This window comes from Vibrio sp. J383, assembly GCF_023503985.1.
In the GTDB taxonomy this organism is placed as follows: Bacteria; Pseudomonadota; Gammaproteobacteria; order Enterobacterales; family Vibrionaceae; genus Vibrio; species Vibrio splendidus.
In genome coordinates this window covers 1,380,712-1,438,382 of sequence record NZ_CP097294.1, presented here as the reverse complement: position 1 = coordinate 1,438,382, position 57,671 = coordinate 1,380,712, and the positions used below count along the sequence as shown (strand labels likewise).

Sequence of the window (57,671 nt, the reverse complement as noted above, 5' to 3'; positions counted from 1 at the left end):
TATTCGCTGATTACTTGGACCAAAAATACCCGGGTTGTATTAAACGAATCGTCACGTTTGGGCAGCCCGCGGTCGGTGATTGGAGTTTCAAAAAACACTACCGTTTGAGCAAGAAAACCTACCGTATCTGTTGCGACATCGATATTGTTACCTTCATGCCGCCCGTGCCGCTGTTGTATTGGCATGTAGGGAAAGTACTTTGGCTCTATAACGGCAGGATTTACGAAAACACACCGACGTTAATACGCCTCGGGCGATCAATATTCAGTTGGTTAATCCGGCCTTTCTCTTATCACCTAATGAGTAAGTATATTCGTAACAAAGACTTCTTTGACAAACATTGAGCATGCTCTATAAATAAAAAAGAGCACACGCTTTAACAGCCAATGCTCTTTCTTGTTTCTAATTGATCTTTGTGCTTAAGCTAATATTAGCCTGAACTTAAAGCTTGAATCGTGACAGCTCTTGTTTCAAGTCACTCGCTAAATGACTTAGCTGATCGGCTTGTGAAACCGCATCGGTCGCATCAACTGCCATCACATCACTCACTTCACGAACAGATTCGGTATTCGCATTGATTTCAGCGGTAACCAGTGACTGCTCTTCAGCAGCAGAAGCTATCTGAGTTGCCATATCGCTGATCATCTGAATTGCCTCACGTATTTGAGCCAAGCTCTCTCCCGCCATATCCACGTCATGTACGCTTGTTTTCGCCATATCGTGGCTTTGTGTCATCACTTTAACGGCACCACTAGTCGCTTGTTGTAAGCGCTTGATCTTGTCTTCGATCTCTTCTGTAGAAGCATGAGTTCGTTGTGAAAGTACTCGAACCTCATCGGCAACCACTGCAAAGCCTCGACCTTGTTCGCCTGCCCTTGCTGCTTCAATTGCCGCATTAAGCGCGAGTAAGTTAGTTTGCTCCGCTATTTCACGAATCGTCGCTAAGATAGACGCGATTTGTTGACCATGCTCTTCAAGCTCGCTGATGATAGACACAGCGCTTGTTAGTTCTGTTGCAAGCTCATTGATCGATGATTGGCTTTTAGCCATCTGTTGGAAGCCTTGTTCGCTCAACTCAACAGAGTGAGTCGCACTTTTGGCCGTACTATCAGCATTCGTGGCGATTTCGGCTGTTGCTGTCGCCATTTCTGTCACAGCTGTTGCAACCATCGTGATCTCATCTTGCTGTCTGCTGACGCTATCGCTGCGTTTTAATGCGCTGCTGTTGGCGTGTTCAGCTCCGTTATTCATTGCCGTCGAAACATCAGTCACGTTTTTCATCATTGCATGAAGTCTGTCTACGAACACATTAAACTTGTCGGCAAGTTGCCCTACTTCATCTTTACTCGACACTTGAAGGCGCTGTGTTAAATCACCTTCCCCTTCCGCAATATCAGCTAATGCCTCACTCACTCGACCCAGTTCAACTAATTGACGAGCCACAAACCATGAGGTTGCTGCAGCCATAACGATCAATACAATCAAACCTGTGGTGATTTGGCTAATCAACATATCAAACAGGGGCTGCTCTAGTACGTCTTTATCCATTTCAATCACAAGCAGCCAGTCAGTGCCTTTAATAGGCTCAGCCATGATGACGCGCTCATCACCATCAACTTGTGTAAAAATTGTCGTTAAGTTTTGTGCAGCACTGTTTAATCCAGAAACACTTAATTCAGGTGCTATCTCTTTGACTTGCTTAAGGATGAAATCTTTATTCTTATGAGCAACGACCGTGCCTTGCTTATCAATTAGGATCGCTCGTCCATTACCTGGAACCTGAATAGCCAACACATCTTCAATTAGCTTGTCTAAGGCAAGGTTAGATGCGACAACACCGATGATCGAGCCATTCTCGGTCACAGGATCGGTCAATGTAACCACTAAGGTTTGCATGGTTACACTCACATACGGCTTGGTTGTTACTGCACGGTTCTCAGCTAAGGTTTGTTTATACCAACCTCGAACTCTTGGGTCATACCCCGCTTTATTCAATGAAGGATCATGACGGAACATCTCACCTTCTTTGTTACCGTAATAACTCAATCCAAACCCACCAGATACCAAGGTTTGACGTAAATGAGGAACGATATCTATTGAAGGGTTAAGCTGTACTTGTTGTTTAAGCCCATGTACTGCTTGTTTCTTATCGTAAAACCAGTCACTGATGCCCTTTGCATGGGCTTGAAGTGTATTACGACTTTCACTTTCTATAGCTAGCCAGCTGTTTGTTTGAAACGTCTTATAACCCATGAAAAGAAGAATGGCAGATGTAACAGCAATCGCCAAAACTACAGAGAAAACCATTTTTCTCTTTAGACTAAATTGCATATTTAAGAACCTCTTATAGAATAATTAAAGAAATATAAAGAGGGACACTATCACTCATACACATGTTTTAATTAGGGTTATCCCATAAAACAATGAAACAAATTGAGCATTGTGGTTAATTGTGACTTTGATTTATTTAGCGGTCTATCAACAAAGGTTCAACTTAGGATTCCACCAAAGCGGCGTTGGGCTTAGCAAGTATCAAAGGGGAAAATGAAGAGGTAAGGATGAAGAAACAAGAAGCAAAGTGCCAGAAACGAAAAAACCAGCCACTAGGGCTGGTTTTTTATGAATAGTGGAGGCGCCTCCCGGAGTCGAACCGAGGTCCACGGATTTGCAATCCGCTGCATAGCCACTCTGCCAAGGCGCCTTCGATAGTGTTTTAAGAGAACAACTCTTTTGAGCATTACCAAACAAGATAACAATCAAATAGATGGTGCCCCGGGCCGGACTTGAACCGGCACAGCGCGAACGCCGAGGGATTTTAAATCCCTTGTGTCTACCAATTCCACCACCAGGGCACGCAATTCTTTATTGCGATGCCGATTACTGAAAAGTAAAACACCATCTTAATGTCGAAATGAATCAACACTACAAAATTTGGAGCGATACATCGGGTTCGAACCGATGACCTCAACCTTGGCAAGGTTGCGCTCTACCAACTGAGCTAGTATCGCATTTTCATTCTTCTAATTTCTTACCTTATCAAAACGTAAGAGAAAGAGAATGGAGGCGCCTCCCGGAGTCGAACCGAGGTCCACGGATTTGCAATCCGCTGCATAGCCACTCTGCCAAGGCGCCATTTTTCAACACGTTAGAACCGACTAAACGTTAGCCCCGCTGTGTTCGGGTGCCTACTTTACGGATTGAGTGAAGATAGTCAAACAAAAATGTGAATTTAAATTCTGTTTGCTGACATTTAAATCAAATTGCTGCATGTTCGATCTCTTCAATCAAAAAACACACAGCAAAAACGATTTAAATAAGATGTTCTAGCGCTACCACTTCTTCATGAAGCGGCCAACGAGACTCGGATGATACGACCAACAGTGATCAAACATGGTCATAAGTTGAGGGTTACCATACTTAGAAAGACTAACCGCATGGAAACGGTTTTTGTGCTCTTTCAATTTTTCAACCTGTGCAATCATTTCATCAGATTGCTTAGGGGCAATAAAGTCAGAAAGTACGATCAAATCTGCATTCTTGTATTTATCACCCGTCATTAGGTCAATCGACTTCATGAGTACAGGTTCTAGATCCGTACCGCCGTGGAATGAATAGCTTAAGAAGTCACTCGCTTCACGCAGGCCATCTTGTCTGGTTAATTCATAGGTAATCTGCTCAGAAGAGAACAGAATCACGTAACAGTCTCTCTCTTCCGCAAGCGCGATTTGCATCAAAGCGTAAGCCATTGCTTTGGCTGATTGCTCTGGGAACCCACTCATAGAACCAGATGCGTCCACACAGACGATGAACGGACCTTTTTCAATATCGACGTTTTTGCTATCGGGCTTTTGCGCTTTTACTTTACGTAACGTGCGTGACTTACCTTGCGAGCGATAGCTAAGTAAACGTTTGTCAGCCAAATGTTTATAAAAGATAACCTCAAGCTCAGGATAAGCTAGGAACATGGTCTCGTTCGGCAGCATTTTGTTGAGGTCATCACTTTCATGAATCCCAACAATATCATCGACCGCTTCATCACTTTTCTCTTCAACCATCTGCAGTTCTTCTACAGGGGCTTTGTGTAAAGAAGGATCATCTTCCTCGCTAGCCATACGACCTAGCTTTTCAGCGATCTCTTGTAGGCCTTTGTGCTTATTCAGGAACTCAGCATGACGCTTCATGATGGTGAGATCAGTTTTACTTAATTTGGCAGACGCCATGTCCCACAAACGCCCTACACTGCCTTCATCACCAGACTCTGTCACTTTATCCATGTTTTTCATGGTTTCCATGCGTTGATAAAGATCAGCTAAGACTTTTTCTTTGCTTGTTTCGAGTTCGGTTACTTGAGCTTGTTTAATGGCGTCTGACAGTGATTGGTACCATTGGTCGCAAAAATAGTGTGGAAACATCGCGTTATAAACGCCTTTGTTGTTTTCCATCAAGCGTCTTGCTTGTAGGTAGAACGCCGAGTGCCACTCCAACTTTTTGATAACACTATCGATCTCGTCAAAGAACTGCGGTTCATCCCAGTAGATCACTTCTTGGTAAAGCGCGATTTCCTCTTGGAAGCGATCAGTTTCACACACCTTAGTGACGCGTTTTTTTACTTTACCGCGCCATTTAACTAAGTGGTTTTTCACTGATGTTTTAACGCCTTTGTTCTCAGCAGCCATCATGACTTGAGAACGAGCGATGAGATCATTCATCGCGGTATCAATGATACCTGAATCAGCTACCATCAAAGCGAGGTTTAAGCCGTCTGCTCCTAACATATGCTCTCCCCTTACTCGAAGTACTGACTCATGAACTTAATACGTTGTGCGATCTTGCTGCTCTTCACTTTTGTCGTTTCGAGATCTTGCGTTACTGCTTGCAAGCTTGATTCCATCGCTTTCGGTAAATCAGGGTCAATATAGTTATGAGGTAGCGCATCATGGAATTCAGTGCGAACTCGTTTTAACTTGAATTCAGCTTCAGTTAACTGCTCTAGGGCTTTCTCAGCACCACTCAACCACTTGTTGTACAATTCTTGGTCTAAACCGTCAGTTGTAACCACACTCACCAGTACAGAACGATTAGCAATATCTTTAATGACTAACTGGTTCGATGCATCCAAGTCGAGTTTTAAACGGCATAGGTTTTTATTTTCGTTTACGTAACCGTAAATATCGCCATGGCCTTCTTTAAGAACTCGATCAAAATCGTCTTTGGCTACGTATACCCAACGGCTATCGCCTTTCTCAGATTCAGACACCGACATGTTGCTTTGCAGCATAACCAGTTTAACTAGGTTGTATGCACTGCCAACGCTGTACATTTTCGCGTTCTTGATATCATTCTGATAAACGTCTTTACGCAACAAGCCGCTTGTTGACTCCATAGAGAGCGACACAGACAGCGTTGATTCAACATCGTCTTGAATCTCTTCAAGTTCTTCACGGGACATTTCAATTTGAGCTTTCGACTCTTGTTGGTCAAACGCTCGGTTCAATGCAAAGTCTTTTACCACACTACGAACCACATCACGCGATTCTGGGCTATGCCATAAACAATCTTGAAGTAGCATAATATCCAGCGGATTTACGCTATCACGACCACTGAAGAATGCGCTTGCCTTCAACAGCTTGACCGCTTTCTTCCAGCGTCTGTCCGATACGTATAGATCCGTTTCAGTAGCCGAACTTTGCTTTTTGACAGTCTCTTCAAGCATGGTTTTCAGTTCAAATAGCTTGTTGAACGAGTTATCTGTCAATTCCAGGTTATCGAGCTCTTTCTGCCATTGATGGTATTCAATATCAGTAATCGCCAAACCTTTTGGAATCACAGCTTCCTGAGAAGTACCCGTCGTCAGCATCGATTTGAAGTTTTGCTTGTTTTGAATACGGTTTACGAACACACGAACGAGCATCCGGTCGTAAAGAGCTTCTAAGCCACTGTCTTCATCTGGAAGTTCGTTAGATGCAGACACTAATAAACGCATCGGAACGCGTTCGATATCTGCGCCATTTTTGAATGTCTTTTCGTTAACGACCGTAAGCAACGTATTTAGGATTGCAGGACCAGCTTTCCAGATCTCATCAAGAAATACAACTTGTGCTGTTGGTAGGTAGCCTTCGGTCAGTCTGACATAGCGCCCGTTATCTTTTAATTCTTGAATACTTAGTGGGCCAAACACTTCTTCTGGAGTAGAGAAACGGGTCATCAAATATTCGAAATAGCTACTGTTGTCAAAAGCCTGGATGAGGCGTTTAGCGATAAGGCTTTTTGCGATGCCCGGAGGACCTAATAGAAACACACTTTCGCCAGCCAGGGCCGCCAGTAAACAAAGCTTAATCGTGTCTTCTCTTTCATAAACGCCATCAGAGAGAGCATGTGCCAATTTGTTAATTCTTTCAGAGAGTAGCGCCTTGTCAGCATGTGAGGAAATAGAAGGGTTCATGCGTTACTCCGAAAATCTTTGAACAGTTGAGAGTGTAGATACGTTTTTATACATTTGTTAGCACTTTGTTACAAGTATCTTTTATTATTGAGTTGCCTTTATATCAGATGGTTACGCTGCAATTTTCGCGTAATCATAGATTCCAATTATGAGAGTAACATCACGAACGGCGTGAAATTAAATCTATTACTAAGCCTAATTTTTCTTTTATTTTCGACACCATAGACGTTATGGTGGTACACGTCTTCAGTTATACGAAAAATTGGCAAGGAATGTGGCCAAATTGCATGAGTAAAGTTATCCATCAATGGAAAAGTATTTCTCTCATCGAAGAGAACGTGACGCTCCCTACGAACGTCGTGGTAAAACATACAACAATACACCACCCTGGCGCGGCCGTTATTCTTCCTATCACTTCGTCAGGAAAAATCATCCTCATTAATCAGTTTCGTCCTTCTCTTAAGAAATGGCTTTTGGAGCTACCTGCAGGCACGATGGAAATTGATGAGACACCTCTTCAATGTGCCCAGCGCGAATTGGAAGAAGAAACCGGTTACAGTGCGACTTCTTTTCAGAGCTTAGGACAAGTCACACCTTTGGCTGGATTCTGTGATGAGATTCAGCATTTATTTGTCGCAAAACATCTTAGCCTCACTACCCGATTTGAATGCGACGAAGATGAAGTTATAGAAGTGATAGAGCTGAGCTTAGAAGAGCTGCACAACAAAATACGACACGATCAAATCACCGATACAAAAACTATCGCTTGTTTAAGCAAAGCCCAACTATGTGGCTATCTATAGCCAACTATATGACTACCTAAAGTACTCTAGGAGAGAAGCATGGACTTTCGTTCTGATACCGTAACTAAACCTTCGCAAGCTATGCGTGACGTAATGGCAAATGCAGAAGTGGGCGATGATGTTTATGGCGATGACCCAACCGTAAACGAATTGGAACAGTGGGCTGCCAATGAAACCGGCTTTGAAGCAGCGATGTTCACTTCTTCAGGGACACAAGCCAACCTACTTGGTTTAATGGCACACTGTGAGCGTGGTGATGAATACCTTTGTGGCCAACAAGCGCATAACTATAAGTATGAAGCCGGCGGTGCTGCAGTGCTCGGCTCGATTCAACCTCAACCCATTGAGAACAACCCAGACGGCACACTAGACTTTAAAAAGCTTGCCGCAGCGATTAAGCCAGACGACAGCCACTTTGCTCGTACTAAGCTTCTTAGTTTAGAAAACACGATCAATGGTAAAGTGCTGCCAATGTCTTACCTAGCGGAAGCTCGTGAATTCGTAAACCAACACGGCTTACAAATGCACCTAGATGGCGCGCGCGTTTATAATGCAGCAGCGGCGCTGGATATACACATCAAAGAGATCGCACAACACTTCGACTCTATGACAATTTGCTTATCAAAAGGTTTAGGCGCTCCAATCGGTTCACTACTCCTTGGCAACAAAGCGTACATCGCTAAAGCTCGTCGACTGCGTAAAATGGTCGGTGGCGGTATGCGCCAAGCGGGTATTCTTGCCGCCGCAGGTAAAATGGCGCTGACTGAGAACGTAGCTCAACTTAAAAATGATCACCAGAACGCAAAAAACCTAGCGATTGGTTTAAGCAAGCTAGAAGGCTTCTCTGTTAACCCTGATTTCATTCAAACGAACATCGTGTTCGCGAAGTTAGATGAGTCTGTTGATATAAACCGCATTGCAAGCGAGTTAAGTGAGCAAGACATTACTATGTCGCCTGGTAATCCAGTACGTTTTGTTACCCATAGAGACATCAGTTCAGAAGACATCGTTACTTTCCTAACAAAGCTAGAGAATGCGCTTTAACTCTTGACGAGATTAGCCTCTATAGCAATTGAGATTTGAGCTTCCCCTATGGGAAGCTTTATTTTTGAGCAAAATCATTAACCAACTCCACAGCCCAAATAGCCTTTGACACCTGCTAGTTTTCTCATAAACACACTTGATTGACTGGAACAGAACGAAATCTCGTTTTGGCCTATGAGAATACCTTCTGAGAATTATTCTAACATTTAAACATTAAATTATTGTTTAAGTTGGATTTACATTAATGGCTTATCAGCACTGTATTGTCACTAAAGGTAAATGACTTAGTCATAATAGCTTAAAGTTTTTAATCACCACGCACACGGTAATTAAAAATAGAACACATCAATCCTAATAGATTCTTGTAAAGAACTAATTCCAATAAAGAAATAGTAGATAGTCGCTGTCCATTATTACAATTTAGAATCGCTACAATCAACTTATAAATTAAATGATCAAATTAGTGTTTTCGTTAATAATGCTGTCACATTCATGATGACAGTAACCCATCAAAAAACCCAAAACGTCCGTGTAGACCATAGTCCTATTTTAATCAATTAAATAAAAAACCTCCGTTAATACTAGCATTGAGTAAAACCAACCTATCTAATTGAATATTAAATTATTCTCTAATAATTTCGCTTCTACCTCTCTGCTTAAAATCATACTAAAACTCATACTTCTCCTAAATAATAAACTTTTTTTACTACTTCACCATTTTTTAAAGCACTTATAGTTTTGAAAGTTAAGCAACAAGTTACATTCAATCAGTGAGAGGTGAAATTATGGTTAGAGTATTTCGGATTCTTCATAATTTCATCGTCTCCGTGTTAATTTTTAGTCTGTCACTTTCATTTTATGCTAGAGCTAACAACTTAACGTTAGGAATTAGTGGTCAGATCAAAGATCGATGCGAAATAAACTTTTTCTCTGGCAACATTATGAATTTCACGGAACACCGTGATGTGCAATCGCTGCCTTTTAATATGTATTGTAACCGTCCGTTGGGTATAACGATCAACTCAAAATATGGAGGATTAAAATATCAACACCAAGGGGTTGATATTATTGAGAGTTACAATTTGTCATTACAAATAGACGAAATTCGTCTTTACGAAAGTAGGCACAGCAGCCAACTTACTTCACCGGTAATGATAAACAGTTCTGGTGTTATTCCTTTCGCTCAACATGGGAGCCTTAGGGTAGCACTCGAAAATAGCTTGCGTTTCGCAGGTTATTATCAAGACGTTATTGAGATCGAAGTTTACCCTTCGATTCATAGCGTGACAAAGTGAAAACTCTGCAATGTATCTGCAGAACAACAAACGCTCAGCAGTATTCGAGCCAATCATTTAAGATAAAGGAATTTCTAATGAAAAAGCTAACACTCTACGCAGCAACAGTCACTGCTCTTTTTGGTGCTCAAGTCCAAGCCGCTCCTGGTGATGTCCAGTTAGTTGGTTTTGTTTCACCTGTATGTGAAGTTACTGGTCTTTCAACGCAACTGATGGACTTTGGTAACGTATCTCAAATTCAAAACCTTTCTGTTAGTGGTCTTAACATGAAGTGTAATGACGTCGATGGTGCAACTGTGACACTGACAAGTGCTGAAGGTGGTCTAGAGTCAGATGATAGCGAAGACTACGCTCTTACATACGATGCAACATTTAATCCTTCAGGCTTAGCTCCTTTCACGCTTAATGCACCAGGGGGCCCAGGTCTAAATGACGTTTCAGTCAGTAATTCTTATGGCGGTTCTGGAGCATTAGCGACAGGTGTTGCCGCATCTATTGATATTGTGACGACAGAAACCTCCCCATGGGCAGGTGGCTACTCAGATACATTAACCGTAAATATCACCTCAAATTAGAGGTTAATAAGTCGGGGGCTATTATTTGGCCTCCGACTTAATCTCAATCTCAATCTCAATCTCAATCTCAATCTCAACGACATAAGTTTAATTTGGAGCTCTTCGCTATGTATAAATGGATCATGCATAAATGGATCGTTCTTTTCCTATTGTCATTCACTTGTCTGTCCGCTCATGCGTTCAAAGTCGAACCGATGTCTATGGAAATGACACCGCTTGGCAAAAGAGCTCAAATGACCATGAGGGTTGAAAACTCTTCAACCGAACCACTCACGGTTGAATTGTCTCCAGTATTTATGACCATGAACGAATATGGGAAAGAGACCACGACGCCTGCAGATGACGAGCTATTAGTGATACCGGTGACCGCAATAATAGAACCTGGACGATCGCAATCCATTATGGTGCGCTATTTGGGCGATCCTTCCATCAGAGAATCTAAAGCGTATCGCATTGCTGTTAAACAAGTAAAAGTTCAAAGAGCGAGCAGCAACCAAGGGCAAGTAAGTCTTTTGCTTCAATTTAATACCCTTATCAACGTGCGACCTCAGAACACGGCTTCTCAGCTAGAAATTAAAAGCATCGAACAAAATGACAAAAAGAACAAATGGGTTCTTGAAGTACTTAACAGTGGTAATAGTTATGGTCGATTAACCAATACAACATGGAAGATATCTGATGGTAAAAATTCAACCTATTTAAAAGGCGTAGAAATCGCTAAACGTATTCCGGGGACTTTAGTGCTTCCCTACTCCACTCGTTTTTTCGAAATGCAGCCTCTTAAAAATTATGACGTAAACACCCTATCGATTGAAATAGAGCAGGATCAATAGCGATGAGACGTTATATTTGTGGAGCGCTCATTTATTGCTTTCTGTGTGCACAAGCGTTTGGCATAACACTGTTTCCAACCGTCATCGAGCTCAACACCGATCACAGGGCAACGTCGCAACTAGTTGTAACTAACAACTCTACACACGCTCTCCCACTTGAAGCTAACGTTCGTCGTTTGAACTTCTCATCTGATGGCACGTTCCAAACATCAGATCTATCAAGTGAAGAGATGTTTGTGTTTCCACCAGCCGCAATGTTGGCACCCGGTGCACGCCAAGTATTCCGTATACAGTGGTTGGGAAACCGATCACTCGAAACCTCCCAGAGTTACTTCGTTCGCTTCAGTACCGTGAATATTGGTCAGAACAACGCGAGAATAGACAAACCCATCGGTTTAACAACCGGTATCAATTTACAAGTTCACTACAATGCGTTGCTGCACATTCACTCATCCTCTTTAGAGCCTGACGTGAAATTACACATAGATGAACAAGGCAAACTAACACTCACTAATTCTGGGTCACGATTTACCTATACATCGTTACTTCATTTTTCGGGGCTCGAATCTGAGAGCCAAAAAGTACATGAGGCTTTAGGTGAGCAGTTTATTCCACCACGCTCCATTATTACTTTGCCTTCTTCTTTAAATTATTTACCAGTGGGCACTTACCATGGGCATGAAGACTGAAACCTATCACAACATATGGCAAGTTTTGTATGTCTTGGTATTGGTACTTTTATATTGTGCTGCCTTAAGCCCTGCTGCTTGGGGTCAAGAAATGATCTTGAACCCGACAGGACGAGATATTCAACTTACCTCTTTGTTAAGGATAAGTGACACCATACTTGGCGAAGCGGACATTATCATTACCGCAAACAATGAAATCTTGTTACCGAAGGAAAGTACGCTTTCTCTCCTTTCGTCCGTCGTAACTCAAGAAGGTATTGAGAAACTCAATGACACGACAGACGATGAGGTGCTGTCTCAGCACCATTTTGAGAGCGTAGGATTAGGTCTGAGTTTCGATTTCTCTTCATTAGAATGCATCGTGACGGTACCGACTGAATTTAGCTTAACCCAGCAACTGTCTATGAACGGCGGAGATGATTTTTATAACTATGCTGAGCCAAGTTTGTTTAGCGGATACGTTAACTTTGCCCTTTCGGCCAATGAGAGCCAATATGTCGATCAGAATTCGTCAAGGCAGGACCTCTACCGCGGTCAATTCGATTCCGCACTTAACATTGGTTTTCTAAACTTTGAGTACGAATCCTATTTAGAGAACAGCTCATCACAAGATTCGCGATACGTAAGAGAAGGATCTCGTCTTAATATTGACTTTGCAGAACAAGGCACACGACTTGTGCTCGGCGATATGTACAACAGTGGTCAATCTTTTCAGGACAGCACCGACATACTTGGTATTGGCTTAACTCGAGATTTCACGCTAATTCCAACCAGAAATGCGCGACCACGAGCCAATCAATCATTCACACTTCAAAGGGCCTCAAATGTCGATGTCTATATAGATGGGATTGCCGTCCAAAGATTAACCCTAGGCGCTGGTAGCTATAACCTTAGTGATATACCCCTGGCGCAAGGTAGCAATGATATTGTACTCGTCATCACCGATCGCTCAGGTAATGAAGAACGCATCGAGTTTTCTATTGCAACCGGTAACGATTTGCTCAATAGCGGTGAGTTTGAATATAGCATCATGTATGGAGCGCCTTCTGAATTACAAAATGGACAACTAGAGTACCTAACCGACGAGCGTATTCTCCATGGTTATATCGATGTGGGTATTAGCCCTTGGTTAACGTTGGGCACGAACCTTCAAACCCGTGAAGATCTTTATCAATATGGTGCCACCGCGTTACTCGCCTCTACATGGGGCGTCACTGAACTCACTGCCTCTCGTAGCGAACACCCTACATTTGGAACTGGCGACGCTTACCGATTGGCATTCGATGCGGAGTTTTCCAATACGAACACGCTGTCCCCACAACTGAGTGTGAGTTATGAATATCTGGCCAACAATTTTACTGGGGTCTCAGGGTTTGATGCTTCCGATATCGATATCAACTTAACCACCCATTATGTATCTGCATTTAGCTCCATTTACCTTGGTCAGTCGTTACGTGCCGCCATGACCCTCAATTATCGCTCAGGAGTAGACAAAGAGAACGATTATTGGTTGATTAGCCCGAGTTTATCGGATGGACTGTTTGATACTCCCGCAACTTGGAGTGCACGCGTTAACTATCGGCATAACGCAACCGAAGACGATGATATCAGCACTACTGTCACCATAAGCTGGCCTCTTAGTCGACAAACTCGTGTTGTCGGTCGTTACACCACAGAGCTTAATGAAGCCGCCTTGGATTACAGCTATCAGAATAATATTGGTAACACAGGGGGGATGTCGGCGTTTGCGAGTGTCATTACTAACGAAGAAACGGATGCCGATATGGATGCTGGGATTAACTACACGGCTAACCGTTATGAATTAAACGCGACCCACGCTTCGCGGCTTGAAGACATTAGTGGTGAAACACGAAATCACAGTACTGACGTGACTATAAGTAGTGCCCTTGCTTTTGCAGGTTCATCTGTGACGATCGGCAGACCGGTGCGCGAAGCATTTGCTATTGTTAGCAAGCACGAAAGCCTCGCAAAAAATGATGTGGCTGTCGACCCAACAAAAGATGGTGAGTACGCACGCGTTTACCTTAAAGGAGATGCAAGTGCCATGGTTCCTGACCTTGTTGCTTATAATGGCCAAGTAGTCGGTTACGAGGTCGATAACTTGCCACCAGGGTATGACTTAGGCGATGGCGCTTTTTGGATTAAGCCTGGTTATAAACGGGGATTCCAGCTACAGATCGGATCGGATGCTGTATTAACTGTTATTGGCAAGCTATTCGATCGTCAAAGTAACAACCCTATTTCACTTGTCGCTGGTGTAGCACATTACCTTGGTGATGCAAAACAGTTGCCGATTGACTTCTTTACCAATCGTAACGGCATATTCGCAATCTCTGGATTAAAGCCGGGGAAATATCAATTGGTACTCGACACCAAAGAACAAGAATCAGTCATCATTACCCTCAGTGAACGCAGTGACAACTTGATAAGACTAGGAGATGTTTATGTGGAATAAACAAGTTCTTTGGGGATCCTTGTTCCTCATCGCCATAAACCATGTACCTTCGGCATTGGCGTGTGAAGCCAGTGCCTTGGCTATTCAACCCGTCTCGTCGAAATCACAATATGATGTTTTCAGCGCAGGGACGTTCGCAACAATAAACACTTACCGTATAGATGCGATCATAATTGGCGAACCCTGCAAATTAGACTTAATTTTACAACTTAACGATACCAGTCGATCGTTAAAAGGGGTAAACCAAGCAAAACTCGGCTTTGAATGGAGTGGGCAGATTGGTATGTCAGTGGCTAATCAATGGCACTTATCATTAACCGAAAACCAACCTTCGGCAACGATACAAATGCGTTTCCCAAGTAAACAATGGTTAGCGTCAGGAACCTATCGAGGGTTATTGGAAGTCTCGCCTTCTTATACCTCAGATAGTAAACAAATAGAAATTAGCCCTAGTTCACTCCCGGTATCTGTTAACGTTCCGCCTGCTGCAAAAATTCATTTTTATGGTTTGACCCAACAACATTATGACCTTGATCTAGGGACTTTATATTCCAACAAGGTTATTCGTTCCGCACCTAACCTATGGGTTCAAAGCAACACAGCTTATACCATCGTATTGGAATCATCCCATCAAGGAATGCTACGTCATGAATCTAATGAGGCAAAATGGGACATTCCATACCAACTTTCCCTAGAAAACGACAGAGTAAACCTTGAACAACTGGACGCTAGAATTCAACGTCTTTCCGCTACGATTGGCCAACCTATTCCTTTGAGTTTTGTCATCGGTGAAACAGAGAACAAACCAGGAGGACAATATGACGATACATTACAAATTTCTATCGAACCCCAACTTTCACAACAACCATAATTATGTAATTATATAAAAAGTGAGATATGCAACTCAATTATATAAAATCTATCATCATACAATCAAACGTGATTTTTCAGTTTCGGAGTAAATTATGTATGAAAATAAAAATAATTTAAAGCACATACTCCTGGTAGGTGACAACGGTATTAACAACCAGTTTATTCAACGAGAAATAGGGAAATACAGTGATTTTTCTTTTAGCAGAGAATGTATTTTAAGCATTGAGCGCTCTCGTAATCATAAAACGTTCGATGTCGTTCTCATTAGCTACTTACTCTTGGAAAATATCGAAGATATCAACATCATCTTATCAAAAATAGAGTCCAGTAAATGGGTAGTTTATGACGTTCCCTCAGATATTACCGGACAGAGTATTACCGTAATGCAGCTATTCAACCTGTTTAATATAAAGGGGATGATTTATCAAGATGCTCCTATTGAACACCTTACACGTTGTTTAAAAACAGTATGTGATGACGATCTATGGCTACCTAGGAAGTTAATGTCACATATTTTATCCAATGCGTGCTCTTATACTTTCAAGTCTCAGGTAATACTGTCTAACCTGACGAAAAGAGAGGCTCAGATATTTAAACGAGTTGTCAGAGGAGATTCAAATCTAGAGATATCAAGCGAACTATTTATTTCAGAAAGTACGGTAAAAACGCACGTATACAACATATACAAAAAAATAAATGTCACTAATAGAAAAGAAGCGATAAGAAAAGCACATTTTATCAATAGTTTAGAGACTATTATACAACCAGACATATAGTTGAAATTATGAACATAAATACAAAAATGCAGATTGCAATTCTTTTTCAAACAGACATATTGGAATTTAAGCCCTTGAAAGATGACCTGATATTATTCAGTTCCTCATAGAATCACTGTCAGGGCAATAAACGAAGTTTAAATCGAATCGTCTGTGGTTTAATCACACTTTAAAAAGTAGAAAAACATCCCGCCCTCTAAAATACCAGTCGAACTTGTTAACTCACGGAAACACCACTTCTGCAGCCCCTCTACTTACCTAACAGAGCAAAAAGTACGCTTTAACTGTTAACACCATTAGCATCTATAGAAATTCAGACTTGAGCTTCCCCTTAGGGTAAGCCTTATTGTTATGTTTTTAACTGGAGTAAAAACATGACTTATCAATCCTTCGCTTTACTATTACTCACTCTTTCCCCTAGCCTTGATGCCTCTGATTTTGGCGATCCTGAACTGGGTAAAATGAAATCACCAAGTTGTGTTTTCTGTCATAGCCCCACGGGTGAAACAAGTAACACTGATTACCCCAAACTTTCGGGTCAAGATTCAACTTACCTCTATAACACGATGAAAGCTTACCAAAGCGGAAATAGACAAGGCGACTACGCAGAAATGATGCGAGCTCAGCTCAGTAAGCTCGATGATCAAGACTTGAGAGATATAGCGGCTTTTTATTCATCGCAGAACAAATAATATCTTTTATAGATACACAACGATACATCGCCGTTTCTGCAATCAAACGTTATGGTAACCATGGCACTGTTTCCGATACTTATTTGAGTCATTTAGCAGCCGCAACCCACCGTTATATATCAAGGATGAACAAGCCCCTAGAAGGTGGATCCTTCAAAAGTAGCGCTAGTCTGATCGAGCAATTTATATGTAGCCCCTTGGACAGGTTCCCCATCAGAATAAGAAAGAAACAGATCAACCGTATACGTCCCTTCTTGCTCTTCTGTCACAGAAACCGAAGGGTTTTGGGCTCCGCCTAAACGCATGGTGTTGGCTTTGTTCATCGTCATTAGGTCAGAAAGGCGGTATACACCTATACCTTCGAACTCAACGGTAGGAGAAGCTAATATGAGTTCCGCCTCGGCTTCAATGGTGCCAGAAGCAACGCCCTTTTTATCACCACCGGCATCCATAGAGACAGTCGTCGTGCCTCCCGCTAAATCGGCGGACTTTGCATTATAACCATAAGGGATAGCAACAACAGGTTTGCCGACTGTTGTCAAACAAACATCAGGAAGTGTTGCGTTCGATTTATTTACAAATAAATCCTAGTATTAAATGAAAAGCGTCTTTCGGCGCTTTTGTATTTGAATTACCTGAATAAAATAGGTCACAAGCTCAACTGTCTATGCATCACAGTTACTGGTTTACAGTTAATTAACGCATTGACTAGAGCTTCAGATAAATACAATCCACTTTCATCATATGTCATGTGAGAAGTGCCATCCGATAGCTGTGCTTTCGGTACAGCCTGAATGAATTCATACCCATAATTTTCCTTTGATGTGACACTTACCATTGCGTGGTGTGACTCAAATACTTCATCTAGGTCCAAATCAACACTTACATATAGCCCTGGGTATATTGTAAAGTCGAAAAGAAGGTCTGGATTTTTAAGCAAGTTATCTACTTTTAGATTATGTGAGAGCAGCTCGGCCCCTAAGTATGTTTGTTTTTTCCAGTTCATTTACACCACCTCCACTTCATTAAAAGCAGCGCCCGTAAACCCATTTGATTCAAACAATGTTTTTACTCTTTCATAAGCTTCATAATCTTCATTAAAATCCCCCGCCTCGGACTCACTGATATTTAAAACTGGATAACGAGAAAAGACATTCATAAACCAATAATCATTATAGATAGCATGAATACGATACCTAATTTCTTCTGTAGAAAATGACACCTCATCTTCTATAAACTTCCATTCCATATGGTAATAGTTCATTTTATTTGCCAGTCTATGTTCCGCAGCCCCTTTCAAACAAGTGTAACCAGCAATATCCGAGTTCAAGGACGAGTTGACTCAAAGATCACCTTCTCGTTAACCGAGCTGAATTACACCAACAAAGAAGCACTAGAAGCTTATTTAAATCGCGAGTTACCACAAACGGGTAGCTTGGTATCTGGCAAATCATGGGCCGTCGATGATGATGATCAGATATTCATGTACCTAACCCTCGCATTCGGCGAGAAAATGGGCGTTGTTCTTAAGCGTCGAGAATAAGTATTTGGGTGCTCACTGTTACTGGTTGCTACCATAATGGATAGGACCAACAGGTCTACAGGTTGGCGTTAAGCTAACATCAGGAGGCGTTTTGTTCGATTAACTCAAAAATTGCAACACAAACTAGATGAAAAGCGCCTCGGGCGCTCTCTAAATATATGAATAAAAGATTATTCTCGAATTAAGAATTAATACTCGTCGCCAAGTTGATATGTTTCTAACGAAAAGAAATTTACGTAAGGTACTTTTTTTTCTATTTTTCTTTTTATTTTATCATGAACAATAAAAGGAGATAAGTCATCCCCTCCCATTTTAAATATCAACCGGTCTGACTCTTTTATTTTATCTAGAACTTCAACGTCCAAATGATACTTAATAACGTGGGGGTCTTCATCAGGATCCTCTTGTTCATAATTTGATTTACTTCTATCCCAACAGTCTAACTCTTCATAGATGTTAACTAAAAAGTAGTTATCATCTTCGTTGTTTATTATTGCGGGATATAAACTCCCGCCGTAAATATTGTCATCAATTATTTCTTTTAATGATTCAGATATTATGACACTTGGAGTGCAAAACAACATAGGCATTGTTTTTTCAATAATCTTGTTACCTTTACTATTAAAACGCAGAGCTGGCTGACCGTAAATCTGTTCTCGATAATGAAACCGTCTCAAAGCTGTTGATTCTGTTGGGATTACTTTAAATCCTTCCATGTCAAAGTTTGGAGTCATTACATAGTATTCATTGTTATAGCTCATGCTACTTACCATCAGGAAATATTGTACTCGATTTATTTACACATTAACTTTAGTCTTAAATTAAGAAGCAACGAAAGGCGCTTATTTCACTGATATAAAATATCCGTGAGCTTAATCCCAATACTCAAACTCATTGGGCTTTACGTGCTTTATCTTTAATCTAACATTAGGATCCAGAGCTGTTTCAGTTCCCATTTCGCAGAAGTACTCTACAGCATCTTCGTCTTCAATCATCTCAACGGAGTTCGCAACGACAATCAACCGTCCACCACCTCTAGTCAATGAAAAGTACGCATTCTTGTTTTCATTGACTTCAAATTTCAAAGGAATGAATTCTGGTTCTTCAAGAGAAATATCTATCCATTTATAGTTATCTAAACTCTTCCCTTGTCGTGGGGCATAAACTGTTTTCAACCCATTTTCGTCAACAACAAAGTACATCGAATTCTCGGCTTGATTAAAGCAAGCTTTCAAACTGCCAACTTTATTTTCTAAATCACATGTGAATATGACAGAGTTTTGGTTGCAGCTTGCAATTACAAAAGTTGAAAACGACACAATAAATAAAAGCCAGACCACTCGAATTAATTTATAAATTACATTAAACCTTAGCATTTTAACTGCATTCAAAAATTAAAATTGTACATTCACTTTATATTAAAATAGTCTTCATCCGGGAATTCTGCGTTAGTTTTGTTAGTACTATACTTTCCATCATATGGATTAATCGTCAGTTCTTCACCATTATTATCAAACTTAAACTGCTTTCCATCAAACTCTCCCTTTATCCTTAAATTCACTCTACCTTCAATAATCTGAACATATTCATATCTTGATGAAAAACTATTCCAGCAAACATCTCGCCTGTGTTCGTCATAATTAGCAGAAAAAACTATTGTGGAAGAACAATAATTATTTTCTTCATTTCTATTCCAATATAAAATCCTATCTTTAGGTACGTTCATATTAAAATTATTTTTCTGAAAAATGTAAGACAATACGCCAGCATAGTTATTATTAGCGTTTTTTATTATTTTACCATTATCTGTGTCCAATAAAGTATGTTCGATAATATCAAAACCATAATCGTAAATGTCATAACTAAGGTTCAAACTAGCAATTTCTTTTGGATCTTCTTTTTTTTCTATATCAAAAATAAAGTATGCTTCACTATTTATATTACCGTTAGTCAAGTCAACCAAATAAAGCTCTTCATTCAACTTAATTAAATCGCTTGTGCCACATGAGTCAAAAAAGCTAAAACCATATGAAATTCCATTTGCTTTTAGAGAATAGTGACAAAAAGGTCCCTCTTCCTCTGTGAATTTTTGCTCTTGCGTAATACTGCTTTCCGCAAAAGAGTATGTTGATAAAAAGATTAAACTAAATGTAATCATTTTATTCATTTATCATTAACTCCAGTTTGTGATGTAAACTCTTACTTCTTTTATAGTAATTTTTATTGATCATTGAACTATCTTTAAGATAAAACTTACTAAAGTCATAGTTATCAGAGATCGTATTGCAATTAATCAACTTTGAAAGTTTTAATAAGTTATTTTTTCTCTCTAACAAATGATTGTAACCACCATTTACTGAGATCGTTACACGAAATAGATCATTCTTGCTAGCGAATGGACGAATATCTCCCCAAGCACTACCTTTTACCCAAAACCATCCTGAAGAATCCACTGCTGTGTGTAAATCTTTAGCAACACTTTCTACCATTTCTTTTGTAAGATCTTTAGTATTCACACCAAAGTATTTAGCATAGTTTTCTATATGTGTTATCTGTAACAAACCACGTCCATGATAAAATGCACCACCTCTGTACTTATTCCATTTCTCTGGATATTTCCCGTTATAATAGTACTCTTCCGTCGTTTTGAAAAAGTCACTTTCTTGAAATGCTTGAGACAGAAAGTGGATTTTATTCAAACAATCATCGATTTCATACTTCCTAAACATGTCATTCAAGCTATTTAATAACTCATCTAAAGAAACATTTCTCATGCTGTCATAATGAGAGTTCTCAAAAATAGTTTCTTTTCCACCTAAGACTTCAAGTAAAAAACTCTTGGAAATATCACGATTACAGAAACATTTACTTTGGGTGTGATTTCCTACAAAAGGCCAATAATGCCAAAGACTCTTGTCACCGCTTAGTTGCAAATCACCTTGTAAATCCTGCATCCATGAGAACTTATCTGCTCTTTCCAGTTCGAATTGCGAGAAAAGATCAAAGCTATCCATCACTTGATCGCGCCATGGGGAGTTACGGTAGTCTTCTTCAGTCACAAAACCGGCCGAGCACTTAATATCTAGAGCTTCCTTTGCGGTCTGATGGATTGACTCATAAAGACTTTGTGACGATTCTGTATGCCAATCTGTAGGATGTTTCACTATAAATCGCTCAAAGTGTTTACGCTTACCATCTAAGTATACTTTGGCATCACGGGCAGTGAACGCGGAAAAATCCGTTACTTGATCTTCTGTCACAGATTCAAGTAACTGCTGAATAAACGAATTACTCATATCAACGGCACCACTACTATCGGATCCATCGACAACGACCAGTGGATTTTCTTCCGCATTTTTGGGAGAAATCTGTTTTTTGAAAAATTCGGGCGGCTCTTCAAAAGAGAACATCTCGATATGTACACGATTATCGTCTTTCTTAGTTCCTATTGCATCGTTGCTGTATTCGTGCGCTCCCATGTAGCCGATATCTTCCCCAGCTGAAACCTTTATCCCCTCTCTCAATAAGATCGGGAGTAAAGAAACCACACTACCGTCCCTAATCATTGCCGCGTTGTCCGACATCCACTTAGGTTCTGAAACTGGTTCTGATAGGACAGCAGAGGAATCTTCCAAAATGTCAAAGTCACTATTGAGACCCGAAGCAAACCAAACAATCTTGTTTAACATTGCTTTTTCTCCGCCACTTGGTGACTCGCCATTCTCTACGACACGGCACTTTATCATTTTGTAAGTATTTTTACCGATCTGGTATGGGTGGGTTTCCTTCTCTTCGGCATATAAGTATTCAAGTGTTGTTCCTTTAGACATCGACTGTTTTTTTTCACCAGAATTAGTAGGTACATCACTATGTTTGAAAGTGCGTACATTTCTCGCTTCTTGTAAACGGTAACGCGTGGTTATAGATGAATTGGCGCCAATATCTGAAGGTGGCGCAAGGTGCATATAAAGTGAATAGAATTTAAAGGCTTCTTCACTTTCTTTCGGGTTTACAGCCTCATGCTCAATAAGTACTAAGTTATTGCTGTATTTAAATTCTTGATCTTGATAGGTCGCTACTTGGTAGTCCGGATATATGCGAAACGCTACAATTTTACCATCAAGCATCGCTTGAATAGGTCTGAGGCCCTTACCCCAAGGTAGCATTTTTGATGTTAAATGAACCCCACTATGCCAACCATAGCCTTGCCCTATTAAATAACGACCGCTCTTAGCTTGATCAAACAACTTAGTAAAATCACTAAGCGTATGGTAAGCATCGCCTTCTCGTTGCGCTATCGGAAAAACTGCATCCATGATTTACTATCCTAGTCTGAAAAGTTATCGTCAAAAATGACAAACGATGGGCGGTTCAAGTTGTTTGATTTCGTGTAAACCACGGCATTAACTCTACCAAGGTTAGTTGTAAACCCTGATTGACCTGTGATGTTAACGATGCTTCCAACGGCCATCGCAGATATAGAAATTAGAGTGTCATTTTTGTTCGAGAAAATTTGGCTAACTACGTCAGGTAATGCCTGTTTGAAATGGTTAAGTGCTTTTTTATAACCTTCAACTCCCTCTTCAACTGAACTCAACGATCTCGCTGAAGCCTGGTTTTGTATGAAATCCAAACGATCGATGATTTCATTATTAAGCTCATCGATGTATGAACAGATTTGATTGTTTATCAACGTCCACAAGACTAACTGCAAATACCTCACGGTATTTCCTGCCCCCAAAAGGCGAAGTTTTGCAAGTAGCTCATAAGGAGGTTCAAACACATCAGCTTGATATAGGACCCTCAATATGTCGCCATTTTCGTGTACTTGTTCTAACAGTAGTTCAATTAAGGGTTCATACTTATCAAGCGAAGTGCTATCAGTTTGAATGTGATAAAGTGCCGAGACATAAGCATCAGAAAAATCTTTAGAGTGGTTTTGACTGATCGCGTAAGGAGTCAGAATACGACTTTGTTCTAATACGATATCTCTAAAGTCATCATCACTGAAGGATGGAGACATCAAGATGCCCCAATCATTGGCAACCCCGACACGGTCCTCCCAAAATGGTGATCGACGACCCGCTACAAACGTGCAAAAATCATTTGGGTCAGGATATGTTTCCGTCACTACACTTTCAGCTAAAGATTGGTTTGGAGTATAAGAGTCTGGAGTTTCGCAGAGTACCAGCTTGCATTCTTTTAAAGCTAGCCCACCAACCGTTGCTTTTCCGCTAGAATCCAAAGCCCCACTCCCGATGACAGATCCAGAAGGCTCGACTAAAGAAAATGGCGCATTAGAATAAGGCATACCGTTTGGATACTTGCACTCTATATCCAACGTATACGTCCCTTCTTGATCTTCAGTTACTGAAACCGAAGGGTTTTGCGCGCCGCCAAGACACATGGTGTTGGCTTTATTCATAGTCATCTGGTCAGAAAGGCGGCATACACCGATACCTTCGAACTTAACGGTAGGAGAAGCTGATATGAATTCGGCCTCGGCTTCAATAGTACCTGAGGCTACACCCTTTTTATCACCACCGGCATCGCCAGTACTAGCGCTGAATTTACTGCCTTTTATAGCAATGCTGTTACCGCCATCCATAGAGACGGTCGTGGTGCCGCCCGCTAAATCGGCGGACTTTGCATTGTTACCATAAGGGATAGGAACAACAGGTTTGCCGACTGTTGTTAAACAAACATCAGGGAGTGTTGCGTTCGCTTCTCCTCCTGAGCCTTGATGAACTACGCTGAGTCCATTCGCACAAACTGTTACGCCCATAGTAAATCCAATTAAATTCCAATAGATGTATGATAAAAGAGATTGCTTGCTGCAATCTCTCTAAGTACGTAGTGAAAATGAAGGATGAGACTGTTACTTCGAGTCTATTTTTAAAAACGGACAGAAGATCTCACAATTAAATCTAATGTTATTGATAAACATCCAGTAGCTGCTGAAATTTCAGGTCAATGACCAAGTAGGTCGCGGCATACATAACACCAAAGATCACAGTACTGACGCCAAGAATTAACTTAGGGGAAATAACCCGTTTGAGCGGTTTTTTTAAATACTTCGCCTTTAAGTTAACTAACGTTACTTTTTCCTGTTCGGCTAAACGCTCGTCTCGGACTAAGCGATAAATTGTGTTTCCTATGTCTGAAAGTTTTTCGTTACCGCGCTCTTCTCGGCCGTACTTGCCTTTGAACCCAAGTTGAAGCAATAAATAAAGGAATTCGATAACGTGTCTGTATTTTCGTGGATCAGCTTTCAAGCGCTCTAAAATAGTAAAAAACTTATCGCCGCCAGATGTCTCGTTATGGAACTCCGACAATAAGCTGTTTGTACTCCAATGGCTGTTTGCCCCCCACTCTTGCCTACACACAGACTCATCTATTGCTGCACATAAGCAATAGCGTATAACCAATATTGATGCCCGATCCAACTCCATTTCATTGAGCTTTCGTTCACCTTTACGAATTTCTCGTGCAACTTGTTCTCTAAAAGGACCAGGATCGTCCAACCAAGGAATCGAAGACATACATGAGAGACTGGCTATTAACCAAGTAAACTGATCGACCAACGGGTTAACACCCATGCTCTCCACGTTTAGGTCTCTTACCGCAATATTTCTAGATAAATCAGGTGCAGGCATAACCTCCATTGGTTTGCCTGGTTCTGGTTGAAATAGTACTACGGTGACGTCGTTTTCGGCGTAACTCATAAACGTACAGCCCAAAGCTGTAGTGATAAGTTCGCGAAGTCGCCAGCAATATGGACTGCGATTGCTGCGGTGTTATTCAATGCATTCCATTCGTCACTTGCTTTATCGAGCTCAAAATAGGTATAGCCGGCATGATAAGGCAACGCTCTAGGTACCACTGGCATTGGTTTCATTTCAATACCCGGCAATTGTAAGTTGATCAAATCGCGAATATTGTCGATCGAACCAATCTTGGTTTGGCTTACAAACTGCGTATGCAGAATATCAAGTGGTACGTCTGCTTTAACAGCAAGAATAAACGTCGTAGATTCGACAATTTTACTGTCTGGAATTGCTGCAGTTCGAATTCCATAGCTTTGCTCTCTCAATGTTAAAGGTATTGCACGTTGTTCTGACATAACACTTAATGTCATTTTCGCGCTATCAAGCGTACGAGATAAACAATCGGTCAGTTGGCTATGGTTGTATTTTGTAAACTCTTGTGGTCTACGAGATGCGGAACACAGTGTAGATAATTCACCTTCCGCTTGTAACAGGATCCGATAAAATGACTCTGGGTGAACGCCTTCCACACTTGCAAAATGCCAGAACAACGGCTCATAACGATTCAAGGCTTGTAACAACATAAAATCAGCAACAGACGATACGCCCTGCTGGTCAACCACACCTAAACGCTGAACAATCGATTCGGCTCTGTGTTTAAGCATTGACGCGAATTCCGTCGCGAACTTGCTCAAAACTGTAGATGCGTGAATATCAATGCACGTCGGAATATAGTTGTCATCCAGAATGATGCTTCCGTCTGGCTTCACTTCCGAAATTTTCAAAATGGGAATTGATGTATATGCGCTCTTATCTTCATGATCGTACATTAAGAAAAAGTTAAGCTTACCCACCACAATACTTGCCATATCTTCTGATTCATAACATGCATCTACGGCTTCTTGGGTTTCCATGTTATAGCGAGCACCGTCTCCATTTCCGCCAAAGAGTTCAGATCGTTCTGATGGCAGTGGACAGCATAAATACACCACTTTATCCGCAATAGAAGGGTCAACATCTCTTACTTCTGGAAGCTCAGCAAGAAGCGGTAAATCAAATGGAGTACGGTCTTGTAAGATACCTTCTGCTCGTGTGATCCCGATTTTGCCAAGTGCCAGTAGCTCAGTGTTAATCTCAATTTTTTTCACTCCCCAGTGTAAGGGAGAGCTATTAGAGCTAAGCATGTTAGATAACTTGCCTTGAGACCTATCTAGTTGCTGAAAGTGTTGAGGCTTCATGAACATACCATCTTGCCAAACAACTGGGTTATATAAAGACATTCGTCAGTTCCTTAAAAATACGTCTGTTCAATACCGCGAGTATTGTTCGAAGATAATTCACTACCCTCTACTTTTAATCTCAGAAAGTACTCACTTTTTTCTTCGATCACTTCAACCTTCCGCCAAGACGAGCCATCAATATCTCTGAATGCCACAGAAAAACCTAATGCACGCGTCGTTGGATCTAACTCTAAAATCTCATGTAGCTCATCGCCCGGCTGCAGTTGGTATTCATATCGTTTAATATACTCATCACCTAAGGATGCTTTATCATTTTCGAATAGAGCAAAGAAATCCAAACTACGAAATAAAACAGGTGAAGTGAGTTCATGAACTCTCAGAATAACCGGCGAAGATTGTCCCTGCTCTCGTACATTGAGAAGTTCTGACGCTTCTATCACGAGTTCAATTGAAGATGTTTCTGGTGTAATTCCAGATGATTCTTTAAATTGCTCCCACATAGAGCAACCTGATAATAGAAACAAGGTAATGGGGATTATAAGTTTACGCATGATCAGCTTTTGCAACCTTACTGTATCTGTCTTTCATCAACGCTTTAAATGTCGACTCATTGAATTGTCGAGTATTCTGCTCATAATGTTCGCTGTACTTTTGCCATAGCTTTGACTTACTAAGGAAGCGCGTTTCCTGGCTTAAAGTGTTTGCAAACTGCTGAGGATCATTCGCTTTTAGTTGCTCCAATACCAAATCGTTAATTGCCTTCGCATATAAGGTATCGTGCTCGCTAAGTTCATCCAGTATCTGTTCAATTAGCTCATTTGGAGCCAATAGATTTTGACTATTTAGCGTTAACATCAATGTAGTTAGGCTAAGATCATTGTGAGCAAAGGAGCTTTCGTCAGTAAGCTCTTCAACACTCTGTAAATCTTTGTACAAATTATCGATACACAATCGCAAACAAGCGCCCATTTGTTTAAAAAATAAAGCGTCATGTTTCGTGTCAGACTCTAAATCAACACCCAGTCCTTCAAAGAATGCATGTGTTACATTTTCATGTTCGTAAGAAGTTTCACTCAATGCGGTATTACTCTGAGTTCTACTCTCACTTTCAACAGGCTGCTCTTGTGGTTCGGTATGAGGGACAAACTCTTGTGTCACCTCTTCCCACTTGTGGCTTTGTATATTTGCGGAATTAGGGATAATAGTAACAGGCGGTACTTTTGTCGGTTTACGCTTGGGAACATCTGAACTGCCGGTAAGCGTATCTGACTTAAAATCGGTACCTTCAATGTTTGTTGGTTTTAAACGGTTCGGTATCTTAGTTTGATCATCAGCGATGTCTTGAGCATTCAGGTTCGCCTGCTGTTCTTCTTCCATCCCCATCCAATCTTCAGGAATCAGACTAGGGAGGTCGAACTCAGAATGGATGCTTAAACTGTCATCAACAACTTGCCTTTGTGGTTCTATCGATGACTTCATAAGATTTTTTTCGTTACTTTCGTCTCGGACCAAATAATCATCATCTCTCTGCATTGAGAATTTTAAGTGCTCGACGGGATCATGAGTATCTACTCCATCAGGTTTCGTTTCCATGAAGAGATCTTCAAGCGCGCCTGTCTCTGCTTCTTCCTCAACAACGGATTCTTCCAAATTCATCAAAGGATCTGTAGAGTCTCTTTCTGGCGCGATTTCTGAAGCGATGTCATATGAAGTCGTTACCAACTCAATAGAAATACTCACTTCATATTGACCTAAAGACACTCTATCACCGTCACACAATGAGACAGGTTGATTCTTCAGGATTTTATTCCCATTAACCAACGTTCCATTGGTGCTGATATCGCTAATGTAATAGGTATCTCCATATATGCTTAAAAGGCAATGTGTACCTGATATAAAACGATTATGATCAGTCAATGAAACTGTACATCCAGCTTCACGACCGATAGAACCACCTTCTTCAGGCATTTCTATGCTCTTAGATCCAACGTATTCTTCTGGGCACTTTGAGATCACCAAAACCAATTGATTAATTCGCATGAATAGCCTTTAGAACAGAAGAGAAACACTAAACTCAACACCACCTAACCCTTCGTTATAAAAAGGTAAGATGTATGAAGCTTGGGGAATAATTTGTAAGTGGGCGTCTGGATTGCTGCCTAATTTGATCACGCTCCCTAGAGTGACCACAGCGCCGGCTTCAAATTGGTCGATATCTTCAAGTTGCTCGCCATACCTAAAACCTTGGTCATCAACTTTCCAACGGTTAGAGTATTGTGAGTAACCTAAAGACAAACCTGCTCCTATGTAAGGTGTAAACACCGACCAACTTCCTAAAGCATACTGAGGGACAATACGAAATTCGTAATTGGTGACCTCGTTATACACACCATTCTTGGGAGCTTCGATATCATCTTCTGCTAAATAATTGAACCCTAACCACCAACGCCATCGGTTGTTACTTTCATCAATTGGACGTGTATGGACGAACCCGTAACGTAGAGCATCTACTTGTCCACTCGGCCCTTCATCATATTCTATAGTGTCTATGCTCAGCATATTTACTGAACCACCATATCTTTCACCCTTCGCGATTGCGATGGACGAAAAAAGGCACATTGTGGATATTAGACCGATTTTACTTAGGTTTCGCATGCTTCCCTCTGAGTTCATCCATATATTAACTAGATGCGCAAGATAGCAAGTATTATGTCTTTTACAATAAGGAGACTCTCTCACCCTCTAATTACGACATTATAACTAGCAAAAAAAGCGATATATCTACAAGAACGTGCATTACGCACATTTACCGGTTTAATCTAATTATAAAATCAAAACTATCAATAATTCGAACGCCATCGAATGCTAAACATCATATAGAATTAGCATTTCCCAAATTAAAAATTCAAGAATGCCTATTTATTCACCTTTATTTATACCATATTGTAACCTAAATAAATTTCACTAATTTAGCACCAAGTAATATAACCATAAACGATTGACCCCATCAATTATCGATCAACAAATGACCAGTAATATCAATATTAGCATGCATAACATTTTTCGTCATTGACGCTATAAATGAGATGTCAGTCACTGATTTTTTATAAAAGCTAACAAGACAAAGTATCTAGCCCCAGCCTTACTGTGAACAGTGTCACATATTATTTAATTTAAGAACTTTTCAAATCTTTTAACATTCAAATTATCCTGTTTGACTATAGAATCGCTAAAAAATATAAAAATATAAAAACGTAAGAGCGACTTTATTAGTCAATGCTACTTTTCGATTTCATTATATATACAGTTGGATATCAAAATTATGTTTTCCTCGGATTTCACAAGGCGACCTATTGATGAAGAAAAACCTAGCGGAACCAACCCAAACGCGTTAGATGATTTCACTGAGATAAAACGTCAGATTAATAACTTGAATAAGGTTACAGGTAGAGTTTCTTGGAAAAAAGTTCAGTCTTTATCTAAAGCAATACTCTCCAAAAATAGCAAAGACTTTCGATGTAGTTGCTACTTTACCGTCGCAGCAACACATAATGATGGTTTAAAAGGTTTAGCCGAAGGACTTAGCTCTGTCTTAGATCTGTGTGTCGTTTATTGGTTCACCGCATATCCTGAAGTCAGTAAATCAAACGCTAGGATCGGAGCGATTGATTGGATGGTCGAGCACACTGAAAAACGGATTAAGAACATTAAGACTAGCTCCGACGACATTCTGGTGATCGAAACTTGCCACCGTTTATGTTTGAGAATTGAAGAGGAACTTAGGCTCCATTATGGAATAAAAGCACCTTCACTAGGTGGAGTTCGCCGGATCTTAAAGCAATGGGCAGATGAGCATAAAGAAAATGAAGCGAAGCTCCTCGAAGCAGCAAGTCAAACAAGGCGCGCGGAACAAGAGAAGAGAAAGGTACCGCCTATTACTCAGTCAGCCGCGATTAAAATTGATGTGTCTAACAGCAAGCCAACTGAGACTCTCAAAATAGATGAAAAATCAACGTCGAACTATTTAGTAATCTATTTATTAGCTGGATTTCTTGTACTGGCTCTGTCCTCTCATTTCCTTTATGAACAGTACCAATTGAAAGTGCTCACCAGGAAAGTAGTTACATCAAGCATTCCTCAGTTAAGCGAAATAGCACACTCGTTAAAATATGAATATGCTTCAATTTCAGACGATGTGAGACCTAATGTCGTAAACCAATTAGACAACCTAATGAAAGATTGGGCGACTAACCCTGTAAAAGTGTATGAGATTGATGCCCTTGATAAATTGACCATTGACCTAACAAAACTCTACCCAGACTCATCATCTGTTTTACGTTTACGTCAAGAATTCGCCAGCCAACAAGAAAAGTTAGATTCAGATTACATGCAACTTCACCGACGTTTCTCTGATGCAAGAACCGTATTTGCAAATGTGGTAAGAGGAAGTGAAAGTCAAAAAACAGCGCAAGCTTACGAATACAGCAACTCCCTTTTTCCTTTGATCGGTCGCATTGAGTATGCAGAGAAAGAAAAACAACAAAAAGAACTTCAGAAATCTCTTCGGATACTCAACATTTATTTGTACAAAATAAAAACTTTGGAATCTGAGCTTAAAGCAATGCAACCGTAGCACTAAAAATAGCATTGAATCAGATCACACACTTAAAACAACGAAATAGGCTTATGTTAAAACACAAAATAATGAGGAACCCTGTTGTTATATCGACAGCCATTTTCCTCTTTCTTGCGGCTACAATCGCTGCTATTTATATCCTCTGGCTAGATATAACAGACAAGTTTTACCTTTGGATCGCATTAGGTGCGGTAACACTTTTTTATTCGTTGTTCCAGATCACTTTATGGCTTAAGAAAAAAAGCAACAACAAAGCGCTTAAACTTGAAACAGAAGAAGAAGCGCTAGCTATGGTCATTCGCCCTCTTTTGGCAAAATCAAACAAAAAGCCTATCTACCTGATGATTGGTAATAAGTACGCGGGTAGAACTCAGTTTTTACTTAATTCCAGTGCTATCAAGCCAATGGATCAAACGCGTACCGCTAAGAATGATTTTTTCGAATGGTATGAGTCTGACTCTGCAGTTTATATCAAACCGGATCAACGGCTATTGTTTCAAGAGGTTTCTAGTAACGATAGTGCTTTATGGGATGCATTTGTAAATGAGGTCATTAAACATAAACCTAGAAAGCCATTTTCTGGTTGTTTGTTTTTTATCGATTTTGAATTTCTAATTGTCTCTGAGACCGAGCAAATCGATTACACCTTAACCGCGCTTAACCATAGACTAGAATCGGTAAGTGAAAAAACTTCCTCTGCGATCCCTTTGTATTTAATGATGTCTAAGCTCGACAAGTTAGAAGGATTCAAAGAATACATACACTTTAGTTCCCTAAAGACATCGGTTGAGTTTCTATCAATTCCATTAAAGGAAGCTAAAGGTGTATTTGTTGAGTACTAACATGATAGCTTCCGTAATTTAGTAAAAGTAATGGAGAGCAATGCGTTAGATTCGTCGTCTCACTCTAATGACGTTAACGAGAAGCAAGCCATATTAGCATTCCCTAAACAATTCGAATTGTGCCAGTCTGAAATTGCTTCTGTAATAGAACGACTTTCAGAACTCAATACTGGGTCTTATTCTCTTGATATCCGTGAAGTGTTTTTTATATCGAATATCCAAGGTGGTAGAAAATACAATCTATTAGCTAAGAGTTGCAGCAACTACTTTAACTTGCCGATCATTGCGTCGGAACATACTCAGTTAACAGAAACGCCCTATTTTACGCGTTTCCTAATGGACTCTCAGATCCTGCCTGAATCTGATTTCGCAGGTGAAAACAAGACTTACCTTAGGATGATCCAGAGACAGAGCCGTCTAGCCGTTACCGCTTCCATAATTTTACTAGGTAGTGGTGCTTACCTATTTTCAACGACTTTAGATGACAATCTGAGAGTGATTAGTCAGCTTATTGGTATCGATGATTCACAATCGTCCTCCCCAAAAGGCAATTCTTTTGCAAACTCTCTTTCAAGTGCGATCCAAACTGTACAACCATCTTATCAAGCATGGCTTAGTGGCTCACAAGCGTTAGACAATGAACTGGTGAACATGAATGTAAGTCGTCTCGATGAAAGTACAAAAATCGCTTACAACGCCCTCATAATGCAAATTAGAAACCACTTAATGCCCGTAATTGAGCAAGGTTATCGTTTGCAACTAACACAAAACCAAGACAACATTAATAGTGCACTACCTTTACTCAAAGGTTACTTGATGTTGAATGATCCTACCAAGCGCGAGATAAAATTTCTTCGTCAACAAACACTGTCAACACTACAAAAACTCAACGATCAACCAGAAACGATTACAACGGTCATGAAGTATTTAGACGCGTATTTCCGAACGAATTTTGAACCTGTACCGATCAACATGAATATGGTTCGTGCGACAAGGCGATCACTGCTCTCTAGTTCAAACGTCGACCTAGTTTACGTTAGCTTATTACAGCAAGCAGGCGACATTGATTTGGGTACTCTGAATTTACAAAGAGCAGTGGGTTTCGACTTTAATAATGTTTTCAACGACAACTTGGATCCCCGACGATTAGAAATCGATAAAGTTTATACGTCGACCGGCTTCAGCACGTTTTACCGCCCTCGTGTCGATTTAATGTCGCAAAAAGTCATCACTGACAACTGGGTATTGGGGTTGTCAAACCACGTAATCCCAACAGACAAAGAACAAGAGACCTTCAAGAAACAAGTAAGAAAAAAATATACGGATGACTACATCAGTTATTGGCGAAATGCTTTAAGCGAACTAAAAGTAAAGCGTTACAACAATATAGCGGAGATAACCAATGCCATAGATCTAATCTCTGGTCCCTCTTCTCCTATGACAACCGTTCTAAAACAAGTTTATACAAACACTCAGTTTTCCCCGATCGGACAACAGAATGCATTAATGGCCCAGGTTAACCCTAAACTTGCTGGTGCAGTAAATGCAGTACCAGAACTCGCTGAAGAATTTGTTAAACCTGACTACTTGTTGATGAAAAGAGTTGAACAAGCTTTCCATATCCTGAATCAATTACAAATTAACGAAACCCCTAACTCCCCTACACCATGGGATGAAACGATAACTGCACTTAGCAGAGTTCGTACTTATATGAAGGATATAGCTGACGCACCAGATCCTCAAATGGCAGCGTTAACTGCAGCGCAACACCGAATGAGTAGTACGGAGGCAGATCCTCTAATCCGCTTAAAACAGATAGCGCAAAAATCTCCTGAACCCGTCAGAAGTTGGCTTTTAGACGTAGTTAACCAGAGCTGGTCTGTGATGATTTCTGAATCATCAAAAGGAATCCAGACTCTTTGGTATAGTGAGATCTATACCAAGTTCAAAGAGTTAGGTTTAGGAAGGTACCCTTTTGACCTAAGTGCAACTGAGGAAATTTCGATTGAAGACTTTGAGCTACTATTTGCTTCGGGGGGATTGCTAGATGCATTTATCGATAAGAATTTCGCTCCTTTTTATGACACAAATCTATGGACACCGAAACAGGTAGAAGGCGAAATTATGCCACTCTCGCCAGAGTTGCTTGTTCAGTTAAGAAATTACAATGTCATCAGAGATACGTTAATTAACAAGAGTACAAACCGCTTGTACCTTCCATTCAGTGCGAAAGTACTTGATCTGGATTCGAGTGCAATAAGAGCAAGCTTGAAAATAGCGGACTCAAATATCAACTATTACCATGGTCCAAGTAGAATTCGTGAACTTGAGTGGCCTCCTCAAAACGGAGATTTCAATATCAGTATTACGATTCAAGACGTAACAGACGAAGGTAAACAGCACGTACTGAGCAAGAATGGTCAATGGGCTATCTATCGGTTATTTGGTGACTCAACGCTAACAAATACCCATAACGGCAGCTTCGTAAGTGATATTAAAGTATCAGGCAGAGATCTGAGCTTACGAATTACTCCTTTGACTCAGAAAAACCCGTTTACGTTAGCGGAGCTGTATAACTTCACTCTACCCGAAGCTATATAGTGAAAATACAAATACAAATACAAATACAAATACAATAATAATTCAGAAAAGGCAGAACACATGATGTCCAACATTAGTTTACAAGGCTTAGACAAACTAGATCGTAAAATTCTATCGAATCTACTCTCCAATGGGCGAGAATCGATTGCTAACCTTTCTCGCAACATCGGCTTGTCGCGAACAGCAGTCGCTGAACGTATCAACAGACTTGAAAAAACCGGTATTATCAAAGGGTATACGGCACAAATAAGAGTAGAAAATGACGGGAGAAAAGCGGCAAGTTATTTGCTGATTTCTTGTGAAAAAGGTAAGAAAAATGATGTAAGTAATGCGTTAAAAGAACTACCTGAAGTCAGACTTACAAGCATTGTTGGTGGTACCTACGACATTATTTCTTTGATTGAAGCACCTGACCTGCAATCAATACACCATTTATGTAATGAGATAGAGTCGTTCAATGGCATTCGCTCTCTCAATACAACAGTAGTGCTACACCAACCAATCAGTCGTTAAAAATAAAGCCGCTCTTATGAGCGGCTTTTTTAAATGCCTCCAATTAATCTAATCTTCGCATCTTTCGTACCTGCTTGACCCAACCAAAAAGTTTGTCCCAAACTCGTCCCATCACCTTGACCTAGTTGATTCTTTGGAACTGAGTCTAAATCAACAGTTAGTTTTAAATCCCAAGACATAGGGTCACGAAGAATAAAACGCATCAAACCCACTAAAGTTTTATGGAAATCTCCTCCATAGGAGAACTTTCGGAACGTCTCGAAATCGATGTTATCGATACAGAGATTAAACTTACCATTTAGGTCTGGGATACTCTTACCTAAATGTAAATTCGAACCCAAAATACAATTCGTTCTATTTAATTGATTCCTTTGGCATTCGGCAATTTTTACTCTTCGAAAGACCCACTCTTCGATTCGAACACTTGGTAATGAAAAATAGTGCGCGACAATGCCAGAAATCAGTTTCGGAGAGCGCGTCCGGGTAGATAGCTGATTGACATAAGACAAAATCTTAGCACGATCAAGGCCTATGGTATCTGACTCTTGAATAACATTAGACAACCCAGCTAGATGCAGCATGCGCCCAGAAAAGTCATCCGTTGCATCGCTTTGATACTGGACATGATAACGGTACTTTTTCCACACACGATAGATTAAGCTCGTATATCTGTTATGAAAGAAATCAAAGAAATCTCTAACTGGATTATCATCATCATCTCTACCTACTAATTTTTCTGTATAGTTAGCAGGCAAAGGTGAACTTGAACCGTGTAATCCTAAGAAGTTAGTTTCAATTCTTGAATAGTGCTCACCAGACCTTTCCATATGACTGATGAATTCCATATCACTTTTGGGGAAACAGAGGTTTGGCGAAACACTAAACGCAATTCTCTCTTGATAAAAATACTTATTTTCACCAACCGCGACAAAATCACTACCCGGTAATAGTTGGTAATGCTTCTCTAACAACAAAACTGCTTGAAAAAAGCTAAATTCGTTTATTTTATCTGATAATTCATCAATCATAAGATTGTTTGCTGTCCAGTTAAACTTGCCCATTGGTAGCTTTCGCCACTGCGTTCATCGTAGACTTCTAACTCTGTAAATGAATTAACACTTGAATATAAGCGTATAAATTCATTCAATACATTTGCCATCAAAAACATGTCCCCTTCGTTTACAAAGAAACTAGAGTTCATCTTAAGCTTAAATTGATTGCCACGAACGGACACTCCTCTAAACACTCTATCGATAGGTTTCATTTCAGATGAGATAATTCCGTCAAGCCTGTGCAACGAAGCCCTATGAGCCTGCCTATCTACTCTAGAATGGAAGTCATATGTAGACAGTAAAACCTTGAGTACATCAATATTAGAGAGCGATAGATAATTCAATGACATATTAGCAATCAGTTGCCATTGGAGTTCGCCATTCACTTGCGGGCTAACAGATTGCGTAGGTTTAGTAATATTACTAAACGTGGCGTAAGTTGGAGATTTATGTGTGGTATATATGATATCTCCCACAGACAATCTTTCAGACAAATCTGCATTACTGCACAATAACTTCATCAAAACCGTTTCGGTTCCTAGGTCTGCAATATCCCCATTGTGGGTATGAAAAGATATATAACGCTCAAGCCCTCTTCCACTCACTCGCTCTGAAACTTTTGACTTGTAGAAATCACGTTTATCTCTTTGATTTATTTGGTGTTCAAAGGACTCAAATTCAATAAGAGGTTTTCGTCGCCTTTCATTTTTGCTCCAACTTTCTACTTGGTTTATTGAATAAACTTCGTAGTGATCCTGGTTGTCACTCTGTGGCCGAACTTTATACTCGTTGCGGCGATGTTCAAGCCGAATTGGATCGCCATCTTTTTCGAATAGGTTCACAGCTGGCGTACAATGTAGCCTTAAGTGCTTATCTTTCAGGACAACTTCGGCAGGTAATGCTCTCTTAAAATGGAATTTAAGGTTCACAGTGCTTCTTTGTGGTATCCCTTTTAACCAATCGAGACCCGTAATATCAAAAAACATAAATTTGTCTGGCAAAGAAAAATATTCTTGTAACAAACGATAACCTGCAAATGAATTGTCGCTATATGGCAGTATCGCTTCGTCGTCTTGGTACCCAACCGGTTTTACAAATTCAGGTCCAAGTTTACGCTTATACCCACCGCCTACGTCTAACTCGACGTAGTCTAAGTATCTAAATATCCATAAGAAAAGAATTCTAGTTATATGGATCTCACCATGTAAATGAAACCTTAATTTATCTAACCCGATACGAGATAACTCTAGCCCATGTTCAGTCGCAAGTGTCACATCAACGGATGAGCTTGTTCGACTGTTGCTTTGCTCAATGCTTGTGATTTTTAAGGGGAACAGCTCTACGTCATAACAGGTTCTGAATAAACATTGCGTACCTTCCACTTGTTCACTAGCCATCTCAGCCCCACGCTTGACCACTGTTTTTTCAGTGACACTTCCCGAGTGTGGCGTTAGTTCGCTAATGCATAACGAAGGAATCGAGCGCATGTAATGTGGCCACAACAGCGTCATTAACGACTGAGTGAGCTCTGGGAGTTCGTCATCAATTTTTTCTCTAATACGGCCTGTAAGAAACGCAAAACCTTCAAGAAGACGTTCTACATCAGGATCGAATGTTCCTTCAGATAAAAAGTTGGTCAGTTTTGGATTGTACTTGGCAAATTCGCTGCCGGATTCTCGTAGATATGTGAGTTCATCTTGAAAGTATTTACTGTTACTCAATGGGCACCTACTAAACGTTAAATTGGCCGTCAGTTCCCATATAGACATCGATAGACATCGGAACTTTTCCACCGTTGTGTAAGACTTCTCCGCATATGCCAAAGCCTAATTGAAGAGGATTGTTGTGATTTTCTCGGTAATGCACTTCAACGCTTCGTAGCCGAGGTTCGAAGCTTTCTATTGTGGAAGTGATGTTCTTTTGGATGTGACGAACTAAATTGGTGTTGTTCGATAGAACATCATTGAAATCAGGTAAGCCATATTCCCCATCGATCATTGCATTACCCGCATGAGTATTAAGCAAATCAGCAAGGTGCAGATGAATGGATTCAATTAAATGCCTATGTGAAACCACTTTTTCATAACAGTTTTTCGGCTCACCAAGTTCAATTCGTTCTAATAATCGGTAACCTTTTTCCATATAACACTCTAAGAAAAAAAGCAGCCAGTGAACCTGGCCGCTTATTTATTTCCAAACTTATTATTGGTCTAGCTTACCAACCAAAGATAAGTCAAAGCTCGCACCCATGTACTTGAAGTGAGGACGGACAGACATTGATACTTTATACCAACCTGGGTCACCCTCAACGTCAGACACTTCGACTTTAGCCGCTCGTAACGGTCGACGACCACGAACTTCTGCTGGCGGGTTCTCTTGGTCAGATACGTATTGACGGATCCATTTATTAAGCTCAACTTCTAAATCGGTACGCTCTTTCCAAGAACCGATTTGCTCACGTTGAAGTACCTTAATGTAATGAGCTAAGCGGTTAATAATGAACATGTAAGGTAGCTGAGTACCCAACTTGTAGTTCATCTCAGCTTGCTTGCCTTCTGGTGTATTCGCAAACACTTTTGGTTTTTGAACTGAGTTTGCCGAGAAGAACGCTGCGTTATCAGAGCCTTTACGCATTGTTAAAGCCATAAAGCCTTCTTCTGCAAGTTCATACTCACGGCGGTCAGAAACCAGAATTTCGGTTGGGATCTTAGTTTCGATCTGACCCATCGCTTCAAAGTTATAAACCGGTAAATCAGTTACCGCACCACCACTTTGCGGACCAATAATGTTTGGACACCAGCGATATTTTGCAAACGACTCACTGATCTTTGAAGCCATAGCATAAGCTGAGTTGCCCCAAAGATAATTGTCATGGCTGTCCGTAACCATTTCGTCGTAGTCAAACGCCTTAATTGGGTTGTCTTCAACTGAGTATGGCGTACGTAGCATAAAGCGTGATGTACACAGACCCACATAACGTGCGTCTTCGTGCTCACGGAATCCGCGCCACTTAGTATACTGAGGACCTTCAAATACCGACTTTAAGTCTTTTAAGTTTGGTAATTCTTCATAAGAATCTAAACCAAAGAATTGAGAAGATGCAGAAGTAATAAATGGTGCATGAGACATAGCACCTACATTACCCATATATTCCATTAATTTAATATCAGGCGAAGATGCAGACAGTTGGTAATCACAAATAACGGCACCTACCGGCTTACCACCAAATTGACCGTATTCGCGAGTATAAATCTGCTTATATAAACCTGATTTTACTACTTCAGGAGCATCTTCAAAATCATCTAGGACTTCATCTTTCTTAGCCGAAATAAGTTCGATTTGAATGTTTTCACGGAAGTCCGTGTGATCAACAAGATATTTAAGACCACGCCATGTTGATTCAATCGCTTGAACTTCTTCGTTGTGTAGAATTGCATCAACCTGTTTAGACAACTTTTGATCAATCTCAGAGATCATCAAATCAACTAAAGACTGGTCTACTTTTTCTACTGTTGAGCTGCTTAATAACTCACCAATAAATGCTTCAACGCCACGCTTTGCAACGTCAAAACCTTCATCACTGGGTTTAAGGCGAGTCTCATTTAGAATGCTATCCAGAAGAGAGCCTGACTCAACTAGAGCTGCTTCTTGTTCTGGTGCTTGTGCTTCTGCCGACATGATCTTCCTTACTCTGCTTTTTCGCCTTGGTCTGCACCAATGCTTAGTTCATCCAAAAGTTTCTTTCTTGCTTCTTCGTCTTGAAGAACTGCTGCAATCTTCTTACGGAAAGCAGGTACATTCCCTAGAGGGCCTTTCAATGCAACCAAGGCTTCACGAAGTTCTAATAGGCCATTCAGTTCAGGAACGCTCTTCGCAATTGACTCTGGAGTAAAGTCCTTCATATTTTTGAATGTAATATCAACGCCAATTTGCGCGCCTTCTTCATCAGAAAGACGGTTTTCGACATTCGCTTTGATATTCGGAGCGTAACCTTCTAATACTTCGTTAAAATTATCTTTATCGATATTAATAGGATTACGCTCTTCGATCGGTGTTTCATCTGCACGAGCAGTGAAGTCACCGACAACCATCATACTTAGGGGCAGTTCAACATCATCAGACGCATCGCCTGTTGCTGGAACATAACGTATATTAATTCGCTCTTTCGGAGCCACCGAGCCATCACGTGACATAATTAGTCCTTTCTAGTTTATTGCTGGTCATAAATTGTTTCCCATTCGCTATATCTCACAGGTAAAAAATCCTTAGTTCGATATAGTTCCTTTAGAGTTTTTTGAATTAGATTTTCTAAAGAAAAGAACAAATGGGGTTCCCAAATTGATAGATTTAGTTCCTTAGCCACCGCCCAACTTTGTTCCAAGTAAGGCAAGCACAAAGGGTATAAACCAACACTTTGGTAGGCTTTCACTAACTTTAAGTGCAACATGAATTGTCCACGACCGGAGTTATCCAACTCGAGTTTATTTGACAGTTCAGCCACATATTTACCCAAGTCACCTAGGGTAATATCCTCCATCTCAGATAGATCATCTTCAGCTACAACAATAGTTTGAATTATTGATGATTTACCCGAAGGACAAGTATTACCTGTAGACAACCAAGTAATTGTTGCTTCATCCGCAAATGGAATAGAATTTTTGAAAGAGAGGTTCTCAATTCCCTCAAAAGAATCGACAAATCTCTTTGTTTCTTGCTTTACAGCCAACGCAGCTTCGTCATACCCAAGATTGTCTAACATTGCATAAACGAAATAATGCCCAGTCAGCCAAAATGGCGCATCAGTAAGTGTTCGCTCTAGACGCTTGATCGTATCGATATCACTTTCTTGATTTGCTTTATCTCTATATTCCGCCTGCTGGTCTGATGACACAGCAAGGCTAAGAGGCGTTACATTGTCTTGGTGGTCTGGTAGACCATCAACATCGGCCCATGTCAGGTGACGGTAAATCCGATATCCCAAAGGTTCAGTCGGATTTGAATGCACCATTATTTCAGACACTTTTTTTAACGTACGCTTTGATGCAGTCGGAGATGAAAAGTCTGTATCTACGTCTACAGTGCTGTGCTCTCGAGGTTTACTTCGTTTCTGATTAGATGTGGCTTGCGTCGTAGGACTGTCAGTTTCGTGGCTTTCTGGAACGATAGTTTTCTCGGACAGTGCAACAACATCAATGAGCGGATCTGAATCAGCCACACTGCCTTCAACCAAGGTTTCTTCATTTAAAGATGCGTTCAGCCTTAGTTGATTCAAATGACTTTTTAATTCGAAAAAGTCCACATCAGAGTCTTGAAATATCTCGTCAAACTGACGCTGAATACCTTCAGTTAATGTGATACATCGAGATAGAACTTCCCAATCAAGAGATTCTGTAGACAATTTAGTCGCGACGAGTTTGAATTGATGATTCAGCCACTCAACAGCCCCATCTCTACCTCTTTTACGTTTCGGGTATAGGTCATGACCAAAACGACTGATTGAGTCATTGAGCAAAGATAATCCTTCCTCAAGCCCTATCACGCCTTTATCCTCCACCAAAGAGCGAATCAGATAACAAAGCGCTTTAAGATCCTTACTATGTTGACTTAACACCTCTATTGAATGGACTTTTACAATATGCCAGTCGACAGTCTCGCCAAATAATGAACCAAATTTTTTCACTTCGGCTTCCATCATTTCATAGCAAAACTCGTACCTAGCATCCTCACCAGTTGGTGAGTGTTCAGATATTGGTGCTAATAGCGTTCCAGTATCGATCAGACTCAAGTTAACCTCTGCTTTCAGAATTGTAATTTCTAATTGCTCGCTCGATAGCTATAGCACCTCGCGCTGGTTTAGATAGTTGATGACTTTTGTCTATAGAATCACTTGCCATACTATTAAGAATTTCCGTTATTTCGCTGAATTTCTTAGGGGCATTAGTCTCTAGATCAGCTAACGAGTCGTGCAGTTTCTGTCGACCAAATACTGATTGTTCAGTTACAGTACTGAACAAAATAAATTCGCTTCTTGCTACTTTTAGGGCTCTTACTTTAGCTTTCAATTTTGGCGTGTTGCCAAAAAATGATTGCGCAGCTTCTGCCTCAAGAATTGCCTTGGTGTAGTAATGCTGTTTTGCATTTTTCTCTATCGAGGAATCTATACCGCTGAGTACTTTTCGCGGTAATACATGACTATAAAAATAGGCTCTTGACTGGTTTACTTTCCAAGCAGTTTCAATATCACTGTCTGCAACATCTGATTTTCCGTCTAAGATGAGTTCGACTAAACGCTGTTCTTGATCCCCACCAAAGGTGGCAATATTTTGCGAATTGATGGTCGCCTTATTCAGACTTGCCATCGTGTCCGTCAGCGCTTTATCTGCATAAGGAAATAGAGAGCCGTCACTGTTCAGTTTTTCTCGCAAAACAACGAGATCATGCCGGATAGACATCAGAGTTTTAGGAAGTTGATCGACCGACCCTTCATATTCATTCAAGTCCGATTCATAGTTTTTATACAACTTAGCTAATTTGCTCTGTTGGACTTCATAAGCTTCTCGGTAAGGAGCTGTCGAGACGACATCCTTTTCCATATCTTGCAACGCGAATTCAATATCCCATGGAGACTGTGCTAAAAAAGACGCGGTTTGTGCAGGTTTAATCGTGCTCACAAGGCTACTTGAACTGTTGGTAGATTTAACAATCGATTTCCATTCAGGCTGACCTTGGTTGTATAAATATGTGCTAGTGATAATCACGACACACAGAACCAAACTCGCTTCTAAGTATCGAAGTCGACCACTTTGAATTCTGTCAATAGTTCGATGTTTGGTTAGAACAAGATCAGCATTCCGTAAACTACTAAATAAGGGAGCACTAACATCAGCACCAAATTTTTGGGTATCGATCTTGGCTAATTGCTGAGCAAACGAAGTCGCTGTATACCTGTGCTGTCGAGGGTTGTTGACAACCTCTCTAATTAACTTCCATACGTGGTTAGGGATTAAACCTGGTCGTTTTTTTGCTTGTAATTGAGTTGTCCAAGCATCGCCAAATGCAGCTCCAAGAAATAGATGCCCAGTTAATAACGCCAATGAATAGACGTCATCTTGAGGTTGAGCCACGCCAGACTTTATAAACGCAGGAGACGCATAGCTCATGCTTGCTTCTGCATAAGTATTAGATTCACCAACATAACGAGCAGCACCAAAATCGATTAACTTTACATAATCAGACTCTGTAACAAGAATGTTTGAAGGTTTAATATCTAAATGGCAGACACCTCTCGTGTGCATAAACTCAAGCGCACCAGACAATTGATATATCAGCCACGCAATATGATCATGCCTAAAACCTTTAGGAGTATGACGAGCCATTTTTTCGGCCAAAGATTCGCCCTGAATCCACTGATACATAAAGTATGGTCTATCGAACTCTTTGCCTATTTTAATGAAATCTGCAACGCTCGGATGTTGAGACATCTCAAGGCGACTGGCTTCATTAATGATTAATTCATTCGCAAGTTCAGATGACCCTTCATTTAAAACTTTGCAGCAAACCTGTTTTTCAGGGTTTCCTTTCTTAGCCAAATGATAAATAGTCGTTTTGCCATTTTTTGAAGGTAATGTATCTAACACGTCAAATTGGGAAAAAATCACATACTCTAATTTGGGCTTATTTCTATTAGCCATATTCTGAGCTTGCTGGTTTTTCTTTTCGATCGCTTTCACAACCAACTTATCTAGATAACCTTTGGCTGTCCCTTGCTTGTCTGGCACGCTAAACTCTTTATCAAACGAAATAAATTAATGTTGGATAATAATTACTGTCTAATACCCTTTTCAATAGCAGTATTTAAAACCATCGGTAAGACTATTAATTCAGTTATTATTACTAAACAAAGGAACACTACAACAAACGCTTTGACTAACAAATTTCTGCTATTTTAGGCTCCAGAATTTAATATTTACCTAACAAAATAACGGACTAAACATACACTGTTAACTGAGTCACATTTTGAGTTGATTTTAAGTAAAAATGAGTTATTCACTTATAGGGAGAAATAATTGAAATACTTTTCAAAAGGCAGTTCTAATTTTCCATCGAATTCAACTGGAGTATTGGAAATTTTGGAGTTAGAGCTTTGCAGCGGTTTAAGCATCCCAGTGAATAAATAAGATCTAGATACATACCAAGACTAAATCACATTCCAGCTAATACTCTCGCGATACTGATTACGACATAAATAATATTAGCGTTTTGTATGCCGGCCATGTGATCAGTTCTGTTTCATGCAGGTGAGTTGGAGCAATGCCCTTTCTCCTTGAACATCAAACATTAACAAAGTTACAGGCCTATTATGAGCCACCTCTTGAATAGTGCAGGCCATTAATGCCAATGCAGAACAGCCGCCCAATGAGCCCCATAAATCATTAATTAAAGTTGGCTGTTGAGGGTTATCAAAACATTCGGCGCGAGCACCTAGCGCAAAACCATAATCTTCAGTATGGGATCTCAGATTAGTCATATCAGAAAATACAGACCCAAAACTCTTAATATTGCGACTCGCATTCCTGACTAGCTTCATTACTGACCTTCGCGTTGTATTTGTTGGCTCTACTTCAAAATAGCCTAACTTTGCTTTTGGTTTGAGCTTCAACGTTTGCACCAAATTATTCCGACACAACAGTAAGCCCGCCCCGCCTTCACTAGGTATTATCCCCCATGGGTTATAAGAGCTCATTACTTGCCCGGCATCGATTAAGTTATTAAGGTCATCGAAAAGAGAGTCGACTGAAATACTCATGATTGCGTCAAATTGGTTTAACTTAGCTAATGATGTGCTTAAGTGTGACGGCCCACTTTGTTGAACAACTTCATAATGTGAGATTGAATCACGGTGCTTGCAATCACTTAACCACTCGCTCATCGCAACAACAGACAGAGTACCGGGTATATTGACTAGCAACGGAATAGGCTTTAATGCCTTAGGTAACTGCTTCAAAAGAGACCCGATCAAGCTCTCAATAAGCTCTGAACACTTGCCAAACAATGATGTATTTGAAGTGTATTCAATGTTTGCGTAGGTGAATCTTTCGATACCATCATCGGCTACTTTCTGATCGAATCTTCCTAAATCCGCTTTGGCAACTGTTGTGGCTATATCAAGGTTCATGCCCGCTGGTGTCATGGCTTCCATACCAATAACGAAACGTGCCGAATTGTTATTCATTATCGGACAACTCCTGTTTTTGACGGATCTTCGTTGACACTAATAGATGCTCCTCGCCTTGACATGGAAATGCAGCGCTGTAGCTGATTGAAAGTATACGAGCCTCAGTATCAATGAAAACGGTAGAAATAGGCATATCAACTTGATATTTGGCATTTTTAAACTGAGCTTCTGCTACATACATCTCTTGAGGGAAACGGAAAGAGAGAGCGTCATTATGACAAAAGCCACTGATCATCAATCGTTCTCCGCCAGATATGAACCCTTTACATTGTTGGTCTTGTGGTGCGCTCTGATAAAAACGTTGGTCAAAGTCTAAAGGATAAAGAGGTTTCCTATTCTCTAACCAATCATCATCAAAAGTACCAGCGTAACGCTGCCGTGCCCCAAAAAATGGTGCTAGCGGGCCAAAGCCTGCAACCCGGACATTCTTGGGCGTCGCACTCCAGTCTTCCGTTGGATAAAAAACAGAAGGTACTTTTTGTTTCAATAGCTCCGCTTTGCTATCAGCGATCCCTCCACCGAGTCGATTTCTTAAATCACCTCCGATAGCACAGGAGAAATCGATTTCCTTTTCGACAAATGGAAGTGGTTTACTTAAGGTTACGCTGCCACCGTGTTCGATCCATTGCCTATCACCAAGTACCGATATAGTTTTATCAATATGACCGTCAATCAAAAGCCGACACTCGTGGTACGTAACTGCTTTTTTCGCGTAGCTCCGAGCCTTACCGAAAATCAGCACATCAGTGTTGGCTTTGACAACAGAGAACTCATGGTCAGCTTTCATCGCAGAAAGCCCGGCTTCCCCCAGATAGACAGGATCATCATAGATCTCTGACTGTTGCTGCTCCTTCCAAGCAGAACCGACGAGTTGCCATGAGCGTTTTCCAACGATAATCCAAACCTCATTGCCATTCTGATCTCGTTGAAAACGGCCTTTAATTGAAAGCCCTGGATAATTCTCAATATCCCACAACTGCATGATTGCTCCTTAGGCCAAACCTTTCTGAAGCTGTTGAATTCTGAGTTAGTCGCGTGATATTCCACTTTTGTTGATGAGCTGGCATAGTCATATCCCAAGGGATGTATGAGCGAGTGTGGAGACAAACCTGACGCCAAATCCAAATCCTAAAGGCAGCACTAACTTGAGTATCGAACATGGCTTGTATGCTGGCTTCTAGCGTCAAAGGTTGTCCCATTCTACCTGGTGAGACTTGTCTATAGGCGTTACTCTCTGCCCATTGTTTTAATTTTTCGAGCATTTCATGCCATTCAAAATCGATACCTAAATTTTTCGGTGTCACTGGTAAACGTTTACCATAGACAATGTAAAGCGCTTGGATCCAATCCTCACCTTCGAACTCGTCAAGGCTAAATAGTAAATCCACTATTTGAGGAACATGGTCATTCAGACCATGCAATACAAAATCAAATGGAGCCATTACACTACTTGGATCAAAGTTACCAAATTCTTTGAGCTCTAAAAGCTTGGCAAAAGTGACGACTTCTGAGTCAAACACACTATCGATTGAGGAACCGAACTCCTTTCGAAACCAAGTACCTCTGTCCTCTTTCGAAAGCAAACGTTCAAACAGGTTCTGACTGCCCTTTGAGTTTTCAGCCAACCAGACAACACTTTCTACGTCGTTTTGTAATGATAAAAATAAATGTATTTTATGCTTAGAAAACCGCTTATATTTAAGCCAGCGTTTTAGCAGACCAACTGTGACAGTTTGGCGTAACTGTAAGCACTCCAAGTAAAGTAGGGGCAGTTTACAGCCACCTTCAACCATTTCGATTATCACGAGGTCGATGTCTCGCAATGATGACTGAACCACCAACAACTTAGCGGCTTGATAATCTAATTCATCAAGCATAGACAAGCCACAAAGTAGGTTTTCGTGTTCTTGTCCAAGCTCAGAGCTCAACATGAGCCAAGCATAAATGGTTGGTTCGCTCTGCTTCAATTGATGTATTAATCCCGGAGCCAATCGATAGAAAGACAAATAAACATTTGTTAGGTCTTTAATCTGACGCTCAGCCAGTGCTAAATATTCCAGTTTAACGCTTGGGTATCCCCTTTTATGTATTTGTAAGCGTTGCTTTAACAAGAAATCGAGTGTCTCCGAAGCCAGTGACAGCTTTTCATTACACATATCTAGCCACTTGACGGGAAGCTCGTCCAATAAAGTGAGCGTACTTCCCGCATTAGCGATGGCCAGTTCCACATCTTCATTAGTAATCGGCTGATTTAGTTGATCTATACCTATTTTTTGACGCATCCGTGAATCCAATCTAGTAACACGATCAATTGATCGCGATGGTGCCGCCTTGAATTTTTTGTGCCTTCTCAGCTTGAGAAGTCACATATTTGGCTTTGGTGGTAATTCGACCATCACGGCCGCTGTAACGAGTTTCTGTTTCTCCACTTCTTACAATTAACTCTTGTTTCGTTTCAATAACCATTTTATTTGCTCTCAGTACAAACTCATCTGAATCATCAACAATGGAGAAAAAGATATCTGTAACTAGCGGAAGGTTAAAGTCGTTATTTAGAAACTCGATACGACATGAAAGGTTGTTATCAATAGCAAGTTGCAACTCGGCTAATTTAAACCCTCGCCCCAACCTCGCATTAATTGGCTGCAGCAACGGATTTCCTTCGAAATCGACGCGAACACCACTCTTAGTTTCGTTAATCGATACAATTGTTCCAAAACGCGAAAAGCAAGCCGTCGATTCTGCTTGCTGTTCGGTGATGGTTTGTATAATTGGGGTTTGTTTTTCCATCATTAATTGATCGCCACGTTTCCACCTTTGATTACAACTTTATCGCTTCCTTCGATGGTTATTGAGGAACCTGATAACTTGATAGAACCGTCACTATTCATCACTAATGAAGACCCACCCGTCTTGAGTACTATCTTGTCGCCGCTTATGATCTGGGTCGCACCATCGGCTTTGTATGAAGTGTTTCCTTTAACAGAGACTGTTAAGTTTCCACCAACCGTCTGATTGTCATCGGCTCCTATATCAGAACTTTTTGATGCACCAACTGTTAAATTGCTGTTTTCACCCACATCCAAGTCATCATTCTTACCAATCTTGGTAATTTGATTATCTCCAATTTCTAAATCAGAGTTGTTCTTAACATATTGAGTTTCATTAGCGTTGTAAGTAACAGATACATCTTGTTCGACAGTTTCAGTAAACGTGCTATTAACTTGGGTAGTCTTGTGTCCGTCAATGGTCTCTTTGTGATCACCGTGAACATCATTCGTCTGATGGCGCGCAACCTTTAAAAACTCATCTTGGCCTATGTCGCGATAGCGGTTATTTAAAACCTTGGTCGACATGTCCTTTTGCGCATGAATGTAGACTTCTTCTTGGTTAGCTTCATCTTCAAAGCTCAACTCGTTATAGCCAGTCCCTTTATGCGTTTGAGTTCTGAAAGTTGTACGCGTTTTGTTCTCTGGTAACGAATAAGGAGGATAATGAAGCCCGTTATAAACTGCGCCAGTAACTAAAGGCCTATCAGGGTCTCCCTCTAGGAAAGTAACAACGACCTCATGACCGATACGAGGTAGGTATACCGCGCCCCACGTTGGTGCTGCCATTGATTGGCTAACTCTAATCCAACAACTCGAATGCTCATCGCTCTCGCCATAACGGTCCCAGTGGAACTGAACTTTGATTCGCCCAAGCTTATCGGTATAGATTTCTTCGCCTGCAGGCCCCACAACGACCGCTGTTTGTGTACCTTCAACCAAAGGAGCTTCAAGTTTTGGAGCCCTAAACTCAACATGTCTAGGAATACACGCAAACTGATTGTGATAGGTCGTTGGCAGGCCATTAGTCTCGTCCTCATGAACCTGAGGGTCATGGCCACTATGCATTACCGATAACATAAGGTAATCGCGGTTGATTGCTGAACGTGGATGTTCACTGATATTAAAACTGTATCCAGACGCCAGTCTCATGACATTACTGGTGGCCTCTACTTGCTGATTATCAACAACATGTTCAGACATCCATTCATTTGATCTTACTTGACCCATCATTGGATCAACGTAACGTCCTGGGAAATCGAATAATTTCAAGTCTACATCGAGTTCACCGGAGCTGCTCATTTCTTGAGGGATCTTCGGAAATTCGTAGTTATAATCGGTGTAAGTAACGTGGCCAGTTTTCACTCGATTAACGAGTTCTAGGTCAGAGATATGCTCGCGGTCTGCAACACCACCACCATCAGCATGGTAAACAATTGGCCCCAAATAAGACCCGTTCAGTGGTGAGCTCAATAACTCAGCTATTGCGTCATTACTGTCGACAATAACCATCGTGTGGTTGGCTTCCGTATGCTCGAAGTAGTACCACATTCCGTGTTCTGCCAGAATTCGTTGAACAAACTCAAGGTCTGTCTCTCGATATTGGAGCACGTATTCTTTTGAAGGATATACACCTGACAGCTCTAATCGATAATCAGTAACTGACGCATCATCTAAAACTTCAGAGATGATCGCCGACGCTGATTTTTGTTGAAAAATACGGCAGTCTTGTCTTTGGCTCAAAAACCAAGCTTGTGGAACAAGAGTCAGTTGGTAACGGGAGAATCTCCTACCCGATCCAAGGTAACGAACTTCATTAACCACGCCATGAAAGCATCTCGCTGAACTGACACCTTGACCATATAGAGTCAAGCTACCTGGTTTACGGATGAGTGCATCAAATGAGATATCAGGATCAAGTGAAAGTAATGATAGGCTGATTTGAAAAGGTTTTGAAAGCTCTTCGATTACCTGAAAGCTCTCCACACGAAAATCATGCTCAGAGCCTTGCAGTTCAAACTTAAATTCTACGTCATTCACCATATCTTTTACCTGATACTAATAATAGAAATAGGGCCAACAGCAGTTGTTGACCCTTTGTTTTTCACGAAAAGCGATTAAGCTTCGCGTGGAGCACGCCAGTCATCGTTACCAGCAGTACCACAGTTTTCGTGAGTTACTTCGATTGCACGGTAAGTCAGCTTAAGTACTTCTTCAGTTACACGATCTGAAGTTGCAGCGTCTTGACAGTGATTCATACGAGTTTGAATATCTACAAGTAGTGCATCAATTAACTTGATTGAGTAGTAGTGTTCTTGCTTACCTTGTACTGAAGTACGGTAAAAACGGATTACACACTCAGGAAGCTTTTCGCCAGACACTAATGCGTTGAATAACAGAGGTGAACAACGGTCTTGTACTTTAGTTACTACTACAGGGCGGTGAACACGTTGACCTGTTGGTTGGCCACTTTGTGGGTCACGTGGAACTGTTAGTACGTGATCAAGTTCTTGAACTAGGAACTCATCAACGTGAGCTTCTTGCCAAGTGTTACCTACAGAATCTGCAGAGTAAGTATCTTTAGTAATGTGACCTTGAGTTTCACCATTGATAGACATATATGCTGGAGTTGGCATCGATATTTCCTTTTTAAAATTTATAATTCATTAATTCACCAAATCGCTTATCACCGCGACTGATTAAGCTAATACAAACATCATGCCAACTTTATAAAACCAACGAATACAGTCAGTTACAAAAAATTGCCCGTTATAAATATTATATTTAACAACAATTTGTTGTTTAGAAAAACGATTTATTGAACGTGGGTGCTAATAAATTGAATTTAAAACACAAAGGCAAAATAACTATCTCGAAGATTAGAAATAAAGTCAAAAAAACTAGTAATTAAATCATAAAACCTAGACTATTTATTATTTTTAACGGGATTTTAAATATTAGTCAGATAAAAAGCCAAAACAAACAATAAAAGTAACCAATAAACAATAGTAAATTCATCACCGAATAAAAAACCAGTTATCAATTTTAGTATAATTGCTGCATCCCATATACATAACTAATAGAACTAAAATGATAAATATAAACCTTTCCTCTTTAATACAACGTCTGCACCCTATTGTAAAAGTCGCTTTAGAGGATGCCGCTGCATTAGCCGTATCGGAAAAAGCCAATGAAGTGCAAATTGAACACTATCTATTAAGCTTATTAGAAAGGCCAAATAGTGATTTTGATATCTTATTAAGTCATTTCGATTGCTCAGAGACCATTTTAAGGCAATCCATTCGTTCGACTTTAGATACCAACACAACAGGCAACGGCAGCAAGCCCGTTTTTTCTTCGCTTTTAATCGAATGGCTTCAAGAAAGTTGGTTGGTCTCATCTTTAGATCTATCCGAGACTCAGATTCGCTCTGGTGCCCTACTTCTTACACTCGTGAGTAACCCACTACGCTATGGTCAGCACGGCTACGCTTCAATCTTAGACGGTGTAAACCCAGATACCTTAAAGCGTAATTTTTCTGAACTCACAACAAACTCTCTAGAATCTTTAGCAACGACATCAGAAAAAACCGACGCACGTGAAGATGGTTCGGCATTAAGTAAATTCACCACCGACTTTACCGGCAAAGCAAGAAAGGGCGAGATCGACCCAGTATTCTGCCGTGATCAAGAAATCAGACAAATAATCGACATATTGGCGCGACGCAGAAAAAATAACCCAATCGCCGTAGGTGAGCCGGGAGTTGGTAAAACAGCGGTGGTAGAGGGTCTTGCATTAAAAATTACCGAAGGAGATGTGCCAGACTGCCTCAAAGGTGTTGAACTATACGGCCTAGACATGGGCTTACTTCAAGCGGGGGCAAGTGTTAAGGGAGAGTTTGAAAAACGCCTTAACGCAGTACTAGACGAAGTGAAGAATTCACCGACTCCAATCATTTTATTTATAGATGAAGCTCACACGCTAGTTGGGGGAGGCAATCAAGCTGGAGGCAGCGATGCTGCCAACCTACTTAAACCCGCTCTAGCACGTGGTGAAGTAAAAACAATTGCTGCCACCACATGGTCTGAATACAAGAAATATTTCGAAAAAGATCCAGCTCTGGCGCGCCGCTTCCAACTAGTAAAACTCGATGAGCCATCGGCTACTCAAGCCGCATTGATCATCCGAGGCTTAAGGCCAGCCTATGAAAAATCACATAACGTATACGTGCGTGACGACGCAATTACTGCCGCAGCAAACTTAGCTGATCGTTACATCACTGGACGTCAACTGCCAGATAAAGCAATCGACGTGTTAGATACAGCTTGTGCTCGCGTCAATATTAGCCTTAACGCAACACCGGCACCTGTTGAAACATTGCATCAAGAAATTGCGGCTGCGAACCGCGAGCTCGAAGCTCTAGAGCGTGATCAACTGCAGCAAACTGGTGACAAACACAGTGCCGCTTTAATTCCTGAGCTAAAAGGGAAGATAGAAAAGGCCACCGAAGAACAAGCTACCCTTCAGGTTCAATGGAAAAAAGAACAATCTCTTATTCAAGAAATCATTGAACTGCGTAGCCATCTTTACAGCCTTACTACTCCTTCAACTGAAGAAGACAGTGCTCCTAAAGCTGACAATACGGTTCAAGACGATGACGCACTAACAAGTGACAAACCAAATTGTCATGAATATTCTGAAGAGCAGACTCGTGAAGCTATTCAATCTTGTAACGAACGTTTAGATAACGTGCGCGGTACCAATCCGCTCGTTCACTATGAAGTGGGTCCCGACGAAATTAGTCATGTGATCTCTGATTGGACAGGCATTCCTATGGGAAAAATGCTTCAAGATGAGTCGCAAGCGACCTTAAACTTGAAGCAAAACCTAATTCAAAACATTAAAGGCCAAGAATTTGCCATTGATGCGCTTGCTGAAGGAATTCAAACCGCAAAAGCGGGATTAGGTAACCCAGATGCACCAACAGGCGTTTTCTTATTGGTTGGCCCAAGTGGTGTAGGTAAAACAGAAACCGCTCGTGCTATCGCCGACCAAATGTTTGGTGGTGAGCGCTTCATGACCACCATCAACATGTCTGAGTTCCAAGAGAAACACACTGTGTCTCGCCTTATTGGTTCTCCTCCTGGCTATGTTGGTTTTGGCGAAGGCGGTATGCTAACCGAAGCAGTACGTCAGCGCCCTTACTCTGTTGTTCTTTTAGATGAAGTTGAAAAAGCAGACCCAGAAGTACTCAACCTGTTCTACCAAGTGTTCGACAAAGGCACACTAAATGATGGCGAAGGTCGTACCATCGACTTCAAAAATACGCTCATCATCATGACGAGTAACCTCGCGACACATGAGATTGAGTCTTTGGTTCACCAAGCGAAAGACATTGATGCCAATATCGTCGCTGAAGCCATTCGCCCAACGTTGAATCAACACTTCAAGCCAGCCTTGTTGGCTCGTATGTCCGTGTTGCCATTCCTTCCTCTTTCAGACGCAGCAATGACTGATATCATCCATCATAAACTGAAGAAAGTGTCTGAGCGCCTGCAAAGCCACCACAAACTGGCACTTTGCTATGGTGATAACTTAGTGGAATTCGTATTAGGCAACTGCCGCCTTGCGGAGACGGGAGCTCGAAATATTGATGCCGTTATTAACCGTCAACTATTGCCGCAGCTTTCGACTCAACTACTGGTGAATGACAAGGATGATTCACATACTCAAATTGACGTTTCTGTGGACAAGCAAGGAACTCTAACCTATGCGTTCAGCTAACCATAGTGAGCTTAGTAACGCCCTACTTGCGATCAGCCAATCTCTGGCTGATCGCAGCCAGTTAGCTCAAACTTTGGATGCCGTTCTCACAGCAGCAAGGCAAATGACTTTCGCGAAACATGGCATCATTTACGTGCTTGACCAAACCGGTCAAGCCTTGATTCCAAGTACCGCGCATCACCATGAAAAAGTCATTGCCTCACATCCTTGGGAGCCACTGCAGTTAGACACAGTAAGTGAAGCCGACCCATTCAACTTCGCCGTACGTAACGGCGAAGTTGTCTTGATCAATGAGCTATACACTTACAATGGTTATGACTGTGAAGGCATCTATCAAACCGAGCAAACATTAGGTCTAAAAAGCAATAACTTACTTGCTTGGCCATTGATTGATGATGAAAGCAAAACTATTGGATTGTTGGTTTTGCTTGATTTAAGCGTTATCGATAACGAAACCGCACTTACCGAGTTTTGCCGAATGGCGGCAAGTAATATTCGCCATGCCATTTGGTTAGAGCAATATGGTCAAGTGATTAAGAGTTTAAGCGCCGATAACCAAGCGTTGGTTCGTGAAAATACTCAACTAAAGAAACGGACAAAGAAAACCTATCAAGGTCCGATCGCTGAAAGTGAAGAGATGGTCAATGTATTGAGCCGACTTGATAAGGTGCTCTCTTTGCCTGTCGACGTCTTACTTAGAGGCGAGACGGGTGCGGGTAAAGAAGTCATTGCAAAATACATTCACGAAAACTCGAATCGTTCTGACCAAGCATTAATCGTTCAGAACTGTGCCGCAATTCCTGAACAACTTCTGGAATCCGAACTTTTCGGGCACAGAAAGGGCTCATTTACCGGTGCAGACAAGGACAAAGTTGGCTTATTTGAAGCAGCAAACGGTGGCACCCTGTTCCTAGATGAAATTGGCGATATGCCAATGCTACTTCAAGCTAAACTGTTACGTGTGCTGCAAGAACGTAAAGTTCGCCCTGTAGGCGCTAGCAGAGAGATTGAAGTGGATGTTAGAGTCATTGCCGCGACGCACTGTAACTTAATGCAGCAGATTAAAGACGGAGGCTTTAGGGCCGATTTATTCTACCGCTTGAACGTATTTCCCATCACCTTACCACCTCTGAGATCCAGACAAGCGGACATTATCCCACTCGCCGAGCACTTTGTGCAGCAAACCACGACGATGTTAGGGTTGCCTCAATCACCAGGATTGAGTGCTAATGTGAGAAACCAACTACTTACTTACACCTACCCCGGTAACGTGCGCGAGCTTAAGAACATCATCGAGCGCTCGGTTCTGCTTTCCGATTTCGAAACCATTACTCAGATTGAGTTTGGTGAACAGATCCCTGAAGAGATAGAACACCATCAAGTTATTACTCCAGTTACATCGGCAGTTCAGCCCACGTTTGAACCTGAACCTCTAGGAGATGACGATGTCGCCGTTGGCCTAAAAGAGGTCGTCAGCCAATACGAACGTACCGTAATTATTGACTGCTTAAACTCTTGTAATTGGCACACGAAACGAGCGGCTGAACAACTGTCACTGCCGTTAAGTACACTCAATCACAAGATGAAGAAATACGATATTTCTGCGGCGGGTTGATGGGGAAACGGGAAAATTCTAACTTCTGTTTTAATTGATAAGAAAAGAAAAACCGCCCGAAGGCGGTTTTTTCTTATTTTCCATCAAGCAACCACTTTTTAAGTATTTGCTCTCGTTGTTTCGATAGAGGCATTTCCTTAGCTGAAGAGTAATCTTTCATCAGAGGTTCCGCATTCATCCAAACACTCAAAGGGGTAGCTTTATGCGATATCTTGCTACGAGTTGAATTTGCCACATTGGAATCAGCATCATTAGTCGTTCCCGCAGTATATTCAGAAATGGCGTTAAACTCCTTTTCATTCATGTCATACCATTTTGCGTTGTAGTGGATCTCCCTTGAATTGAACAAAGTTGGCGCTGTTGTATCAACAACTCTTACAGGAAGCTTCTGTGATGAGGCATTTAAAGCTAGTCCAGCTTTTCCATCTATGTCGACGCTAATAAATGGCTTTTCGTTTGTGCGCGCAATAAACGGTCGTAAGCCAACCATCTCTTTTCCTGCTGCATTGGTGTACTTCAACGAAATTTCGACTGCATATAAATCAGTATCCACAAAGTCAGGCGTAAAATCGAATAAACTACCATCCTTAACCACGAGATCACTTACAAGCTTACTCATATTGATAGAAAGATGATCCGATACGTCATTCAGGCTTTGCGGTATTGATTTAGGTTTGAATGACACCTCTTTCTTCTCAAGGTTCACTTCGACCTTTCCTAATGGATACAAGTCGATGTCTTGATGTTCAAAATTGTAGAAGCCTTCTGCGTCGTTTGATTTCAGACGAATGTCCACGGGTAAACGGTGAGGATCAAACCCTCCTCGTTCAAGTGTTTGTTCAACATTTTCAACAGATTTTGTACTGACGATGAGCAACAGCTTGGTTGCTTTTTCGGAGGTATCATAAGATGGTTGCTTCTTCGTCCAACCAATCGCTTCCATTTTATCATCGTGCTCACTACCAGGGATCAGACTCTTCACGCTAGCATCATAAATATATAAGTTTGCCTTGACGTCTGAAAATAGCTCTGGATACTCGACCGCCTTTTTTCCCGTTCTGGCTAAAAAAGTCTTCTCATACAAGAACTCATGCTCTTTAGACATAGTTAAATTAAAGATGGATGCCTTATTCGTGCTAGAAGTAATCACCTTACCGTCTTGAGTTTTAAATACGAGCTCTCTTTTGTATGTTAACTTTGATTCCGTTTTACTGACATTTGGTACACCAACCTCTAACAAGTAACGCATTACGTAAGACGCTGATTGCTGCTCATCCACCTGACCAAACACTGACTTCCATTCTTTACTACCGTAGTCATCAGCAATAGGCTTGATGCCACTGATGATGTTGCATCCAAAGTAATACGTAGGGCTTACAACAACACCGTATAGTGGCGTATCCGTCTCTATCATTTGTTTTTCTGTTAAATACACCCTCTCAGTTTCAATTAATGACTCCAGTGCAATTTCACGAACATATTCAGTAGTGTAAGACCCAAAATCGTCAAACAGCCTGTTTTGCCTCACAGGCCTAACACCGACAGGCACAAGAGTAAGCAAACCCTCTTCTTGGAACTTGCTTAGCGTTTCGTCTTTCATATCAAGAATAACAAGTACTCTAATTGGCATAGTCGGGGAAATTGTCTTACCTTGATTAACCAGTTTTTCAAGCAGATGCCAATTGTCGCCGACCTTAACTGAAACTATATGATCTAAAAATATCGACTTATCGAGCTTAGATAAATCCGGGGATTTTAATAGAGATTTTAGCTTAGTTAAACTAGAGTCAGCTATGGTATGTATTGGACAGAACTTCTGATAAACCTGCGATTGTTCAAGCGCTTCTTCCCCCGTCTTAGACTGCTTTGCTCGATAGGTAACATAGCTCGTCATAGCAGAAAAGCTCAACACACTTTCTGAAGCACTGCGATAAATGTTCTTTGTCTCTAGCCAAGCTTCATCAAGGTGAAAAGAAGGAAGCCAAGTACCTCCCAGATCCCAATCATCACTAAGAAGATAAGTCTTTATGTAACCTTCAATATCAAGATCTCTTTGCCCTGATGTTAAGTGACTAACCGCGTGATACTGCGACACATAATTGGGCGCGGCCGTTTCTTTATTCATTTGAGCTTCAAGGAGTAGCAATCGTAACAGCCCATTGAGTGCAATAGCGCGTTTTATATATGCTTTGCCAAGTACACTTAACTCATTGAACGCGGGTAAATCACGATATAGTAGCGCTTGTCCAACAACATCAAATTCAGAGAAACGTTTCTGTTTATCTTTATATTCTTCTAGCTCTTTATTGAGGATTTTTGCTGCGCCATTCAATGTCGAAACTAAGGTTTCACCTGACCAATACAACCCATATGCTAAAGCTGCTCCCGGACCAAGCATTGGCGCGGCAAAGCCTAGTGCAATGTCAAAGGCTTGACCAGAAAACTTCCAAATTTCCTTATGGACTTTCATCTCTGCCAAAACTGCTTTCTGGCGATTTTTCTCAAGCGCTAACAGC

At 40.9% G+C, this 57,671-nt stretch carries 43 protein-coding genes, 4 tRNA genes and 5 pseudogenes (2 of these 52 only partly in view); 18 read left to right on the top strand and 34 right to left on the bottom strand.

The features are described 5' to 3' along the window. Window positions 1-344 carry the end of a lipase family protein gene (locus tag M4S28_RS22780; protein WP_102491159.1) on the top strand. 445 nt of this gene lie to the left of the window's left edge, so only the last 344 of its 789 coding nucleotides appear in the window; its start codon lies beyond the left edge, outside the window; the stop codon is at window positions 342-344. Window positions 345-441: 97 nt separating this feature from the next. Here M4S28_RS22780 and M4S28_RS22775 read toward each other — a convergent pair whose 3' ends face one another. The 7 genes from M4S28_RS22775 to M4S28_RS22745 form a co-directional block, all read right to left on the bottom strand. Next, entirely contained in the window at window positions 442-2,331 is a 1,890-nt protein-coding gene (locus M4S28_RS22775) for a methyl-accepting chemotaxis protein (RefSeq protein ID WP_445329541.1), read from the bottom strand. Window positions 2,332-2,627: 296 nt separating this feature from the next. After that, window positions 2,628-2,701: transfer RNA gene (locus tag M4S28_RS22770), tRNA-Cys, on the bottom strand. A gap of 64 nt (window positions 2,702-2,765) precedes the next feature. Beyond that, window positions 2,766-2,852: transfer RNA gene (locus tag M4S28_RS22765), tRNA-Leu, on the bottom strand. A gap of 80 nt (window positions 2,853-2,932) precedes the next feature. After that, window positions 2,933-3,008: transfer RNA gene (locus tag M4S28_RS22760), tRNA-Gly, on the bottom strand. Between the two features lie 50 nt (window positions 3,009-3,058). Next, window positions 3,059-3,132, bottom strand: a tRNA-Cys gene (locus tag M4S28_RS22755). Between the two features lie 197 nt (window positions 3,133-3,329). Beyond that, entirely contained in the window at window positions 3,330-4,775 is a 1,446-nt protein-coding gene (gene viaA, locus M4S28_RS22750; protein ID WP_017078723.1) for an ATPase RavA stimulator ViaA, read from the bottom strand. Between the two features lie 11 nt (window positions 4,776-4,786). After that, window positions 4,787-6,442 carry an ATPase RavA domain-containing protein gene (locus M4S28_RS22745; protein WP_017078724.1) on the bottom strand — a complete coding sequence of 552 codons (1,656 nt, stop codon included), beginning with the start codon at window positions 6,440-6,442 and terminating at the stop codon, window positions 4,787-4,789. A gap of 287 nt (window positions 6,443-6,729) precedes the next feature. Here M4S28_RS22745 and M4S28_RS22740 point away from each other — a divergent pair, with 287 nt between their 5' ends. The 10 genes from M4S28_RS22740 (at window position 6,730) to M4S28_RS22695 (ending at window position 16,498) form a co-directional block, all read left to right on the top strand. Next, complete coding sequence (locus tag M4S28_RS22740; RefSeq protein WP_029222202.1) at window positions 6,730-7,245, top strand: NUDIX hydrolase; 516 nt, start codon at window positions 6,730-6,732, stop codon at window positions 7,243-7,245. A 39-nt stretch (window positions 7,246-7,284) separates the two neighbouring features. Continuing rightward, window positions 7,285-8,289, top strand: a complete 1,005-nt coding sequence (ltaE, locus tag M4S28_RS22735) for a low-specificity L-threonine aldolase (RefSeq protein ID WP_249632946.1) — start codon at window positions 7,285-7,287, stop codon at window positions 8,287-8,289. Window positions 8,290-9,059: 770 nt separating this feature from the next. Continuing rightward, complete coding sequence (locus M4S28_RS22730) at window positions 9,060-9,584, top strand: hypothetical protein (protein WP_017095442.1); 525 nt, start codon at window positions 9,060-9,062, stop codon at window positions 9,582-9,584. Between the two features lie 77 nt (window positions 9,585-9,661). Continuing rightward, window positions 9,662-10,159 (top strand): hypothetical protein, encoded by a 498-nt coding sequence (locus tag M4S28_RS22725; protein ID WP_249632945.1) that lies wholly within the window; start codon window positions 9,662-9,664, stop codon window positions 10,157-10,159. Window positions 10,160-10,266: 107 nt separating this feature from the next. Continuing rightward, window positions 10,267-10,992, top strand: a complete 726-nt coding sequence (locus tag M4S28_RS22720) for a fimbrial biogenesis chaperone (RefSeq protein WP_249632944.1) — start codon at window positions 10,267-10,269, stop codon at window positions 10,990-10,992. Between the two features lie 2 nt (window positions 10,993-10,994). After that, window positions 10,995-11,681: a fimbrial biogenesis chaperone gene (locus tag M4S28_RS22715; protein ID WP_249632943.1), complete on the top strand. Its 687-nt coding sequence runs from the start codon at window positions 10,995-10,997 to the stop codon at window positions 11,679-11,681. Continuing rightward, window positions 11,665-14,157 carry a fimbria/pilus outer membrane usher protein gene (locus tag M4S28_RS22710; RefSeq protein WP_445329540.1) on the top strand — a complete coding sequence of 831 codons (2,493 nt, stop codon included), beginning with the start codon at window positions 11,665-11,667 and terminating at the stop codon, window positions 14,155-14,157. The genes M4S28_RS22715 and M4S28_RS22710 overlap by 17 nt, the downstream gene beginning before the upstream one ends. Beyond that, the gene (locus M4S28_RS22705; protein WP_029224205.1) at window positions 14,147-15,028 is read left to right on the top strand and encodes a hypothetical protein; all 882 of its coding nucleotides are present in this window, start codon (window positions 14,147-14,149) and stop codon (window positions 15,026-15,028) included. Before M4S28_RS22710 ends, M4S28_RS22705 begins: the two co-directional genes overlap by 11 nt. Before the next feature lie 94 nt (window positions 15,029-15,122). After that, a complete protein-coding gene (locus M4S28_RS22700) occupies window positions 15,123-15,806 on the top strand; it encodes a response regulator transcription factor (RefSeq protein WP_004731200.1) in 684 nt (227 codons plus the stop codon). Window positions 15,807-16,180: 374 nt separating this feature from the next. Next, window positions 16,181-16,498 (top strand): c-type cytochrome, encoded by a 318-nt coding sequence (locus M4S28_RS22695; protein WP_249632942.1) that lies wholly within the window; start codon window positions 16,181-16,183, stop codon window positions 16,496-16,498. A gap of 146 nt (window positions 16,499-16,644) precedes the next feature. Here M4S28_RS22695 and M4S28_RS22690 read toward each other — a convergent pair. The 3 genes and pseudogenes from M4S28_RS22690 to M4S28_RS22680 form a co-directional block, all read right to left on the bottom strand. Further along, window positions 16,645-17,070 (bottom strand): annotated as a pseudogene (locus M4S28_RS22690) (DUF4150 domain-containing protein); the annotation flags it as partial. A 77-nt stretch (window positions 17,071-17,147) separates the two neighbouring features. Then, window positions 17,148-17,504 (bottom strand): hypothetical protein, encoded by a 357-nt coding sequence (locus tag M4S28_RS22685; RefSeq protein ID WP_249632940.1) that lies wholly within the window; start codon window positions 17,502-17,504, stop codon window positions 17,148-17,150. Next, window positions 17,505-17,747 (bottom strand): hypothetical protein, encoded by a 243-nt coding sequence (locus tag M4S28_RS22680; RefSeq protein ID WP_228011021.1) that lies wholly within the window; start codon window positions 17,745-17,747, stop codon window positions 17,505-17,507. A 36-nt stretch (window positions 17,748-17,783) separates the two neighbouring features. On the opposite strand from M4S28_RS22680, the pseudogene M4S28_RS22675 reads away from it, so the two are divergent. Continuing rightward, a pseudogene (locus tag M4S28_RS22675) lies at window positions 17,784-18,041 on the top strand (hypothetical protein); the annotation flags it as partial. A gap of 188 nt (window positions 18,042-18,229) precedes the next feature. Here the strand turns inward: M4S28_RS22675 and M4S28_RS22670 are convergent. The 10 genes from M4S28_RS22670 to M4S28_RS22625 form a co-directional block, all read right to left on the bottom strand. Continuing rightward, window positions 18,230-18,802, bottom strand: a complete 573-nt coding sequence (locus M4S28_RS22670; RefSeq protein WP_249632939.1) for an imm11 family protein — start codon at window positions 18,800-18,802, stop codon at window positions 18,230-18,232. Between the two features lie 111 nt (window positions 18,803-18,913). Further along, window positions 18,914-19,417, bottom strand: a complete 504-nt coding sequence (locus M4S28_RS22665) for a hypothetical protein (protein ID WP_249632938.1) — start codon at window positions 19,415-19,417, stop codon at window positions 18,914-18,916. 32 nt (window positions 19,418-19,449) lie between these two features. Then, a complete protein-coding gene (locus M4S28_RS22660; RefSeq protein ID WP_249632937.1) occupies window positions 19,450-20,208 on the bottom strand; it encodes a hypothetical protein in 759 nt (252 codons plus the stop codon). After that, window positions 20,201-22,357 carry a hypothetical protein gene (locus M4S28_RS22655; protein ID WP_249632936.1) on the bottom strand — a complete coding sequence of 719 codons (2,157 nt, stop codon included), beginning with the start codon at window positions 22,355-22,357 and terminating at the stop codon, window positions 20,201-20,203. Before M4S28_RS22655 ends, M4S28_RS22660 begins: the two co-directional genes overlap by 8 nt. Before the next feature lie 11 nt (window positions 22,358-22,368). Then, complete coding sequence (locus tag M4S28_RS22650; RefSeq protein WP_076668627.1) at window positions 22,369-23,826, bottom strand: DUF4150 domain-containing protein; 1,458 nt, start codon at window positions 23,824-23,826, stop codon at window positions 22,369-22,371. 148 nt (window positions 23,827-23,974) lie between these two features. After that, window positions 23,975-24,766, bottom strand: a complete 792-nt coding sequence (gene icmH / locus M4S28_RS22645) for a type IVB secretion system protein IcmH/DotU (protein WP_029224648.1) — start codon at window positions 24,764-24,766, stop codon at window positions 23,975-23,977. After that, window positions 24,763-26,088 carry a type VI secretion system baseplate subunit TssK gene (tssK, locus tag M4S28_RS22640; RefSeq protein WP_017062572.1) on the bottom strand — a complete coding sequence of 442 codons (1,326 nt, stop codon included), beginning with the start codon at window positions 26,086-26,088 and terminating at the stop codon, window positions 24,763-24,765. Before tssK ends, icmH begins: the two co-directional genes overlap by 4 nt. A gap of 11 nt (window positions 26,089-26,099) precedes the next feature. Next, window positions 26,100-26,600, bottom strand: a complete 501-nt coding sequence (tssJ, locus tag M4S28_RS22635) for a type VI secretion system lipoprotein TssJ (RefSeq protein WP_029222546.1) — start codon at window positions 26,598-26,600, stop codon at window positions 26,100-26,102. After that, entirely contained in the window at window positions 26,593-28,089 is a 1,497-nt protein-coding gene (gene tagH / locus M4S28_RS22630; protein WP_054543292.1) for a type VI secretion system-associated FHA domain protein TagH, read from the bottom strand. Before tagH ends, tssJ begins: the two co-directional genes overlap by 8 nt. A gap of 9 nt (window positions 28,090-28,098) precedes the next feature. Beyond that, window positions 28,099-28,704, bottom strand: a complete 606-nt coding sequence (locus M4S28_RS22625; protein WP_017078361.1) for a hypothetical protein — start codon at window positions 28,702-28,704, stop codon at window positions 28,099-28,101. Between the two features lie 667 nt (window positions 28,705-29,371). Here M4S28_RS22625 and M4S28_RS22620 point away from each other — a divergent pair. The 3 genes and pseudogenes from M4S28_RS22620 (at window position 29,372) to M4S28_RS22610 (ending at window position 34,641) form a co-directional block, all read left to right on the top strand. Further along, complete coding sequence (locus tag M4S28_RS22620) at window positions 29,372-30,682, top strand: type VI secretion system ImpA family N-terminal domain-containing protein (protein ID WP_017084360.1); 1,311 nt, start codon at window positions 29,372-29,374, stop codon at window positions 30,680-30,682. Between the two features lie 53 nt (window positions 30,683-30,735). Then, window positions 30,736-34,128 (top strand): annotated as a pseudogene (tssM, locus tag M4S28_RS22615) (type VI secretion system membrane subunit TssM). A 60-nt stretch (window positions 34,129-34,188) separates the two neighbouring features. Next, window positions 34,189-34,641 (top strand): Lrp/AsnC family transcriptional regulator, encoded by a 453-nt coding sequence (locus M4S28_RS22610; RefSeq protein WP_017062578.1) that lies wholly within the window; start codon window positions 34,189-34,191, stop codon window positions 34,639-34,641. A 29-nt stretch (window positions 34,642-34,670) separates the two neighbouring features. Here the strand turns inward: M4S28_RS22610 and tssG are convergent, their stop codons facing one another. The 13 genes from tssG to M4S28_RS22545 all read right to left on the bottom strand — a co-directional run bounded on the left by tssG (window position 34,671) and on the right by M4S28_RS22545 (window position 50,392). Beyond that, complete coding sequence (gene tssG, locus M4S28_RS22605; RefSeq protein WP_029222545.1) at window positions 34,671-35,669, bottom strand: type VI secretion system baseplate subunit TssG; 999 nt, start codon at window positions 35,667-35,669, stop codon at window positions 34,671-34,673. Continuing rightward, window positions 35,666-37,414: a type VI secretion system baseplate subunit TssF gene (gene tssF / locus M4S28_RS22600; protein ID WP_102533696.1), complete on the bottom strand. Its 1,749-nt coding sequence runs from the start codon at window positions 37,412-37,414 to the stop codon at window positions 35,666-35,668. Before tssF ends, tssG begins: the two co-directional genes overlap by 4 nt. A 10-nt stretch (window positions 37,415-37,424) precedes the next feature. Further along, window positions 37,425-37,835, bottom strand: a complete 411-nt coding sequence (gene tssE / locus M4S28_RS22595; RefSeq protein ID WP_017067543.1) for a type VI secretion system baseplate subunit TssE — start codon at window positions 37,833-37,835, stop codon at window positions 37,425-37,427. A gap of 60 nt (window positions 37,836-37,895) precedes the next feature. Then, window positions 37,896-39,371 (bottom strand): type VI secretion system contractile sheath large subunit, encoded by a 1,476-nt coding sequence (gene tssC / locus M4S28_RS22590; protein ID WP_017062582.1) that lies wholly within the window; start codon window positions 39,369-39,371, stop codon window positions 37,896-37,898. An 8-nt stretch (window positions 39,372-39,379) separates the two neighbouring features. Further along, window positions 39,380-39,886, bottom strand: coding sequence for a type VI secretion system contractile sheath small subunit (gene tssB / locus M4S28_RS22585; RefSeq protein WP_017064520.1), 507 nt, complete (start codon window positions 39,884-39,886; stop codon window positions 39,380-39,382). 17 nt (window positions 39,887-39,903) lie between these two features. Continuing rightward, window positions 39,904-41,478 carry a type VI secretion system protein TssA gene (tssA, locus tag M4S28_RS22580; protein ID WP_249632935.1) on the bottom strand — a complete coding sequence of 525 codons (1,575 nt, stop codon included), beginning with the start codon at window positions 41,476-41,478 and terminating at the stop codon, window positions 39,904-39,906. Window position 41,479: 1 nt separating this feature from the next. Further along, complete coding sequence (locus M4S28_RS22575) at window positions 41,480-43,471, bottom strand: serine/threonine protein kinase (RefSeq protein ID WP_102504241.1); 1,992 nt, start codon at window positions 43,469-43,471, stop codon at window positions 41,480-41,482. A gap of 500 nt (window positions 43,472-43,971) precedes the next feature. Then, window positions 43,972-44,925, bottom strand: a complete 954-nt coding sequence (locus M4S28_RS22570) for a hypothetical protein (protein WP_054543285.1) — start codon at window positions 44,923-44,925, stop codon at window positions 43,972-43,974. Next, window positions 44,918-45,910 (bottom strand): DUF2169 family type VI secretion system accessory protein, encoded by a 993-nt coding sequence (locus tag M4S28_RS22565; RefSeq protein ID WP_054543284.1) that lies wholly within the window; start codon window positions 45,908-45,910, stop codon window positions 44,918-44,920. Before M4S28_RS22565 ends, M4S28_RS22570 begins: the two co-directional genes overlap by 8 nt. Beyond that, window positions 45,891-47,210 carry a hypothetical protein gene (locus M4S28_RS22560; RefSeq protein WP_249632934.1) on the bottom strand — a complete coding sequence of 440 codons (1,320 nt, stop codon included), beginning with the start codon at window positions 47,208-47,210 and terminating at the stop codon, window positions 45,891-45,893. Before M4S28_RS22560 ends, M4S28_RS22565 begins: the two co-directional genes overlap by 20 nt. A 25-nt stretch (window positions 47,211-47,235) precedes the next feature. Continuing rightward, the gene (locus M4S28_RS22555; protein ID WP_249632933.1) at window positions 47,236-47,721 is read right to left on the bottom strand and encodes a hypothetical protein; all 486 of its coding nucleotides are present in this window, start codon (window positions 47,719-47,721) and stop codon (window positions 47,236-47,238) included. Then, complete coding sequence (locus tag M4S28_RS22550) at window positions 47,721-49,799, bottom strand: type VI secretion system Vgr family protein (RefSeq protein ID WP_102503281.1); 2,079 nt, start codon at window positions 49,797-49,799, stop codon at window positions 47,721-47,723. The genes M4S28_RS22555 and M4S28_RS22550 overlap by 1 nt, the downstream gene beginning before the upstream one ends. Before the next feature lie 74 nt (window positions 49,800-49,873). Next, window positions 49,874-50,392 (bottom strand): Hcp family type VI secretion system effector, encoded by a 519-nt coding sequence (locus M4S28_RS22545; RefSeq protein ID WP_012600867.1) that lies wholly within the window; start codon window positions 50,390-50,392, stop codon window positions 49,874-49,876. 454 nt (window positions 50,393-50,846) lie between these two features. Here M4S28_RS22545 and tssH point away from each other — a divergent pair, with 454 nt between their 5' ends. The 3 genes and pseudogenes from tssH to M4S28_RS26645 all read left to right on the top strand — a co-directional run. Further along, window positions 50,847-53,540: a type VI secretion system ATPase TssH gene (tssH, locus tag M4S28_RS22540; RefSeq protein WP_249632932.1), complete on the top strand. Its 2,694-nt coding sequence runs from the start codon at window positions 50,847-50,849 to the stop codon at window positions 53,538-53,540. Continuing rightward, a pseudogene (locus M4S28_RS22535) lies at window positions 53,527-54,907 on the top strand (sigma-54-dependent Fis family transcriptional regulator); the annotation flags it as partial. The gene tssH and the pseudogene M4S28_RS22535, both read left to right, overlap by 14 nt. A gap of 83 nt (window positions 54,908-54,990) precedes the next feature. Beyond that, window positions 54,991-55,155 (top strand): annotated as a pseudogene (locus M4S28_RS26645) (helix-turn-helix domain-containing protein); the annotation flags it as partial. 73 nt (window positions 55,156-55,228) lie between these two features. Here M4S28_RS26645 and M4S28_RS22530 read toward each other — a convergent pair. Then, on the bottom strand, window positions 55,229-57,671 hold the 3' portion of the coding sequence (locus M4S28_RS22530; RefSeq protein ID WP_249632931.1) for an OmpA family protein. The gene runs 2,297 nt beyond the window's last position; only the last 2,443 of its 4,740 coding nucleotides appear in the window; its start codon lies off the right edge, out of view; it ends in the stop codon at window positions 55,229-55,231.

Coding starts and splice junctions, on each gene's coding strand:
- M4S28_RS22775 (WP_445329541.1), bottom strand. CDS start 2,331: ATGCAATTTAGTCTAAAGAGAAAAATGGTTTTCTCTGTAGTTTTGGCG.
- viaA (WP_017078723.1), bottom strand. CDS start 4,775: ATGTTAGGAGCAGACGGCTTAAACCTCGCTTTGATGGTAGCTGATTCA.
- M4S28_RS22745 (WP_017078724.1), bottom strand. CDS start 6,442: ATGAACCCTTCTATTTCCTCACATGCTGACAAGGCGCTACTCTCTGAA.
- M4S28_RS22740 (WP_029222202.1), top strand. CDS start 6,730: ATGAGTAAAGTTATCCATCAATGGAAAAGTATTTCTCTCATCGAAGAG.
- ltaE (WP_249632946.1), top strand. CDS start 7,285: ATGGACTTTCGTTCTGATACCGTAACTAAACCTTCGCAAGCTATGCGT.
- M4S28_RS22725 (WP_249632945.1), top strand. CDS start 9,662: ATGAAAAAGCTAACACTCTACGCAGCAACAGTCACTGCTCTTTTTGGT.
- M4S28_RS22720 (WP_249632944.1), top strand. CDS start 10,267: ATGTATAAATGGATCATGCATAAATGGATCGTTCTTTTCCTATTGTCA.
- M4S28_RS22715 (WP_249632943.1), top strand. CDS start 10,995: ATGAGACGTTATATTTGTGGAGCGCTCATTTATTGCTTTCTGTGTGCA.
- M4S28_RS22710 (WP_445329540.1), top strand. CDS start 11,665: ATGGGCATGAAGACTGAAACCTATCACAACATATGGCAAGTTTTGTAT.
- M4S28_RS22705 (WP_029224205.1), top strand. CDS start 14,147: ATGTGGAATAAACAAGTTCTTTGGGGATCCTTGTTCCTCATCGCCATA.
- M4S28_RS22700 (WP_004731200.1), top strand. CDS start 15,123: ATGTATGAAAATAAAAATAATTTAAAGCACATACTCCTGGTAGGTGAC.
- M4S28_RS22695 (WP_249632942.1), top strand. CDS start 16,181: ATGACTTATCAATCCTTCGCTTTACTATTACTCACTCTTTCCCCTAGC.
- M4S28_RS22685 (WP_249632940.1), bottom strand. CDS start 17,504: ATGAACTGGAAAAAACAAACATACTTAGGGGCCGAGCTGCTCTCACAT.
- M4S28_RS22680 (WP_228011021.1), bottom strand. CDS start 17,747: ATGGAATGGAAGTTTATAGAAGATGAGGTGTCATTTTCTACAGAAGAA.
- M4S28_RS22670 (WP_249632939.1), bottom strand. CDS start 18,802: ATGAGCTATAACAATGAATACTATGTAATGACTCCAAACTTTGACATG.
- M4S28_RS22665 (WP_249632938.1), bottom strand. CDS start 19,417: ATGCTAAGGTTTAATGTAATTTATAAATTAATTCGAGTGGTCTGGCTT.
- M4S28_RS22660 (WP_249632937.1), bottom strand. CDS start 20,208: ATGAATAAAATGATTACATTTAGTTTAATCTTTTTATCAACATACTCT.
- M4S28_RS22655 (WP_249632936.1), bottom strand. CDS start 22,357: ATGGATGCAGTTTTTCCGATAGCGCAACGAGAAGGCGATGCTTACCAT.
- M4S28_RS22650 (WP_076668627.1), bottom strand. CDS start 23,826: ATGGGCGTAACAGTTTGTGCGAATGGACTCAGCGTAGTTCATCAAGGC.
- icmH (WP_029224648.1), bottom strand. CDS start 24,766: ATGAGTTACGCCGAAAACGACGTCACCGTAGTACTATTTCAACCAGAA.
- tssK (WP_017062572.1), bottom strand. CDS start 26,088: ATGTCTTTATATAACCCAGTTGTTTGGCAAGATGGTATGTTCATGAAG.
- tssJ (WP_029222546.1), bottom strand. CDS start 26,600: ATGCGTAAACTTATAATCCCCATTACCTTGTTTCTATTATCAGGTTGC.
- tagH (WP_054543292.1), bottom strand. CDS start 28,089: ATGCGAATTAATCAATTGGTTTTGGTGATCTCAAAGTGCCCAGAAGAA.
- M4S28_RS22625 (WP_017078361.1), bottom strand. CDS start 28,704: ATGCGAAACCTAAGTAAAATCGGTCTAATATCCACAATGTGCCTTTTT.
- M4S28_RS22620 (WP_017084360.1), top strand. CDS start 29,372: ATGTTTTCCTCGGATTTCACAAGGCGACCTATTGATGAAGAAAAACCT.
- M4S28_RS22610 (WP_017062578.1), top strand. CDS start 34,189: ATGATGTCCAACATTAGTTTACAAGGCTTAGACAAACTAGATCGTAAA.
- tssG (WP_029222545.1), bottom strand. CDS start 35,669: ATGATTGATGAATTATCAGATAAAATAAACGAATTTAGCTTTTTTCAA.
- tssE (WP_017067543.1), bottom strand. CDS start 37,835: ATGGAAAAAGGTTACCGATTATTAGAACGAATTGAACTTGGTGAGCCG.
- tssC (WP_017062582.1), bottom strand. CDS start 39,371: ATGTCGGCAGAAGCACAAGCACCAGAACAAGAAGCAGCTCTAGTTGAG.
- tssB (WP_017064520.1), bottom strand. CDS start 39,886: ATGTCACGTGATGGCTCGGTGGCTCCGAAAGAGCGAATTAATATACGT.
- M4S28_RS22570 (WP_054543285.1), bottom strand. CDS start 44,925: ATGAATAACAATTCGGCACGTTTCGTTATTGGTATGGAAGCCATGACA.
- M4S28_RS22565 (WP_054543284.1), bottom strand. CDS start 45,910: ATGCAGTTGTGGGATATTGAGAATTATCCAGGGCTTTCAATTAAAGGC.
- M4S28_RS22560 (WP_249632934.1), bottom strand. CDS start 47,210: ATGCGTCAAAAAATAGGTATAGATCAACTAAATCAGCCGATTACTAAT.
- M4S28_RS22555 (WP_249632933.1), bottom strand. CDS start 47,721: ATGATGGAAAAACAAACCCCAATTATACAAACCATCACCGAACAGCAA.
- M4S28_RS22550 (WP_102503281.1), bottom strand. CDS start 49,799: ATGGTGAATGACGTAGAATTTAAGTTTGAACTGCAAGGCTCTGAGCAT.
- M4S28_RS22545 (WP_012600867.1), bottom strand. CDS start 50,392: ATGCCAACTCCAGCATATATGTCTATCAATGGTGAAACTCAAGGTCAC.
- tssH (WP_249632932.1), top strand. CDS start 50,847: ATGATAAATATAAACCTTTCCTCTTTAATACAACGTCTGCACCCTATT.